Raw genomic sequence first — 57,671 nt, 5'->3', positions numbered from 1 at the left:
AAATCAGGCCGTAATATACAGAAACTTGGCTTAACGCTTTATCAGAATCAAGGTAAGGCAAAAACCTTAGCGAGTATGCATCAATAATTTTTAAAACCTAAAAATAAAAATGGAAGCCTATTAATTAGACTTCCATTTCCAAATATTAAGGAACTTATTGAGCTGATGAACTGTGCATTTCAGCGTGATTCATTTGCTCGTGTGACTCCATCATCTGCTTCTTTTTCTGACTTGGCATGTAGTCGGGTTCATTGTTGATCGCCAAGTAAAAAACAATCATAAACAATAAACTCAGAATAGAAGCCACAATAAGTAACTTCCATCCCCACCAAGATTGTTCAGGTGATAATTTATTAGTCATTTCATTTCTCTCTTTAAATTAATATTTTCAGTTCATTCGCTACCGCTTATTAAAACTTCATGCTCATACGGACCCAGTAGTTTCTTCCGATATTGTTAAACTGCTCTTCGCTCGCAAATCCAAAGCCAGCACTACCCGCTTTATTTAAGTGTTCGGTATAGGTCTTATCTAATACGTTATCAATGCCAACAGAGACATCGATATCTTTACGAAGGTTGTAACTTCCGTTTAGAGAAAGAGTCGAGAAACCTTTACTTGGTTTTAAGTCATATCCTACGATATTACCTTGATGTAGACTCACACGGTTTTGCTCAGCCACAGCTCGCCACAACAGACCTAAATTATATTTGTCAGCCACATAGCGAATATTTAAGCGACCTTCTAAAGGTGAAATTTGAGGTAGTGGTTTGTCATCTGTGGTGTTTTTACCCCATGCATACATCGCACTCAAATCTGCCTGAATATGGTCGGTAAATTGATATCCAATACCAGCTTCCGCGCCTGCGATTGTTGCATCAACATTTTTGGCACCCGCAGTAATATCATGGCTCATGTCATGCCCACCCATTCCAGTACTTGGATGATGGTGATAACTCATTAAAATGTAGTCATCCACCAAACCGGCATAAGCAGAAGCCCATGTATTTAAAGCACCATGTTGCTGCTGGAAGCCCAGATCCAACTGTAATGTTTTCTCAGGATTCACACCGTTAAAAGTATTGGTTGAGCCAGCGTTCCCATGTTTAGGCGAGAAAAGTTCCCAATAATCAGGCATACGCTCTACATAACCTAAACCAATATAGCTTTTTAGGTCATGCTCAGGATGTTGATTTTCCCAACGCACAAATGCACTCGGTAAAGTCTTTTCAAGTTTAGTATTAAAACCTTTTGCTTGAGAATCAGCGCGCTCATCTTCAACTATTACTCGATCTAAACGTGCACCTGTAACCAGTTTATTGAAATCGTTCCATTGATAGCCGAGTTCGCCAAAAGCACCATATGATTGAAAACGCATATCTTGGCGATATGGAATATTCATAGAAGGCATTGTTGGCGATGACATGCTACCGCCATGTTTATTAAATTGAGAGTCAACGCCTGTGATCAAACTCCATTTCTTCCATTCAGAAGTCATTGCCAAACGTGAGTTTAATGTGCGGCGTGTCACTTGCATTGCCATTGGATTCGGCATCAGCATGGTCATACCACCATGATTCATTTCAACTAATGGCGGTGTGCGTAAACTAAAGTTATCCATAATATGGTCGTTATAGCTATAGTTCACCTGCCCTTCAATTTTCTTAATGACATCAGTGATATTTTTCTTTTCAAACCGCAGACCTAAGCTTTCACGCGCAAACTGAGATCCGTCCATTGAACGTCCAGCATAAAGCGATTCACCATCAGATTTTCCACCAGTGAGTTCGACCCACGTGTTTTCATCTGGAGTAAAGCCCAGCGCTACATCAGCATTCCACTTTTTCCATGCTGACGGCACGGTATTTCCATTACCATCTTGATAACTATTCGACTCTGAACGGTTGGCATTTAAACGGATATATTTCTTTTCATCACCAATTGCCGCCTCAACGTTATGGTCAATACGTCCATATGAACCTAATAAGACACTCGCTTGTCCGCGATAAGGTTTTTCAGAGGTGAGTTTCTCAGGCTGACGTTCAAAAAGGACTGTTGCAGCAGAACCTGTATTGGCATATTGAACTGTTTGCGGACCTTTAATGACAGAAATACGATCATAACTTTCTGGTGAAATATAAGAAGTTGGAGCATCCATACGGTTTGGGCATGCACCTAAATTTTCAGTTCCATCAGTTAGAATTTTGATGCGTGAACCAAACATACCTCGGAATGTCACATCACCATTGGTTCCACCGCTTTGTATTGAGTTAAAACCCATAATACTTTGTAGGTAGTCTGCACCATCTGTAGCAGGCACTGGCTGAATTGGCTGTTTCGGGTCTGCATGTACAATCAAGCCATTTGCATCGTTGCCTTGTTGTGCTGTAACAACAATAGGTGCTAATGAGTGAAGCGCTTGGGTATCGGCATCATTTTCTTCTGAATTAGCAAAAACTAGCCCCGAATGAGAGACAGCAAGCATCGCAACCCATAAAGGTTGTAGTAAAAATTTAGAATGTGGCATTTTTATACGCTCTAAAACATAAATAAAGTGATATCGAAGTCAGTTAAGACCCCAACAAAAAATTGCTTTTATTTATGCAAATAGAGGTGGTGCACGCCCTTGCGGGAGTAGAAAAAGTCGCTGTAGTGCAAAGTAGACATGTCTAAATGCCTGTTGATAAGCGACTAAGCGGACTTGTATGCGGACTAAAACTTCTTTTACGCCAAATTCAGGTGGCAAAACCAGATTGGCATAGACGGTACAATATTGACACTGATGATTTGCATCATGATGATCATGTTGCCCAGAGGCTTGTGCCTGTTCAATATGATGTTCATGATGCGAATGCATGGCATGTGACATGGTTTCCGTCTGTGCTTTGGGTTTAAGCAAAGCAAGGGTAATAGTTTCACAGACCGGAGCAATTTGATATTGCTTCGGTAATAGCGGCTGTAGAAACACCGCAATCTGTAAAAATACTGCTGCACATGCAAGCAGTAAACCACTACGAAAAACCAAAAATCACATCCACACTACATTAATGTTTCAAAAATAGAAATTTTTAACGTTTTACTGCAACTTTTTCACGTTCACGTTGACGAACAACTTTTTCGACTTTTTCTCGAGCACGCTGACGTTTAAGTGGCGACAAATAATCCACAAATAATTTGCCATTTAAGTGATCCATTTCATGTTGGATACAAACAGCGAGAAGTCCATCAGCTTCTAACTCAAATGCTTGACCTTCAAGGTTAATTGCCTCAATTTTCACACGTGACGGGCGCTCAACTTTGTCGTATATTTGTGGCACCGATAGGCAGCCTTCTTCGTACTGCTGCTTATCTTCTGTCAGTGGAGTTATTTTGGGGTTAATGAAAACCATAGGGTCATCTTTAGATTCAGACAAATCTATGACGATAAGCTGAATATGACGATCGACCTGAGAAGCTGCTAAACCAATACCTGGTGCCGCATACATGGTTTCAAGCATATCTGCTGCAAGTTGACGAATTTCATCAGTAACTTCTTCAACAGGCTTAGCAATGGTACGAAGACGGGGATCAGGAAAACTTAAAATAGGTAATAAGGCCATACTGACGTCCTCACTTATGCCATTGATTGAAAAACCAAATGAAGGAAATACTTCATCGAAAAATTGTGTGTTAGCCGCCTATTATAACGCATCTGCACGCATAATTTTTAGGAATTATCATAATGAAAAAGGTTTTTGACGGCATGGTTCAATTTCATGCTTTGGGGATAAAAAAGCATTTACTTGCTTTGGCACTTTTTACAGGGGTTGCATTCAGTACGGTAGCAGAGACTTATGCTGCTAGTCCGAACCATAATCCACCCTCTCTTAGAAGTAATGCACCACATGTCTACGTTGTAAAACGAGGAGATACGCTATGGGATATTTCTGGTCACTTTCTGAGTAAACCTTGGCGCTGGCCTGAAATTTGGGCAAATAATCAGCATGTCAAAAATCCACACTGGATTTATCCTGGTGATCGATTACTGCTGTGTAGTTTAGATGGCCGTCCATTGGTTGGAAAAGATGAAGGAGATGGCTGTGTCGGCATTATTCGCCGTTACACAGGCCAAATGACAAATTTACAACCTCAAGTTCGTGTGGAGTCACTTAACAATAACGTACCTGTTATTCCCCTTGAACATATCAAACAATGGTTAGAACACAGCACTATTCTACCTATCGATGCAATTCAACACACTCCTTATGTAGTCGGTACTGCCGATCAACGTGTACTTGCAGCAAAAGGTCAAACTATTTATGCGCGCGGACAAGGTTTAATTGATGGTCAACGTTACGCAGTTTATCGTGAAGGTGAACCTTATTATTTCACCGATAATAAAGGCAAAAAGCACAGTCTAGGTATTGAGCTACAACAAGTTGCCTCAGGGATTGCGATCTCTTCTGAAAAAGACATTACCACGCTTGAGTTAACTGATAGCTACAATTCTGAAGTACGTCGTGGTGATCGGGTAATGCCAGAAGAAGAAGCAACATTGCCTACTTTGTTTTATCCGGTAGATGCCACTCAGGTGACGGACGGCGGCAAAATTATTCGTGTAATGGGCTCAATTGGTACTGCTGCCAAAAATAGTGTGGTCACTTTAGATCGCGGTACGGCACAAGGTATTCAAGTAGGACAAGTTTTTGATATTACGCAACAAGGTGAAACCATTCGAGATCCTAAAACCAAAGAACCAATACAGTTACCAGGACAACAAATTGGTAGTCTGATGGTCTTTAGAACTTTTGATCAGTTGAGTTATGCCTACGTATTAGAAAGCGATTTACCAGTTAAAGTTGGTTCAAGCATCCAGCCACCCCGCTTTAATGATTAATGCTGGATGTACCTTTTACAATGCTTACTCAACTTTCTTCACACCATTACCACACGCTTAAAGTGTGGTATTTGGTGCAACACTCTTTAGTCAGCTTTAAAAAAATTGTCGATTATTTTGGTAGCTGTGAAAAGGCGGTCCAACCTGCTGGATTATCTCAATGGCGCAATCTCGGGTTACATGCTAATCATTTAAAACGCGTAGATGAATTTCAAACTGCTCAGGGTCAAGCTCAGTTTGAAAAACTAACTGAGCAGATCCAGCAATATACCGACTTTATTTTAACGGCAGATGACTCAGGTTATCCCACTCAGTTATTACCTTATACAGATCACCCACCTATCATTTTTGGAAAAGGCCAAGCTCAAGCTTTGTTGCAACCACAAATTGCGATTGTAGGTAGCCGAAAACCAAGCCCACATGGTCGTCAGGTTGCTTATGATTTTGCCTATTACTTAAGTGAAAAAGGTTTTTATGTGAGTAGTGGCTTGGCATATGGGATTGATGAAGCTGCTCACCAAGGAGCATCAGCACATCAACGTACAATTGCAGTAACAGGAACTGGTTTAGACAGTACCTACCCTGCTCAAAATAAAAAACTTGCAGAACATATTTTGGCTCAAAACGGCGCGATTATTACTGAATTTTTGCCTGGAACACCCCCATTACAACAGCATTTCCCACGTAGAAACCGAATTGTCAGCGGTTTGAGTTTAGGCGTGTTAGTGGTAGAAGCTACCTTAAAAAGTGGTTCTCTCATCACTGCGAACAAAGCTGCCGAACAAGGTAAGACTGTATTTGCCATTCCTGGTCATATTTACAGTGAGTTTCATCAAGGTTGCCATCAACTTATTCGTGAGGGAGCAATTTTAGTCGATCATCCTGAACAAATTATTGAAGACCTTGCTTTACCCACTCAGTGGCAAAGTCAGCAACAAAACTTCACCGATGAGGCTGTAGTTTCTAGTACCCCAGAAATTCCTGAGCATTTAATTAACCTTTATCAATCTTTAGACTGGGTCGGACAAAATATTGATCAGCTTGTCTTACATCACTCTCAGCCTGTTGCAGAACTCACCTCTTCACTGATGGAACTAGAACTACTTGGTTTATGTATGCAACAATCAGGATTGTATTTACGTTGTCGTTCTTAGTATTGGAGCGCACAATAGCAATTCTGTCTGATTGAAAGGAAGTGTATTACCATGATTACCACCTCAGTTACCGAAGCAGCCGAATGTTTACAACAAGGTCAAGTTTTGGCATATCCAACTGAGGCTGTTTGGGGGCTAGGTTGCGACCCTTTTAATGAGCAAGCTTTTCAAAAAATTCTTGAACTAAAGCAAAGGCCTATTGAAAAGGGTGTAATTTTATTAGCAGGTCATATTAGCCAAGTTGAACACCTGCTAACTTCTCTACCTCAAACAACCCAACAAGAAATTATTGATTGTTGGACTAATCATCAACCATCAGAAAGAGCAACAACTTGGCTATTACCTGCTGGCGAACATATTCCTTCATGGATTAAAGGTGAGCATCCTCTTGTCGCTGTTCGAGTCACTACACATCCTTTATGTGTGGCATTATGCAATGCTTTTCATGGCTTTATTGTCTCGACTAGTGCGAACCCAAGCGGGCAAGAACCTGCTCATTCATTACAGGATGCCTGCCAATACTTTGGTTCACAATTAAACTATCTGAATGGTGACTTAGGCCAGAGCCAACAGCCAAGTAGAATCATTAACGCTCTTACCAGAGAGATTATTCGCGCCTAATTTCAAACAAAAAAAAAGCTCAGTTATATAGGGATAACTGAGCATAAAAAAGGATGGGTATATACCACATCCAGAGGGTTTGGATATCTGTGGAACGAAAGATAATTTACAAAGAAAATAGCGCCTTTCGTAGTGGCCGCTATTATGTGGTAAGAGGTTCAATGAGAGAAATATATTATTTCTCTAAAAAAAGCATGAAAAGTGTAGGGAATTTACGGTTTTTTGCCTATAAATTAAAATTATATTAATATTTTTACTCGGCTTTTTTAATATTTATATTACAACCTATTTTTATAAACTATTTATAAATCATATAGAAAAACTTTAACTAAGAAAAAATTGGCATATTTTTATGAGTTTTTTTCAAAATATGCCATAGTTTTTTTACTGACTTTAGTTTTGTTCTTGCATTAATTCGCTCTTTTTAGGACTCACCTTCTTCTGAGCCATAATGATACCAATTAAAATAACAATCCCACCTAATGTGTGATAAATGGTCCACTGCTCAGACAACCAGACGCTTGCAATAACTGCTGTAAAGACAGGTACCAAGTTCATAAAAATACTTGTTCTATTAGGACCGAGTTGTTGAACAGCTAACATCCAAACTAACGGCGCAATAAGTGAAGCAAATACACCTGCATAAATAGCACTTGGTGCATTTTGTACATTTAAAGCATCAAGTCCAAACCAGAGAATTAAAGGAATATGAAATATGACAGAAAATCCAATCTGAACATATAAGCTTGTCATAATTGGTAGTGGCAACTGCCATTTTTTAAGGAATACTCCATAAAATGCATAGAAGAATACGGCAATAATCATCAATGCATCACCCAGGTGTCCACCACCACTTAAAAGCTTATTAATATTTCCTTGGGACATGACATATAGCAACCCTGCAAAAGATAGAATACTGCCAAAAACTGCAAAGCGATTAGGCACATCTTTTAAAATGGCAAGCGAAACAAAGATCGTGAATATAGGAATAAATGCATTCACAATTCCCATATTGGTTGCACTGGTATAATGGGCGGCTGTATAAGCAAGCCCTTGATAAAGCACCATCCCAAATGCACTTAACACAGCAAGCTTAGGTAAATATGGTATTACTAGTCGTCTTTGTCTCCACACAGGCATAAACATAAATGGAGTCAAAATAATAAAAGCGATTAACCACCGATAAAAACTAATGCTTACCGGAGAGATATAATCCGAGACATAGCGGGTGACTACAATATTTAAAGACCAAATCAATACTGCCAAAATGGGAAAAATAAACGCCCATTTGTGATATTTCATGACCTGACTCATAGCAATACACCATCTACAAAAGAGATTTTATTTTGAAGAATGTCTTAATAAATTGAAATATCGTATTTCCGACATTGATATCGAACTTAAGACATCATCTTTTTTAGAATAATGTCCAAGCTTTCATGGCATGTTCTACAACTTTATGCAATTGATCAGTACTGGCACCGTCTCTTGCCTGAATGGTAAGGCCTTGAATGACAGTGGCATAAAAATCAGTCATATCTTGTAGGGGAGCATTAGATGGCAAATCACCCTGCTCAACACCTTGTTTGAGACGCTCCAATAATTTTTCTTTGGTTTTTATGCGTTTGTCTAATAGGTTCTGCTGCACATCTTGAGTTGCATCAGAACAATTCATGGCAGCAACCACTAACATACAACCAGCTGGTTTATTGGGTTGAACCAGTCGTTTTACGTTGTCATAAAGATATAACTCAAATGCAATTTTTGCAGTTTTTGCTTCTAAAAAGATGGTCTCAATAGGACAGGCTTCATGAGCCAAATAGTAATCAATACTTTTATAAAACAGCCCTGCCTTATCACCAAAAGCACTATATAGGCTAGGTGCTGTAATTTCCAAAGCTTGCGTTAAATCACTAATAGACGTTGCTTCATAGCCATGCTCCCAAAAGAGCAACATTGCTTTTTGCAGAACCTCTTGTTCATCAAAGCATTTAGGACGTCCGCGCTTTTTTTTCAGCGTATCTTCTACAACAGCTAAATTCGTTTCATGCCTATTTGTCATAAAGATCACATCTATTTTTATAACAATCGTTATTAAATTAATTGACGTTCGATTTTTTATCAACTATTTTATTTTCATAGTGATCGTTAGTTAATTAATAAATTGCCTTTCTTTACTCCAAATTTAGCCAAGTAAGGATTTCCTATGGACCAATCGTCTATCTCTAAAGCGCGACCCACAACCTCCACTCAAGGAAGCTGGTTTGCCATTTTGGCCGTTTCTATCGCAGCATTTGCATTAGTAACAAGTGAATTTTTACCTGTTGGTGTTCTAAATAGTGTCGCAACTGATTTAAATATTTCTGTTGGTACAGCAGGCCTGATTATTACTGTACCCGGCATTATGGCAGCAATTGCCGCCCCTCTATTGCCTGTATCAGTAAAACAACTTGATCGGCGTTATGTGCTTATCTTGCTGACAGCTATTATGGTTATTGCCAATACCATTACCGCATTTGCTGAAAACTTCCATGTTCTATTGTTAAGCCGCTTAATTTTAGGTATTTCAATTGGTGGTTTCTGGGCGACTGCCATTGCTCTAAGTGGAAAATTAGCTCCCTCACACCTTCCTATTGCTAAAGCAACTGCGGTCGTGATGGCAGGTGTGACTTTTGCTACAGTTCTAGGTGTACCGATTGGAACTTGGTTAAGCGAGTTTTATGGTTGGCGTAGTGCTTTTGGAATTACTGCAGGCATTGGCTTAGTTGTTTTAATCTTACAATTAATCTTTTTACCTAAACTTGTACCAGATTCGGCAATTCACATGAAAGATTTGCCAGCACTATTACGTACTCCTAAAGCACGTAGTGGCATGTTGATTGTTTTATTGATCGGACTCGCTCACTTTTGTGCCTATAGCTATTTAGCACCTTTCTTTAAAAATGTTGCTGGTTTTAATGGGACAACCATTAGTTCATTATTATTGCTCTATGGAATTGCTGGTATTTTCGGAAATGCTTTTGCCGGATATAGTGGGAATCTAAATGTCCGTTATACATTAGCTTTTGTGGGTACATGCTTTGCAATCGTATTTTTTGGATTTCCTCTTTTTGCCGTTCATGAATTTGGTGCTATTGTCTTAACCGCGTTATGGGGATTTGCATTTGGTGCCTTCCCTACCTCAGCGAATATTTGGATGTTTGTACATGCGCCAAATGCAGTTGAAAAAGGTATGCCGCTTTTTGTAGGTATGTTTCAGGTGATGATTGCGACAGGTTCATTATTAGGTGGATATGTAGTTGATCATTTCAATGAAAATACTTTAATTTATGGTGTATTAAGCTTCGTTGCCCTAGCATTACTGAGTATATTTACCTTAGCGAAAGGTCTTAATAACCCTAAAGCTACTTGTGAAAATTAAAATATGAGTCAGAGCATATAGATGAACAATGAGGACCAGCAATTTTTATTATTACACAGTATAGAAGTTCATGAATTTCTATACCAAAAAGAAGATATTGTTCGTCCTCATGCATCTCTTTGGGGAGATTTTAATTTCAGTTTAAATGGCATATTAGAAATGGAGATTGAAGAACAGCTATATCTTTCTCCACCTAGCTATGGTCTTTGGATTCCCCCTCAAACTGTTCATCAGTCCACCCATATCGACCATGAAATTCACTATATCTGTATTCGACTGCACCCTCGCCTATGTTCTATTTTAGGAAATAGCTGTCGATGCTTTAGTATTCAGCCTTTTTTTCGCACTTTAGTTTTAGAAATTCTAGAGCAGCAAAAACAAACCGAACAACCTGAATATTTAGAACATCTTTTACAAGTTTTATTCGATCAACTCAAACAAGCTCCTGCATATTCGCATTATTTACCGCAAACACGGCATCCTGTTTTATTGCCTATTTTAGAAAAACTTTCAGATCCTTTACTTTTTGATCAGTCTTTACAACAGTTGCTACAAAACTTTTCGGTCAGTGATCGCCACTTATTACGTTTGAGTCAACAAGAGCTTCAGCTTTCGTTGTCCGAATGGAGAAATCGGGCCAAAATTGTTTATGCCATTCATCAGATTCGTCAAGGGACGCCTATCAAGCGTTTAGCATACGATTTAGGTTATCAACATAGCTCAAGTTTTATTGAATTTTTTAAACGTTACACTGGGCAAACACCTATCCAAATCAGAAATAACTAGAATTCAGCTTATCTTTAAAAACTTTTTCTTTTTTGAACACGAATATTATTGCACTACCCCTCAATAGCAGTTAAAACAAATGCGTTACTTGATATCAATTACAATCTTTAGGAAAGACTCATGACACAATCTGTATATCACATTCCAGTAAAAGCTATTTCAGGCGAAACGGTTGACCTCGAACAATACAAAGGTAAAGTTCTACTTATCGTAAATACTGCTTCTAAATGTGGTTTAACTCCACAATACGAAGGCTTAGAAAAACTTTACCAAGCAAAAAAAGACCAAGGTCTTGAAATTTTAGGTTTCCCAGCAAATAACTTTAAAGAGCAAGAACCAGGTTCTGATGAAGAAATTCAACAGTTCTGTTCATTAAATTATGATGTTCATTTCCCTTTATTTTCTAAGGTTTCTGTAGTCGGCGAAGATAAGCACCCACTTTACCAAACTTTGACAGCGGCTCAGCCGGAACGCACTGGTGAAGGTCCTTTCCGTGAGCGTTTAGAAGGCTTAGGTATTCCAACCAACCCTGCTCCAGAAGTTTTATGGAACTTCGAAAAGTTTTTAATTAATAAAAATGGCGAAGTCGTAGCTCGCTTTGCTCCAAACCTAACAGCAGACGATGAACAAATCGTTAAAGCAGTTGAAGCAGAGTTAGCAAAATAATATTTTAAAATATGAGAAAGGGCGTTTTATACGCTCTTTTTTATGCTCTCCTCAAAGTGTTGTTCGTTTGCAAAAATACAATCTTTCTTCATATTTTATGCCTATAGTATCCATTTGCTTTATTTGATGTTGTTTGTAGTTATGAAAAAAATTTTACAGGGCGCATTTCTTCCTTTTGTAATTTTTGCCTCAGGCATGCTTTTACTCGGGTGTGATCAGGCACAAGACCATGCTACCGAACAAGAAAAAACTGAAATAGCTGAACAGGCAGCTGACCAAAACATTGAACAACAAGAGTCAGAAATTGCACCCAACAAAGCCGAACTTAAAAGCGGCAATATTTTTTATATGGTCCGCGACGCTGCTAATTTACAGCTTAAAGCTGGTGACTATGTTGAACAGCTTAAAGATACTCAGCTTGATGTTGAACAAGCCATCCAAGATAAGAATCAGAATGAACTAAAAACTACTTTCACTACGTTAAAACAGCAACTAGAAGGTTTAAATCAAGCACTTTTGACTTTAGATATCAAAAGTCAGGAAATTGAGAATATTCGCCAAAGTTTATTACATGCCAACCAACAAGCTCTTAGCATGCCATTACTCAATGGGAAATTAGATCAAATCAATTTTGACCAAATTGAAAAACAGCTTAATACCATTCAAATGGATATGGTGAAGCTTGCTGCCATGATTATGGCAGGAGATGAAAAGTCAGATTCAAAAACTGAATCTTAAAAAAACAACGTATAAAAAAAGCCACCTTACGGTGGCTTTTTCAATCTCAAACCGGCAATTATAGTGCGCGGTTTTTGATTTTACGGATAGTTTCAAGCTGTGCAGCTGTTTCTGCCAAGGCAGCCAACGCAGCAGCCGAGTCCAAATCACTCTTTTGGTTTGCAAGCAATTGTTCAGCATTTTTACGTGCTTCTAAAATTGCCGCTTCATCCAAGTTGTCAGCACGGATTGCAGTATCTGCAAGAACCGTTACAACATGAGGTTGAACTTCTAAAACACCGCCAGATACATAGACGATTTCTTCTGTACCATTTTCCAACTGAACACGAATCGGGCCCGGTTGAAGCAAGGTTACAAGTGGAGCATGTCCTGGCAAAATACCAAGCTCACCACCAGCACCTTTCGCGATTAACATCGTTACTGCGCCAGAGTAAATAGACTCTTTAACACTTACGACATCACATTGCATAGTCGCCATGAGATGATCTCCTTAAATTAGAGTTTCTCAGCTTTAGCAATCACTTCGTCAATACCACCAACCATATAGAACGCTTGTTCCGGGATGTGATCGTATTCACCAGCTAATAGACCTTTAAAGCCACGAATCGTTTCTTTAAGCGGTACTAATTTACCAGGAGCACCAGTAAACACTTCAGCTACGTGGAATGGTTGAGAGAAGAAACGTTGGATTTTACGCGCACGGTAAACAACCAATTTATCTTCTTCAGCTAATTCATCCATACCCAAGATTGCGATGATGTCTTTAAGCTCTTTATAACGTTGCAATACGTTTTGTACTGCACGCGCAATTTCATAGTGCTCTTGACCAACAACTAATGGGTCTAACTGACGTGAAGTTGAGTCAAGTGGATCGATCGCTGGATAGATACCAGAAGATGCGATATCACGGCTCAATACTACTGTTGCATCTAAGTGAGCAAATGTAGTTGCAGGAGATGGATCTGTTAAGTCATCGGCAGGTACATATACTGCTTGGATCGATGTGATCGAACCAGATTTAGTAGATGTAATACGCTCTTGAAGAACACCCATTTCTTCTGCAAGTGTAGGTTGGTAACCTACCGCAGATGGCATACGACCTAACAATGCTGATACTTCAGTACCCGCAAGTGTATAACGGTAGATGTTGTCGACGAATAATAATACGTCACGACCTTTACCATTTTCGTCTTTTTGATCACGGAAGTATTCAGCCATAGTCAAACCAGTTAACGCTACGCGTAAACGGTTACCTGGTGGCTCGTTCATCTGACCGTAGACCATTGCTACTTTGTCAAGAACGTTAGAATCTTTCATTTCGTGATAGAAGTCATTACCTTCACGAGTACGCTCACCAACACCAGCAAACACAGATAAACCTGAGTGAGCTTTAGCGATGTTGTTGATCAACTCCATCATGTTAACGGTTTTACCAACACCAGCACCACCGAATAGACCAACTTTACCACCTTTTGCGAACGGGCAAAGTAAGTCAATTACTTTAATACCAGTTTCTAAAAGATCAGTAGAAGCTGCTTGTTCAGCATAAGAAGGTGCTTGACGGTGAATCGGCAAACGCTCTTCAGTCGCTACAGGACCTGCTTCATCAATTGGGCGACCCAAAACGTCCATGATACGACCAAGCGTAGCTGGACCTACTGGAACAGAAATCGGTGCATTTGTGCTAGTTACATTAAGGCCACGTTTAAGACCTTCTGTAGAACCCATTGCGATGGTACGAACAACACCATCGCCAAGCTGTTGCTGAACTTCTAATGTAGTTTCAGTACCGTCAACTTGGAGAGCGTCATAGATCTTAGGAACGCTATTGCGCTCAAACTCGACGTCGATAACCGCGCCGATGATCTGAATGATACGACCGCTACTCATTGCTGTCTCCTCAATTCAAACTTAATAATGTTAAACGGCAGCGGCACCGCCAACGATCTCGGAAATTTCCTGAGTAATCGCGGCTTGACGCAGCTTGTTGTAAATGAGTTGTAGGTCTTTAATCAATTGTCCTGCGTTGTCTGTCGCTGCTTTCATCGCGACCATACGAGCTGACTGCTCACATGCAACGTTTTCAATCACACCTTGATAAACCATAGACTCGATATAGCGAACCAACAAACCATTTAACAATTCTTCTGCTTCTGGTTCGTAGATATAGTCCCAACCATAAGTACGGTTGAGATCATCGCCTTCTTCTGCTGGTGCTAAAGGAACAAGTTGTTCTACTTTAGGCTGCTGAGTCATTGCATTAACGAAGCCATTTGATACGAGATAGATACGATCTAATTCGCCTTTATCAAATGCATCAAGCATAACTTGGACTGAGCCAGTTAACTGTTCCAAACTCGGCGCATCGCCAAGTTGGGTAGTTGCACCGAGCACTTTACCGCCGTAATTCTTAAAAAACGAAACCGCTTTTTGACCAATTAAAGCAAATTCAACTTCAATTGACTGCTGTTGTTGTGCTTTGACATGCTGCACAACTTTCTTGAACAAGTTAATGTTCAAGCCACCTGCCAAACCACGATCTGAAGACACTACGATATAGCCAACACGCTTAACTGGGCGGTCAACCATATAACGGTGTTTGTATTCAGGGTTTGCTTGTACCAAGTGAGCAATTACACGGCGCATATTATCGGCATACGGACGGCCCTGAGCCATGCGCTCTTGCGCACGACGCATTTTAGAAGCAGCTACCATTTGCATCGCGCGAGTAATCTTTTGCGTGCTCTTGATACTAGCTACTTTGGCGCGAATTTCTTTTAAATTTGCCATACGCTTAACCTAGTATTCGAAAGCTCTTTCGAGCTTCCGAAGGTTGATCCGTGAACCAAACTTAACTAAAACTAAACTTAGTAAGTTTGAGTCGCTTTAAAGCTTTCAATACCTGCTTTGATTGCTGCTTCGATGTCTTTGTTGTAATCACCAGTTTCATCGATTTGTTTCATCAACGGAGCATATTCTGAGCGGAAGTAAGAAATTAACGCAGCATCAAAGTCTACGATTTTCTTAACTTCTACGTCAGCCATGTAGCCTTCGTTAGATGCATAAACAGAAACAGCTTGGTCAGCAATTGAGTAAGGAGCATATTGTTTTTGCTTCATTAACTCAGTTACACGTTGACCATGTTCAAGTTGCTTACGAGTTGCTTCATCAAGGTCAGAAGCGAACTGAGCAAACGCAGCCAATTCACGGTATTGTGCTAAAGCAGTACGGATACCACCAGACAATTTTTTGATGATCTTGGTTTGAGCAGAACCACCAACACGAGATACAGAGATACCCGCGTTCACAGCAGGACGAATACCTGCGTTGAATAATGATGTTTCTAAGAAGATCTGACCGTCAGTAATCGAAATTACGTTCGTTGGTACGAATGCAGATACGTCACCTGCTTGAGTTTCAATAATTGGCAATGCAGTTAAAGAACCAGTTTGACCAGTTACTGCACCATTAGTGAATTTCTCAACGTAGTCAGCAGATACACGAGAAGCACGTTCAAGAAGACGTGAGTGAAGATAGAATACGTCACCTGGATACGCTTCACGACCTGGTGGACGACGTAAAAGTAATGAAATTTGACGGTAAGCAACAGCTTGCTTAGACAAATCATCATAAATAATAAGAGCGTCTTCACCGCGGTCACGGAAGTACTCACCCATTGTACAGCCAGAGTACGGAGCTAAGTACTGCATTGCAGCAGGATCAGCAGCCGCAGCAGCGACAACAGTTGTATACGCCATAGCGCCAGTTTCTTCTAGCTTACGTACAACGTTTGCAATTGTTGATTGTTTTTGACCAATCGCAACGTATACACATTTAATGCCAGAGTTTTTCTGAGCGATAATCGCATCGATCGCCATCGCTGTTTTACCAGTTTGACGGTCACCGATGATCAACTCACGTTGGCCACGACCAACAGGAATCATTGTATCAACTGATTTATAACCAGTTTGAACAGGCTCATCTACAGATTGACGCCAAATTACGCCTGGTGCTACTTTTTCAACAGCATCAGTTAATTTCGCATCAATTGGGCCTTTACCATCAATTGGGTTACCCAAAGCGTCGACAACACGGCCAAGAAGTTCAGGACCAACTGGAACTTCTAATACACGACCTGTACAACGAGCTTTTTGACCTTCTTGAAGGCTTAGGTAGTTACCTAAAACAACGGCACCCACTGAATCCTGTTCTAGGTTCAGTGCCATACCAAATAAGCCGCCGTCGAATTCGATCATTTCACCGTACATTGCATCAGCAAGACCGTGAATGCGCACGATACCGTCGGATACCATAACAATGGTACCTTCGTTTTTAGCGGTCGCGCTGGTGTCCAGATCTCCGATACGCTGTTTAATGAGCGCACTGATCTCGGATGGATTCAGTTGTTGCATTGCGCTATTCCTCAATCTTTTATTAGTTCAGTCTTCATCATTTGCATTATGCAAGAAGACGAGTACGCATTTTTTCAAGCTTGTTAAGCGCAGAATCATCTATCACTTGATCGCCTGCACGAATTACAACACCTGCAATAAGCTCAGGTTTAACTTCAACTGAAACAGTTACTGTGCTGTTAAAACGCTTTTCTAAAGCAGATTTCAACAGTTGCTCTTGTTCAGCAGTTAACGGGAAAGCCGATTCAATCACGACATCCACATTGTTGTTATTCTGTGATTTAAGCTGTTCATATTCTGCTTCAATTTCAGGTAACAGCATTAAACGATCGTTATCTGCAAGAAGTGTCAAAAAGTTAGACACTGCTTGAGATCGATCTTCACCTAAAACTTTAGCAAAAAGCTTCACTTGCTCCGCAGGAGTAAGTTCAGGGCGATTTAAATAAGCGGAAAATGCTTCGTCTTGCACCGCAGCACTGAGCACTTGTAACGCATTCGACCAATTGTCTGTTGCACCTTGCTCAGAAGCATAAGCAAATGCTGCTTTGGCATACGGACGTGCCAACGTCAAGAGTTCAGCCATAATTCGCCTCGCTTAAAGTTTAGCAGCCAGCTGAGACAGCATGGCGTTATGAGCTTCTGCATCAACTTGCTGGTTCAGGATTTTTTCTGCACCAGTTACTGCCAAAGCAGCTACTTGTTGACGTAATTCTTCGCGAGCAGAATTGATTTCTTGATCAACAGCTTCTTTAGCCTGTTGACGAATACGCTCACCTTCAGCCGCAGCTTGAGTACGAGCTTCTTCGATCAATTGCGCTGCACGACGGTTCGCTTGTTCGATCAATTGAGCCGCTTGTGCTTTAGCTGCATCAAGTTCTTGCTTAACTTGCGCTTGTGCATCGGCAAGGTCAGCTTTCGCTTTTTCTGCTGCATTTAAGCCATCAGCGATTTTACGCTGACGCTCACTAATCGCATTGATTAGTGGTGGCCAAACAAACTTCATGCAGAATGCAACAAAGAATGCAAACGCAATCGCTTGACCAATCAATGTGAGGTTGATATTCATTGCAATTCCTCAAATAGTGGATTTAGGAATTAAGATGATTAACCTACAAATGGATTAGCGAAGATGAAGAACAAGCCAATACCAACACCGATCATAGGCACAGCATCAAGAAGACCCGCGATTAAGAACATACGAGTTTGAAGTTGTGGAGCCAATTCTGGTTGACGAGCAACAGCTTCTAAAAAGCGACCACCCAAAAGACCAAAACCAATCGCAGTACCCAAAGCACCGAAAGCGATCAAGATAGCAGATGCAATTGCAACTAGACCTAAAGTGAGTTCCATGAAAAATTCCTCAGAGGTTAGGTTATTACCAAATTAAATTAAAAAAATTCAGCCCAACCATCATTTGATAGTTAGGCAATACCATTAATGTTTTTCGCTTGCCATGCTCAAGTAAACGATGGTAAGCATCATAAAGATGAATGCCTGCAACGTGATTACAAGAATGTGGAAGATCGCCCAAGGCACAGACAACGCCCATTGAATCCAGAACGGCAATAAAGCAATTAGGATAAAGATCAACTCACCGGCATACATGTTACCGAATAGTCGGAGAGCTAATGAAATCGGACGAGCAAGGAATGTTACCAATTCCAAAATCAAGTTCACTGGAATAAGCAACGCTTTTGCAACTGGATTACTTGGGTTAAATGGGTTAAGTGCCAACTCGCCAACGAAACCACCAACACCCTTTTCGCGGATGCTGTAGAACAAGATAAGTACAAATACAGATAAAGACATACCTAAAGTAATGTTTGGATCTGTAGATGGAACGATCTTGAAGTAAACGTGGTGAGGGTCCATACCAAATACGTTTGCACCTACAAACGCTGCAACTTGAGGAATCCAGTCAACTGGGATCAAGTCCATTAAGTTCATGAGGAAAATCCACACGAAAATAGTGAGTGCAAGCGGAGCGATTAAACGTGATTTGCCATGAAAAGTATCACGGACACTTGAGTCAACAAACTCAATGATCATTTCGATTGCTGACTGGAATTTAGTTGGAACACCTGCATTTGCAGCTTTCGCAACGATCCAGAACATCAAACAGAAAATCACACCAAGGCCAATTGACCAACCCATTGAATCCAAGTGAATTGCAGTGAACCCCATCGAATGAGCTTCTTCAGCAGTCTCAGCCAATTTCCATGTACCGTCTGGCATTTTGCCATAGGTCATATTGGTCAAGTGATGCTTGATATACTCTGTCGAAGTGAGGGCATGTTCTTCAGCAGCCATAAATCACACCTGGTCAATGTCAATTACTAAAAAGAAGGGAAACGAACATCGGCGTACTGTCGATATCTCGCCACCCTCCAAAAAATCTTCAATTCTTCTTGTTTCTACACCCGTTTTTGTAGACGTGACACCCAAAACGGAGCGACCCACGACATTGCCTGAACGAGAATAAAACCAAACAGCAATGCTAACGGTGATAAAGGTTTAACATTGCTCAAAATCAAAATAAATCCAACGATCATGATTGCAAATTTGCCTAACATGCCCCTATACATGTTAGACAGCACTTGTTTTGATGCTCGTGCACCTGCTGTTCTGAAGGATTGCCACGAAAAATAACCCGTAGCAAGCCAGCAGACCAACGCACCAAGTGCCGCACTTAATGCTGCTGTCATGTCTTTTATGCTCCACGCCACAAGTGCGGAAACAGGGATCATACATGCTTGTAAGAAGACCAAAGCTTTTGCTAATCGTCGGTCAATCAAGCGACTAGTTTGGCTCATTATTTATCCACTCACAGCATAAATGCTTGACAAGTTTAGCTGATGATCGCTTTTAATCGCAGGCATTATAGAGTTACACCCCTGAACATGCAATCTTTTCCCGACTTTAGTCGGGGTTTTTCATGACAGGTGGTGCTGACGCTACAGTCAGCCTTTGTTTACTTTTTATCTTACTTTTGCGTACTTAATACACATTTATCTGTTTTTATAGCCAGTTTCTTCCATGCAGTGACGAAATCATCCTCATTATTCATGCTCTCGTCTACTGGTTGAAAAGTAATGTTACCTAATTTTTGATATTGACTCTTAGTGGTAAAACTCTCTGCCAACAAACACATCTGATTTTTTGGTCGACTATCATTAAGATACTTAATTTGAGCTGCTGTTGGTGCAACGTGAGGATCATCTGTTAAAGCACCAGCGAACTTTAAGTTTAGTGAGCGTTCTAAATATTGATAGGCATCATGATATGCCCAATATGGTTTGCCATTACTTGAACTATCGTAAGCTTGTGCTGCCTGGAACATTTTACGAGCAAACACATTGGCGTTATTCCAATACTTTGCCTTATTTTCAGGGTGTTGCTGAGAGCGCAAAGCAGCAATAAAGAAACCAATTCGAACTGCATTGTTGGGCTCTAACCACACATGTGTATCTACCGTATTAGGTAAAGCTGCACCGCGTGTACTTCGCTGAGGTAAAACAGAAACAATGCCACTATCTAATAGTGCAATCGCCTTCTTATTATTACCTAATAATTTATTTAAGGGCGCTTCATGCGCTTTACCTAACCAAATCACCAAAGACGCATCATTAATTGCTTTACGATGCGCTGGGGTTAATTGTACGTCATGCCCAGTTTGTCCCTTTAGTAAGAGTTGTGGTTCTTCAACCCCTTGAGTGACTTCTTTTGCAATCAGATAAATCGGGTGTGTAGAAACCACCAAACCCTGACTCCACCCTAACGTACTCAAAAGTGAGAACATACTGAAAACAAAAAAACGGAACATGACAGACCATCAATTTAAATTAGCTCGAAGCATGTTATAATATAACAAAGTTACAAAAATACCTAAGATTAATCGAATGAAGCATCGCTTCATGCTAATATTCCGTTAAAAATTCGAGGTTATCCCTATGAGTTCCTGCTCGCATGAACATCATGATTCTTTGCATGGTGTGCATGACCACCATAATGTCGCAAGTCGTTTAGCTGAAGCAGAAAGTTTATGTTCTGCGACTGGCGCACGTCTTACACCTTTGCGCAAAGAAGTTCTGGAACTCATTTTAAATGCATCGGGTCCAATGGGTGCCTATGACTTATTGGCACGTATAAAAAGTCAAACTGATCGCCCTGCTGCGCCTCCAACTGTATATAGAACTTTAGATTTTTTATTAGAAAAAGGCCTCATTCACCGCCTAACTTCTATTAATGCGTATATTCCTTGCTGCCACCCGCGTGAAGGCCATCAAGCAGCATTCCTGATTTGTACCGAATGTCATATGGTTAAAGAAGCTTCTTCTCAAGGCCTCACACACCAGCTTGACCAGCTTGCAGCTTCAGATGACTTCGTGGCTCAACACAGCATTATTGAAATTTCGGGGAAATGCCAACAGTGCCGCACAACTCCTTAAATCCTGTATTAATTCAGCTTGAGCAGGTTTCTGTTCATCGTGATGATCGGGATATATTAAAAAAAGTTGATTTTGCCCTACATCAAAATGAAATTGTGTCTTTAATTGGACCCAATGGTGCAGGCAAATCAACATTGATTAAAGTTCTACTCGGTATTCTTCAGCCAAGTAGGGGGCGTGTTATCAATCATAAAAAACTTAAAATGGCTTATGTGCCACAAAAGTTTAATCCTTCACACAGTCTTCCTTTACGTGTTCAGGACCTTCTTGATTTAGAAAAATGCAGTCCTGCCCTGCGTCAGGAAATTATTCAAGACACAGGTATTTCAAAGTTACAACAATCAAAAGTACAACAACTTTCAGGTGGAGAACGCCAAAGAGTACTATTAGCTCGCGCACTGCTTCGTCAGCCAGATATTTTAGTTCTTGATGAACCCATGCAAGGTTTAGATATTCAGTCAGAAGCGGAACTTTATGATTATGTTCGCAGTCTGCCAGAACGATATGGTTGTGCGATCTTAATTGTTTCTCATGACTTACAATGGGTGATGCAAGGAACACACCGTGTGGTGTGTTTAAATAAACATATTTGCTGTAGCGGGCTGCCCGAAAATATCCAACAACATCCTGAATATCAGGCAATATTTGGAACTCAAAGGGTTTTCTATCAACATCATCATGACCATTGTGCTCACGGTGATGCTGCACACCCCTGCCCTCATAATGACCGTCCTCATATTCACCCAGAACCGGAAGCTTAAGCCATGATGGAATGGTTACAATTATTGTTACCCGCATGGATTATGGGAACTCTGCTGGTATTTTTAACTGCACCTCTGGGTTGTTTAATGCTTTGGAGACGAATGTCTTTTTTTGCTGACACAATGGCGCACGGAACACTACTTGGGGTAGCTATTGCGGGAGCTTTAAGTCTTCCATTATGGCTTGGTGTTGCAGGTACAGCGGTTTTACTGGTAGGCGTTTTATGGGCTTTACATGACAACCGTTTACCCAATGATGCTCTGCTAGCCTTATGTTCAGCAACATTACTCTGTAGCGGTTTACTATTTATTCAACATGTTCCAAGTTTAAGACCAGAGCTTTTAAGTTATTTGTTTGGCGATTTACTTAGTATTGATTGGCCAGATCTTCCTGTTTTCACTTTAATTATTGCAATATCACTCGCAATTCTTTACCGCTTTTGGCAGCCACAAATACAGTTTGCAATTGATCCGGATATCGCAATTAGTGAAGGGGTGAATGCAAACTGGCAACGCCTTATTTTTATGCTGTTATTAGCTTTATTTACAGTTTTAGCTTTGCGTGCTGTAGGTTCTTTGCTAATGGGTGCATTACTCGTAATACCAGCTTTAAGCGCTCGTCTATTGGCAAACTCACCAAAGCAAATGGTTATTTGGGCATTCGTGTTAGCCCAGCTGGGTGTTAGTGTCGGCTTATGGTCAAGTGCAGCACTTAATATCTCTACAGGTCTTAGTATTGTTTTATGTATGGCATTAAGTTTTGCCGTTATTTTTATAACTCAAAAACTAAAAAATCAGATACAGGCGTCCTAAACTAGGCCGCTTGATGAACTGTGCTCAATAATAAAGCCGCACAGCTAAACATCACAGCAAAGCCCCGATTTAAATATTTTTGCTGTCTAGGGGATCGAAGTAATCTTAAAACCTTGGATGCCAGCCCCGTATATCCAGCCATTACAATCAAATCGATCGTAATCATAGTGGCCGCCATAATTAGATATTGTATCCATTGGGGCTTACTCAAATCTAAGAACTGCGGCAGAACTGCCAATAAAAATACGATCGCCTTAGGATTGCTAATATTAACCACAAAACCATTTAATAGCAGAGCTAAAGCAGACTTATCTCTTTTTTCTTGTTGAATTTCTATATCTTTTACAGGTGCTGTCCACTGTAAATAAGCCAAATACAATAAATAGGCTACACCGAACCACTTAACGGCCTGAAAAGCTAAAGGAGTCGTTGCAAATAAGACCCCGACACCTGCTGCCACCACCATAATTTGAAGCACTAAGGCAACTTGCAAACCGATTGCATTCCAGTAACCATGTCTAAAACCATAGTTTAGACCACTCGACATTGAGGCAATAGCTCCCGCACCCGGAGAGACACTAATGGCCCAACAGGCCAACATATAGGCAAACCAAACTTGCAAAGACATAGTAAAAATAGACAATAAAAGTGGAATTATATTGTTTTATAAAACTATATTGATGAGAATTCAAACAATAAAATCAAGAAATAGACTACTAACCGCTCTTCGCATCAGGCACAATAATTAAAGCTCATACTAAATTATAATTGAGGAGATACCTTCCAATGACTGCTCAATCTGTCATTTTGCCGTTGCCATCAGATCATGCCCGATTTATTGTTCTTCGTTTAAAAGACTTATCAATTGATGAATTAAAAGAACAACTCGAAGCGTTGTTTGAAACACGCGACCGTCTCATTACTCAGCATTCAGACGCGCAAATTAAAACAGCAGTCGCTTTTGGTCCAGAACTTTGGAAGCAACTTTACAGTCAATCTCCTGCTGGCTTTAAACAACTTGAACCAGAAAACGGCGCATTCAACATGCCAGCCGTTCCCGCTGATGTCCTCATCCATATTGCTAGTATGCGTTCTGATATTTGTTTTGCATTAAGCCAAGCATTTTTTGAAGGTATTAAAGATAAAGTTGAAGTTCTTGATGAGCGCGTTTGCTTCCGCTATTTTGATGGCCGAGATATTACAGGCTTTATAGACGGTACAGAAAACCCTCAATTTCCAGATGACCGTGCAGAAACAGCCCTACTCCCAGAAAGTGCTGGAGTATTTGCAGATGGTAGTTTCATTTTCGCGCAGCGTTATGCACACGACTTAGAAAAATGGAAAAAACTAAAAGTTGATGCCCAAGAAAATGTCATGGGTCGTACTAAGCTTGAGTCAATTGAACTTGATGATGATGTTAAACCAGAAAATGCCCATGTCGCCCGTACTGTCGTTGAAGATGAAGAAGGCGAAGAAATGGAAATCTTGCGCCATAGTCTGCCTTATGGTGACGGCCGAGGTGATCAGGGTTTATTTTTCATTGCCTACACCAAGGACCTGAACATTATTGATGCCATGCTAAAACGTATGTTCGGTACAAGTGGAGATGGTATCCATGATCGCCTATTGCATTTCGTGACACCACTAGACGGCGCATATTACTTTGCACCAAGTGAAGAATTACTAGAAGAAGTTTTAGAAGACTAAAATAAAAAAAGAGGAGCATAAAGCTCCTCTTTTTAGCTTACCATTCTTAGAAAGGAATACGTTTATATTTGCGGTATTCAGGTTTCCAGAATGATTGATCAATTTTTTGCTGTAGTAAGTCATCACTAATCGTTACAGCCACGCCATCTGCCATGGCAGCTTTCGCAACTTCAAACGCAATAATCTTAGAGACTTGCTGAATTTCACCCAAAGGTGGCAATAAATCAGCTTGCGGATCTTTTAGTAATGGCGAGCAATTCGCTAAAGCACTACTTGAAGCCATTAACATATTTTCAGTAACGCGTTTAGCACCCGATGCCACTACCCCCAAGCCAATGCCCGGAAAAATGTACGAGTTATTACACTGAGAAATATTATAAAGCTTACCGTGATGGTTGACAGGAGCAAAAGGGCTACCTGTTGCAATTAACGCTCTACCTTCAGTCCACTCCACAATATCTGCTGGCACAGCTTCAACACGTGAAGTTGGGTTAGACAATGGCATGACAATTGGGCGTTCACAATTCGCCGCCATGGTCTTAATGATTTCTTCTGTGAACAAGCCTGGCTGACCAGAAACGCCTATTAACACTGTAGGCTTCGCATTTTTAACAACATCAAGGAGTGAAATCACTTCTTCAATATTGCCCCACTGATCAACCACCTCAGCTTTTTGCGCCAATTTGCGTTGGAAGTCCAATAAGTTTGGCTGATTTTCGGTAATCAAGCCAAAACGATCCACCATATAAACGCGTGCACGGGCTTCAGAATCAGTCAAACCTTCAGCAACCATTTGTGCAACAATTTGTTCCGCAATACCGCATCCCGCAGAGCCCGCGCCTAAGAAAGCAATTGTTTGATCTTTTAATTGCTTGCCTGCTGCACGACTTGCAGCAATCAAACTACCTACAGATACCGCTGCTGTTCCTTGAATATCATCGTTAAAACAACAAATTTTATCTCGATACTTTTCTAAAAGTGGCATCGCATTTTTTTGTGCGAAATCTTCAAACTGAATTAACGCTTTTGGCCAACGACGCTTTACAGCCTCAATCACCATATCGACAAATGCGTAATATTCATCGCCACTAATACGTGGCTGACGCCAACCCATATAGATCGGATCATTTAACAGTTGTGGATTGTTCGTCCCTACATCAATTGTGATTGGTAATGTATAAGCTGGACTAATCCCACCACAAGCGGTGTAAAGCGAAAGTTTTCCAATAGGAATCCCCATTCCGCCAATACCTTGGTCACCAAGACCTAGGATACGTTCTCCATCAGTAATGACGATCACTTTTACATTATTTTTATTTACGTTTTGCAAAATATCATCAATCACATCACGATCTGGATATGAAATAAAAACACCACGATGACGACGATAGATATCGGAGAAACGCTGACATGCTTCACCCACTGTTGGGGTATAAATAATCGGCATCATTTCTTCAAGATGATTTTCGATTAAATGATAGAACAAGGTTTCGTTGGTATCTTGGATATTACGCAAATAGATATGTCGATTGATATCATCAGTAAAAGCGCAATATTGCTGATAAGAGCGCTGGCTCTGCTCTTCAATAGTTTCAATAATATGGGGGAGTAAACCGTGTAAGTTAAAGTTACTTCTTTCTTCTTCAGTGAAAGCCGAACCTTTATTTAAGAGTGGTAACTCTAAAAGTGTAAAACCTGCATATGGAATATAAAGGGGATGTTTACTTGGGTGTCCTGATATCATTGCCTATCTCATTTTCCAGCTTAGAGTAGAGAAAAACACGTTTTGTATGGTCTCTAAAACTCTTTGTACGTATAAGCTTAAGCCTAATTCGATCAAAATAGATATTTTAAACCGTGATGTTAAAATTAAACACTATTTAGTTAAAACATGTTTAAAAATAAATAATAAAAATCAGTATCTTAATATTTTTATGATTTTAAAAATTTCTTTTATTTTCTCAACTTTAAAAGCCATAATTATATGATTTAGCGGCAACAGGTATTTCCTCAGGAAATAATATTAAATTAAACACGTAATTTACTCACAAAAACTGCCCAAAAGGCTTGTAATTCATTATTTTCAGAATAGTAAGGCGATTCATCAACCGACATTCATTTAAAAAATAATCATCAGTAATTTGCATAAAGAATTATTGGAATATTAAATCCCCTCCCCTAAGTCATCGGAAATTTGCTATATTTGACGTTTTTCTGCGACATCTATTTTCGATTGATATGAATACGGCAATACAAGCAGCTCTCGACCATGCAGTGCAAACTCTTCAACAAGAAGGGGTGCTTCCTTCCGACTGGAAAAACACAAGCAACTTAACACGCACCAAAGACCGAAGCCATGGCGACTTTGCTTCTAATATTGCCATGATCGGCTCGAAAGCTGCTGGTATGAAACCACGTGATTTAGCTGAGAAAGTTCTCGCTGCATTACCAGAAGTGGCAGACATCAGTAAAGCTGAAATCGCAGGACCCGGATTTATTAACTTCTTTTTAAATGCAGACCAGCGTTTTGCTATTCTTGATCAAATTCAAGCACAAAAAGAAATTTTTGGTCGTAGCCAAGCAAATGCAGCGAAAAAGATTCAAGTTGAATTTGTTTCTGCAAACCCTACGTCTAGCCTACACGTAGGTCATGGACGTGGTGCGGCATACGGTATGACTGTTGCTAATTTACTTGAAGCAACGGGTGCTAAAGTTGACCGTGAGTACTACGTGAATGATGCTGGCCGTCAAATGGATATTTTGGCGACTTCTACTTATTTACGTTATTTGGAACTACTTGGACAAAATCTTGTATTCCCTAAAAATGCATATCAAGGCGATTACGTTAAAGAAATCGCACAAGGCATTATTGATAAAGATGGCGACGCTTACGTTCGTGAAGTTGCGAATGTTTATAAAGATGTACCAGAAGATGTGCAATATGCTGAAGAGCTAGATAGCGAAGGCAACAAAGTTGTGTTATCTGGTGATAAAGAAAAGCATATTGATGGCCTTATTGCCAACTCACAACAATTGTTGGGTGAAGGTTACCGCGTATTCCACCAAGCTGCTCTTCATGCCATTTTAGATGACATTAAAGATGACCTTGCTGACTTTGGTGTAACGTTCAACCAATGGTTTAGTGAAGCATCTCTTAGTGCAAAAATTGATGAAGCTTTAGAAACACTTGATCAACGTGGCTTCCTTTATGAAAAAGATGGCAACATCTGGTTCAAGTCGACTGAATTTGGTGATGAAAAAGACCGTGTTGTTAAGCGTCGTAATGGCCAAACGACTTACTTTGCATCTGACATTGCATACCACTTAAATAAACTACAACGTGGTTATACAGACCTAATCGATATTTGGGGTTCTGACCATCATGGCTATATTTCTCGCGTAAAAGCGGCGATTGATGCAATGGGTTACGACTCTAAGAAATTGACTGTTCTTTTAGTTCAGTTCGTAAGTTTATGGCGTGGCGGCGAGATGGTTCAAATGTCTTCTCGTTCAGGTCAATTCGTGACTTTACGTGACTTACGTAAAGAAGTGGGCAATGACGCAGCTCGTTTCTACTACGTAATGCGTAAGAGTGAACAACACATCGACTTTGACCTTGACCTTGCTGTTTCACAAAGTAAAGACAATGCTGTGTACTATATTCAATATGCACACGCACGTATTTGTCGTATGTTAGAAAAAGCAGTAAGCACAGACTTACAATTCGATGTAAACGCTGCTCGTCCACATGCAGCTCGCTTGTCTCTTGATGCAGAAACTGAGATTCTTGCTAAACTGGCAGCATACCCAGACGCGGTATTACGTGCTGCAAATGCATATGAACCTCATCAGGTTGGTAACTACTTAAAAGAGTTAGCTGCCCTGTTCCATGGTTGGTACAATGAACATAAAGTATTAAGCGATGATGCAGAGCTTACACAAGCCCGTTTATTGCTTTCAATCAATGTACAACAAGTGCTTCGTAATGGTTTAGAATTACTTGGTGTATCTGCACCAGAATCTATGTAATAAATATATTGCATGACAGCAAATTAAAGGTCATGCAATATATAGTAAGCGGTGGTTTGTATAGCTAAAATATCAATACAAACCACTGTTTTTAGCATCGTAAGACGAGACTCAAACTCGAATTAAAAAACAATCAAAATACAGAGGAATAATCCACGTGTTTGGCAAAACGCAACGCGGTGTATCTGAAAGACCTAATAAGCCTAAAAAGCCCCTAATTCCCAAATGGTTAGGGACACTTGTCGCTATTTTGGCGGTCTTATGTATCGCTGTAATGCTTATGCTTTGGAAACCTTGGCAACCTGTTCCTGCGAAAAATCAGATTACTTCTGAACATTATCAAGAAGAAGATACTAATAAAGACTATCGCTTCTACGACCTATTGCCTCAACAACAGGTTACCCCTATTCCTGAACAAGCGATCCCTGAAAGCAAAAATCAAGGCACTGCTATGATCGTTGAGGCACCAAGTACCACTCAACCAGCGGCCTCTGAAAGTGTAGGAATTGACCCGAATCAGTCAGCTACAACTCCTCAGCAACCTACATATATTTTACAAGTTCGTAGTTATAACGATCCTGATCAGGCTGATGCCCGCCGTGCAGAAATCATTTTAAATGGCTTATCTGCGGACGTAGTCAAAAGTACTGAAAACGGACAAACATGGTATCGCGTTATTTCGGGACCGTATGATACTCAAGACGCTGCCTTGGCTGCTCAGCAGACCTTACAACACAGTGGTATTGACTCAATCGTGATCAAACGCAAGTAAAATGAAAATAAAAAGGAACAAATATTTGTTCCTTTTCTTTTAGATATCAGCACAATTGCTTTCATTAGAACCAATTCCCTTTTGTCTCGCTTTTTGAAACGCAGGTCTTTGCTGAATACGGTGTAAAAACGCTTGAATATGAGGGTATTTACCCTGTAAGCGAGATTGTAAAGCTTCCAAAGGAAAGCTCATTTGAATATCAGCGAATGAAAAATCACCTGCAAAATATTCATGCTCTGCCAAATAGTTTTCTAAAAAACTAATATGATCTTTCATACGTGGGCGAACAAAATTTGCCTTCACCCCTTCCGTGATTTTTTTAGCTACTGGCTGAATTAACCATGGCACATGCTTGTTTACACTATTCATGACCAAAGTCATAACTAATAACGGCATAAGTGAACCTTCTGCATAGTGCATCCAGTAAATATACTGCTGTAAATCTTGTGGCTCTGTAGGTTTAAATTGTTGCTTCTGATCATAACGCTGCTGTAAATATTCTAAAATCACAGCAGATTCTGCGATGACTTGTTCATCATCAGTCAAAATCGGAGCTTTACCTAAAGGATGAATACATTTCAATGTTTCTGGAGCGGAATAGTTAGGTAGACGTTGATAATAATGAATATCATAATCTAAGCCCAACTCTTCTAAAGCCCATAGAATTCGAAACGATCGCGAACATTCCAGGTGGTGTACACTAATCATGTTATTGCCTGCTTTTATTTTTCTTTTTTACATAAAAAACAGCATGTGAACATGCTGTTTTATTCCATTTGTGGGATGGATATAAAATCATCCACCTCAACAAAATAGCATTTTTACACTGTAACAAGCACAGTATGAATGTCTAAACTACGTAACAAAGTTTTAGTGACTGGGGTTTTACCGCATACCGCTAAGATTTTTTGTTGAAGCTCTTCGTTTGGCAAGTCTTTAAAAACAATACGACGTTCTATATGTTCTTCATGTTCTCTATTGGTATGAAAATCGATTTCAACCGAAAACTCACCAAAATCATAACCCTTATGCTTTGCGTACATTCTTAAAGTAATGAGCGTACACGCGGCTAAACTTCCAGTGAGCAAATCATATGGCGCTGGGCCTTGATCTTGCCCTTCTAACTTTTCTGGCTCATCACAAAAATATTGGTGACGACCACTGGTGATTTCGCCCTTCCATTGTTCAGCAAGGGGCTTGGCTTTACTGCTTGCGATTACTGCTGTCATTTTGATGCTCTCATTTGATCTGGAAGAACAGGGGCTTCTAAACGTGCACCAACATAATCTGGAATTTCACCAAAACGTGCATCATGGTTAATCCATTGCTCACGGGCTTCTTTTAAATCATCCATTGTACGTGCAACAAAGTTCCACCATAGCAAAATTGGTGTTTCAAACGGTTCACCGCCAATCAAAAGAATACGGTTGCCTTTTTTTACTTCAATCTCAATTTCACTAAGACCCGTATCTAATACCACCATGTTGTCAGCAGTGAGTTCATGACCATTTACATGAGCACTACCCTCAAGCGCCATAAAACCATATTCATAATTAGGATTTAATGGAATGCGGGTTTTCGTATCTCCGGTAGCAATGAGGTCAACACCCACTAACGGCGTATGTACAACTACTGGAGAAGTAGTTGCCAAATATTCACCCACAAGCACGGTAAACTCTAGACCGTCTTTCTCAACAACAGGCAGTTCAGGATAATATTCAAATTTCGGATCCATGTTGCGCTTAGCATCTGGTAAGGCAATCCAGAGCTGAGCAGCGTGCATTTGAGTTTCTGTATCAGGTGCAACTTCTGTATGTGAAATTCCGTGACCTGCCGTCATTAAATTAACTTGTTTAGGTCGAATCAGTTGTTTTGAGCCTAGACTATCGGTATGCATCATGGTCCCTTCAATCATCCACGTGAAGGTTTGCAAACCAATATGAGGATGAGGACCAACATCTAAACCATCACCCGCCGGAAAAGTTACTGGGCCCGCATGATCTAGGAAACACCAAGCACCAATCATTCGTTTTTGTCGGCTAGGTAAAGCCCGCTTAATGACTGTCCCCTGTCCAATTTCAGCAGAGCGAATTGGAAATTCCTGAATAAACTGATTGGCAAATTTTTCGCAATCCTTTGAATCAGAAATATCGTAATCATTATTATTGCTCATGATATTACTCTCTTTTACCTATGCTTTTGCAATGAGTCGTTGTAATGATCTTAACAATACACTCATTATTCAATATAGTCTTTTAGTAATACACAGGGTGCCATGAATGAGACAATCCATTTTTTAATTATAGAAAAATAAAAGCTGCACTGAGCAGCTTAAGTTGATTTAGTTTTAACGAGCTGTTTTAGGTTTTTCATAAATTGACCAAATTGCGGGAGAAACTCTTGAAATAGTGGATGGTCTCGATTTTCTAACATGACTTCACTAAATAACTTTAAGCCAACACCAAAAGATTTTGTAGTTTCATCATCAAAAAAATCTGCTTTTTTTAAGCGTTCAACAATTTCAAAAATATCGTCATGATTTCCCGCATAGAATTCAAGGCGTTCAGTATAAGTTGAAGCTTCTCCTTTTGCATTTTTTAAGTGTTGTACCGTGAAATGATATTGATGTTGTTTCATATATAAATTCTCTCTTAAAATTAATAACTTTGAAGAATTTCAACTTGTTTAAGGTCGACTTATAGGCGCCCAATCGCAACAGCAGCCTGATCAATTTTTTCGGCAATTTGATAAATCTGCTCTTGCTGTAAACCTGCCGAGTTCAACTTCAACCGTAAGGCTGTTTTTAGGTTTTCCATGGCACGATGAATTTCGATTAATTCATCATTACTGTGGATTTCTCGTCTTAAACGTAGTTTTTCTAATAACTCTTTCAACTTGTCTTGTTGTTCAGCTAAGTAAGCTTTCCCCAATTCCGTGATTTGATATTGCTTACGCTCTATATCCAGCAAATTAATCAAATTCATTTCTTCAAGACTGGTTAATGTTGGATAAATTGTTCCTGCGCTTGGCGTATAGCCATCGCCTACCAAATCACTTATTTCTTTAATGATTTCATAACCATGCTTTGGGTTTTGCTGAATGAGATGAAGTACCAAAAGTTTCATGCGTCCAGCTTCAAAAAGTCTTCCACGGCGTCCCGAACGATGATGTTCAGCATGATGCTGTTCTGATTGTTGTTTCATCTTTTAAGATCCAAAATGATCAATTTATAATTATTAAGATATATCTTAATATATCTTTGATCAAGTAAAGTAATAAGAGTTGATCTATTGCTTTGATAGTTATCAAAATTAATTTTTAGCTTTAAAATCTAAGTAATAAAAAAGAGTGCTTAAGCACTCTTATATAGCCACATGCTTAGCAAAGTCGGTAAATAAAGCCAGAATCAAAAAATTATTATGTGATCAGATTTCTTTTCTGCTCAAACTGCTCTTCAATTTTTGAACTCAAAAAATTGACAATAGGCTGCAAAGTATAATGATCCTCTTGCCAATTTTGTTTGCCGATTTCCCCTCTATATTCCTTTATAAGTCGCTGCAATACGAATTTCTGCTCATCAGGAAGCTGAGACATAACCCATCGTGCAGCATTGTCTTTTGAAGCAATATCCTTCATCACTAAACTAAAATAGATCCGGCATAAAGCTAAAATCTGGTTTCTTTCATCTGCATCCTCATCCCAATGCGCTACAATTTCGGGATAAGTGTCAGACATTGCTTGCCATAGTTCTTGATCAGAAATTTCAGGTGCCCAATGGTTTAAAGCTGGCCCAAATAAAACTGTATGATGAGATCTCGCTTTTCTAAGCAATATACTAATATCTGGGTCTTTCTGTGAGCTCAATGTTCTACCTTCTTTAAGCTCTTCACGCAGCCATTCACCAAATTGCATTTCATAACTTAAAGGATAAATTCCAGACTGAATCTCATCTTTTAATAAAATAGTAACTTCTAATGGCCTTTGTAATTCCCCGACAGGCTGTGAAATTTTTAGTAATTCTTGTGCAAGCTGCTCACGTAAAGCAAAAGTTAATGGTTGAGTGACCACGACCAGTACATCAAGATCACTTTCTGGCCCTAAACCACCGTCAACAGCTGAACCATAAAGATAAATTGCAAATAATGATTCCGCTAAAAGTTGCTGTAATTTTTCTTGTAAATATTCTAACTGAATTAAATCAGGCATCTCTCACCTCCTTCGGAAGAAACAGATATAAAAAAGGCAGGATTAAATCCTGCCTTTTCATTTAATTATTCCCACTCAATCGTTGCTGGTGGTTTAGATGACACGTCGTATACAACACGTGATACATCTTTAATTTCATTCATAATACGCGTTGAGATTTTATCAACTAATTCGTATGGCAAATGTGCAAAACGAGCTGTCATAAAGTCAACTGTTTCAACTGCACGAAGCGCAATTACCCATGCATAACGACGACCGTCACCTACTACGCCAACTGACTTAACTGGTTGGAACACAGCAAATGCTTGAGCAGTTTTATCATACCAACCGCTGTCACGAAGCTCTTGCATGAAGATGTCATCAGCAAGACGAAGAATATCAGCATATTCCTTCTTCACTTCACCCAAAATACGAACACCTAAACCAGGGCCCGGGAATGGATGGCGGTAAATCATGCTATGTGGCAAGCCAAGTGTAGTACCTAATTTACGAACTTCGTCTTTGAACAAGTCGCGTAAAGGTTCTACCAATTCAAATGCTAAATCTTCTGGTAAACCACCCACGTTGTGGTGTGATTTAATTACGTGTGCTTTACCTTGTTTGCTTGCAGCAGATTCGATTACGTCTGGGTAAATCGTACCTTGTGCCAAGAATTTCACGCCATCAAGTTTACGTGCTTCTTCAGCAAATACCTCAATGAATTCACGGCCAATGATTTTACGTTTTTTCTCTGGATCAACTTCACCAGCCAATGCAGTTAAGAAACGCTGTTCAGCATCTGCACGAATAACACGGATACCCATGTTTTCAGCAAACATTTGCATCACTTGATCGCCTTCGTTTAAACGAAGTAAACCATTATCAACGAATACGCATGTTAACTGGTCGCCAATTGCTTTGTGTAAAAGCGCAGCAACTACAGATGAGTCAACACCACCAGAAAGACCTAAAAGAACCTTTTCATTACCGATTTGTTCACGTAATTGTTCTACACGTAAATCAATGATGTGTTCAGGCGTCCAAAGACCGCCACATCCACAAATTTTATGAACGAAGTTTGCAAGTAACTCTTCACCTTTTGCCGTGTGTGTTACTTCTGGGTGGAATTGCACGCCATAGAAACGACGCGCTTCGTCACTTACAGCAGCAACTGGACAGCTTGGTGTGCTTGCAGTAATGGTAAAGCCTTCTGGAATCTGGCTAACTTTGTCACCATGACTCATCCAAACATGAAGTTGGTTTTCACGGTCTTGTAAGTTACCAATCAGTTGGTCGCGTTTAACGATATCAACTTCGGCATAACCAAACTCATGTACAGTACCCGGCTCAACTTTACCGCCTAACTGTTCAGACATGGTTTGCAAGCCATAGCAAATACCCAATACTGGAACGCCTAACTCAAACACTACTTGTGGTGCGCGAGGGCTGCCTTCTTCATGTACGCTCTCAGGTCCACCTGACAAAATAATGCCATTTGGCTTAAAAGCGCGAATGTCTTCTTCAGACATATCAAAAGCATACATTTCAGAGTAAACACCAGCTTCACGTACACGACGTGCAATGAGCTGACTATATTGAGAGCCGAAATCCAGAATCAGGATACGATCTTCAGTAATTTGAGTATTGGTAGTCATGACAAACCACTAAATGGCAAAAGAATTAAGCGCGCCATTTTAACATTTTTCGCGCTTCGGCGCACCGCAAATCATCATATATCTTATTTTTTTCATATCAGAATCATTTCTATAATTGGATTGTTTGATATAAATCAAAATTTACTTATATTTATCAAATGTATGGGTTACGCTTAAAAACTCCATGTGTATTGATAAATTCATCACATTCTATGCAACATCGCCTTGAATTTGATGTTAAGATGAGCCGATAAAACAGGCATTACCATGGAAAGGTAAATACCATAAGCGATATTTGTCTGTGCTTAAACAATTATCCATTTTTATGGCTTGTTGCCCCCTATCAAAATCAATAGAAATCTAAGGAACAACAATGCTTCAAACTATGATTGCAGATTTCCAGCAACATTTTTGGTTGTATGTCTCTATTCCTTTTATGAGTGGTTTAATTGGCTATATCACCAAGGTGGTTGCCATCCAGATGATGTTTTCACCACTTGAATTTAAAGGTATTAAACCATTTTTGGGTTGGCAAGGCATCGTGCCTCGCAAAGCCGAGAAAATGGCAACCATTGCTGTTGAGCTCATGACAGCAAAGCTGATTAAACCTGAAGAAATTTTTGCACGCCTAGATCCTAAACGTATTGCCAAAGAAATAGAAAAACCTCTACTTGCAGCGGCTGAAGATATTACCCGTGACGTTGCTCAAGAGTATCAGCCTGGTTTATGGGAAGGTATGCCAGAATTTGCTCGCCAAAGACTCATCCGTCGTGTGCAATCCAAAGCACCAGAAATCGTTGAACACATCATGAGCGAAGTACAGCGTGATGTGAATCGATACTTTGATATTAAACATCTTGTTATCAGCAACTTGCTTAAAGATAAACGTTTACTCAACAATATTTTTAAACGTGTAGGGAAACAAGAATTTAAATTTTTCAGTAATGTAGGTTTCGTATTTGGCTTCGGCATCGGTGTGATTCAGATGCTGTGCTGGATTGTCACTCAAGGAAAATATCCTTGGATGCTACCTTTGTTTGGTGGTTTTGTGGGTTTCTTCAGTGACTGGATTGCACTGCAAATGATGTTTAGACCACTTTATCCTAAAAAGATATTGGGTTACACATGGCAAGGTCTGTTTATTAAACGTCAAAATGAAGTTGCAGCTGACTATGCAGCTTTAATTTCTAAACAGCTTTTAACTTCACGTCACATGATGGAAGAGTTATTTTCGGGTACACATTCTGCGCGTGTTATTGATCTGGTTAACCGCCATGTCAAACAAGAAATTGACATGCAAGCTGGGGTTATTCGTCCTTTAGTTGTATATGCAATTGGCGGAGAAAAATATCAGAATATGAAATCACAAGTTGCTGAACGTATTATGCAACAGCTTCCAGAGACGATGAAATATGTAGAGTCTTATGCAGAAGATGCGATGAATATTCGTAGCACACTCATTGAGCGTATGCAAAAATTAACACCTTCTGAATTTGAAGGGATGTTACGTCCTGCATTTAAAGAAGATGAGTGGGCCTTGATTGCAGTCGGCGCAGTTCTTGGTTTCGTGGTTGGGGAATTGCAAATCCAATTTATGCTTTAATTTTTAAAATAAAGAAATAAAAAACCGGATGAATTGCTCATCCGGTTTTTTATTTTGTCTTGAATATTATTTCTCGATTGCATGATCCAGACTAATACGGCCAGCACCATGAAGCATCAGGAAGAATAAACCGCCTGCCATTGCTAAGTTTTTCATAAAATGGATGCCATTATTGTATTGTGCCGCTGCATCAGCCCCACCTTGGTGGAACAAGAATGCAGTTAAAATACTGAAGATACCAAGACCGAAAGCTGCAAAGCGTGCTTGGAAACCAAATAACAAGGCTAAACCACCACCAAACTCAACCAAGATAACTAAAGGAAGAATTCCACCTGGTACACCCATTGCTTCCATATATCCTGCAGTTGCTGCATAACCGGTAATTTTCCCCCAACCAGCAACAAGGAAGATATAAGCCATAAGAAGACGAGCAATAAGGCTAATAAAACTGTCCGCGCCTGATTGCGTTACGATATTTTTGACCACTACATTTGGATTAAACATTTTGCCACCTTTATTTAAATGCTTATTTATTGATGAGCTCATTCTAGGTTTGGGACATTGATAATTAAATACTCAAAATCCATATATATCGTTGCACAAACAGGATGATCAATTTGTATATTTTTGATGTTTTATACTGACTTTCTATAGGGTCACTGCTAGGATTTGAGCACGGTTTACCACTTAATCATCTCATGGAACTTCTTGATTTTATTCTACACGTTGATCAACATCTCGCCGAGTTTATTACAAATTACGGGACGTGGATTTATGGCATTTTATTTTTAATTATCTTTGTCGAAACCGGTTTAGTGGTTATGCCGTTTTTACCGGGAGATAGTCTACTATTTGCAGCTGGTGCTTTAGCAGCATCTACAGGCGCGATGGATCCATGGTTATTGGGTGCTCTACTCTTCATTGCTGCCGTTTTAGGCGATACAGTGAACTACCATATTGGTCGTTTTATCGGTCCACGTGTATTTGAAATGAATTCACGATTCATTAATAAGCAGCATTTAATTAAAACTCAAGAATTCTTTGCTCGTCATGGTGGCAAGACGATTATTTTTGCCCGTTTCATTCCATTTGCCCGCACCTTTGCACCTTTTGTTGCTGGCGCTGGCAGCATGAACTATAAGTTTTTCTTAACTTATAATGTGATTGGGGCATTTTGTTGGGTCGCTTCTTTTGTGGCGTTGGGCTATCTATTTGGAAATATGCCAATCGTTAAAGATAACTTCACTCATCTTATTTTTGGCATCATTATTATTAGTGTTTTACCGGGCATCATCGGCTTTATACGTGAAAAGCTAAAAAGCCGTAAAACCAATGCTTAAGGCTTAATTTAGAAGAAACGGAATACCACTGGAAGCATACATAAAATAAGCAACATAGCCGATCCTTTATATAAATGATCGGCTTTTATTTTTTGTACTGGACCCGTTAATAGTGCACGTCCAAAAATCATCCAGAAACTCGCAGCTGGAATGAGCGTCAATGTAAAAACACCAAATACCATTAGACAATTTTCAGGCGAATTCCATGTTTCGGCAGGGAAAATACCTGCAGCAAAAAGTAAAGATTTCGGATTTTTTAAGGTTGAGAAGAATAATTGACGTGGGCGAATGTTACGGTGAGTTTGACTAAATTGTTGTAAATGGGTGGTTTTCCATAATCGGAATGCCATCCAGAACACATACGCCACACTTGTAATATGTAAAATGAGCAATAACGCAGGCCAAACTGGTGCTGCCAAATGAATAAACACAGCCCAAAAGCTAATACCGTAGGCATAGCCTAACCATTCCATAGGAATAAGCCAAAATGCTTTAGATAAACCTTGAGAATGAGCAGCGGTTGCAAGTAAAGCATTTGTCGGCCCAGGAATGAGCAAAACAGCCAACATTGCCAATACAAAAAACCAACTCTCAATCATAAAGTTTCCATAATATCCAAGATGGGGCCACCTTAAACGAAACAGGCAAAATATAGCAAGTTTATAAGGCTTTTTGATTACAGAAAATACAGAATTTTGGAAGCTTAAAAATTGATAAACCACTTATTTATATTAATTTTATTATGAAACATTTTGCTAAACTTTATTCATCACAACATGCCTTAGTTAGCATATTGTGATGCAAAGCTGACTATTAATTGGCCTTTTTACGAACAATTATTGGACAATTCTTGAACTGAGCAGCCTGAACAATTGCTTCTTGTTGGCCTAAAACACGTGAAAGTTCGGTATTTTTCGTTGAAGAAGACTGTCCCATATTTACAGAAATAGATGGACCGAATCCCCAACCACCTCGTCCCCAGCCACCACCGAGTCCAAGACCAACACCCATACCTGTACTTTTTGGAGTTTGCACGCCATTGTCGATATATTGCTGAATACGGTTATATTCACTTTGAAGCTGTTGACAGCTCAAAGATTGATATTGTGTCGGAGACACATAAGTCGGTTTTACCGTTGTAGCACAAGCGCCAAGGAGTAAAGTGGCTGCCACCAAAGGCGCAATATATAAGCCTTTCATCATTTTTCTCTTATCGTTTTGGCTCAATCTCACCAAACAATGTCTCATAAGCTTGAGTCAATTTATGTTCGGGTGCCAAATGGGCCAAAGGTAAATTTTTCTGATGCGATTCTTTCATCAAAATCGAAGGCGGTAACATGCTATTGAGTACAGGCAACCCTTCATCTTTTAACTGCTGAACCACTTCCCGAGGTAATTTTGCTTGGGATTGGAATTGATTCACCACAATTCCTTCAATTTCCAAGCGATCATTATGATCATCTTGCGTTTCGAGAACATTTTCAATCAATGTTTGTAACGCACGCTTTGAAAAAACATCACAGTCGAAAGGAATAAGTACTTTATCTGCCGCAATCAGAGCAGAAAGAGTAAAAAAGTTAAATGCTGGTGGTGTGTCTATATAGATACGGTCATATCGCCCAACTAAGTTTTGAACCGAATCACGTAATTTATAAATTTTATGTTTACTTTCAAGCGCATGTTCAAGCGCGCCAAGTGTAGGGCTTGCTGGAAGCACATCTAATTTTGCAAAAGGAGTTGAATGAACAAAACTGTCGAGATCTTTATTTCTTGGAGCTTTTAAAATTGAACCTAATGCGTTACCGATTAAACCCTTTTGTTGATTGTTGCCCAACACATCATCAAAGAAATTTTCGATATTTGGCTCTAAAATTGATTTTTCAGCAGAATAGGTTGCTTCGTCACCTAAAAGATACTGACTAGAATTGGCTTGAGGATCAAGATCGATCACCAATGTTCTTAAGCCATGTTTGGCACTAATTGCAGCCAAATTTACAGTAATACTTGATTTCCCTACACCGCCTTTTTGGTTAAACACCACACGAGTTAACATGTTTCCCTCTGCATATTATTTTACTGTACGCAGTTTAACCTAGAGCTTAATCAAAAAGGCAAAGAATGTAGAACAATTAAGCAAAAACAGGTTTCATAATCACTAAGATAATAATAGCAATAAATGCAATCGCACTAATGACTAAACCTGCACGACGCTGTGCCAACAAAAGAGTGTCATCTTTTTTAAAGGCTTTCATCAGGGAAGATAACAACACTAAAAATAGAATAATTTTAGCGTAAAACCACGGTTGTACCTGAAAGTCTTTCATGACTAACAAAATTGCACCCGTAATGAAAACCACGGTAAATGACAAATGTTGTAAGGCAACTAATACTTTACGCCCTGCTGGATTGGGTTGTTCACCTTGAACACCTATAAACAGAGTTGAAGCGCGTAAAACAAAGACCATAAGTGCGGCAGCTACCGCAGTCATATGAATAATTTTAGTGAGTAAATGTGCATCCATGAAATTAACCCTTAGCTTTTAGGTGCATGTGCACATTCTGGGCTAGCAGGTGCTTGACCTTGCCACTCACTTGGCAAATAAGCATGAATTGCTAAAGCATGAATTTGGCCCGGATTCATCAAATCAGAAGCTAACGCGTATACTTTTTGATGACGTTGAACTAAACGCAATCCATTAAATTCGTCGCTCACTATAATCACTTTAAAATGAGATTCCTTACCTGGAAAATAACCACCGTGCCCGGCAGACTCATTGATCACTTCCAAATGGCTAGGTGCAAGTGTTTGTAACCGTTCAATCAACTGTTGTTCAAGGCTCATAGCTTTTCCTTTTACGATTATTCGTATATTTGAACCTAGTATACCTTGTCTACACACAAACAAAAGTTGCTCTTGTATGCTTTGACTTCAAACAAAATGTCTATTTATTCGGCAACTTAACAATAAAAATACCGCTAAATGCTCATTTCTGTTTTTATTTTATGCAATCAGCATAATTATTTGCATAAAGTTGTTGACCCTTGTTTTGCTTAATGTATTATAAGCGGCACGCGGGAATAGCTCAGTTGGTAGAGCATAACCTTGCCAAGGTTGGGGTCGCGAGTTCGAGTCTCGTTTCCCGCTCCAAATTTAAAAGGCCCTAGTCGAAAGACTGGGGCTTTTTTCTTTTTATCGATCCATGATTTTACGTTCTATCGATTCACAACATATTTTGAGAATAGCTCGACTCAAGCCCGAGTGTTTCATTAATAGACTCAGATTTTTAAACCACTAATTGTATCGAGTTAATCTAGTTATATTTGCACGGTACTGGCGTTATGCGATGCGTAGATATACATGGTACTAATTGAAAACAATCCAGATCAAATCTTTCTTGGGCAAGAAGCTGCTGTAAACAGATTGAAAAGATAAAGTTATGATCATAGACATAGCTTTGGAAATAATATTCTTCTGTCTTTTGAATATCACGAGTTGAATCGAGAAACTCTATATGTTCAGCTAACACATGAAAGTTGAGCTTCTTTAAATGACGACTCATTCCTTCGCCAGTACATTTAATATAAGATTCTTTTAAGGTCCATATTTGAAAAAACCGTTGATATACAGTGGATGGATCAATCCTTTCATTTTCCTGAATCCATTCAATTTCACTTGGCGCTAACACGCTATCGACACGCATCCAATCGAACTCACGGTCCACCCGTTCAACATCGACTCCTATTTCCCCTTCTTCAGTCACCGCAAGAACAATAACGTCTGCTGAATGACTAAGATTGAAATAAACAGCTTTATTGCCTTGTACAAAAGGTTTGCCGTTAGGTTGTAATTGAATGTTGATCTCATGGGGTGAAATACCCAACTTATCTGCTAAAACAGACCTCGTTAAGACACGAGAGATTAAGAAAAGACGTGCAGCATAAGGATGATATTGATCATATCTCAACTTTTCTGCCGTATTGAGAAAGCTGAGATAATGACTCAATATTAAGTGGTTTTGTGGCACCCGTGAAACTGGGCAGACATACACCTGTACTTTGGAAATATCAGACATCACTGAGCTGTGCTGTGGTGCTAATATATTTGGTTAGAACTGGTGTGAGGTAATCATAAACCGCTTCTACATGGGTAACGTGCGGATTATGGCCTGCGCCAGCAATTATATGTACAGGAATATTAGGACTTATTGTAGTAACAATTGGGTCCTTCTCTCCAACAATGATTTCAACTTTAGAACCAAGCTCGTTTAACAAAGCTGTTTGAGATACTCTCTGCTGAGGCAAACTAATACGATGCATATACCCACTAATATGCTTGGCTACCGACACCCGGCGTAATGAATCCATCGCATAACCAACAGATAGATTTTTTTGCCCGTCTGGATGCAGATTTTTAGCAATCTTATCTTTCGATACAAAACGGAAAATTAGATTAGAGATCGTTTGTATTTGAAATATTTTTGCGGCCTGTGCCTGCACGAAATAAGGCGATATAAGGATAAGACGTGCAACTTTATTTGGATATTTCTGCGCAAGACTCAATGCAAATAAACATCCTAACGAGTGAGCAATAACAACACTATTTGGTGCTAAAAGCTTTGCAGCATTATCAATAAACTGATGATTGTTATCTTCCATCACCTCATAACTACCTGAACGCCCAAGTCCAGGTAGGTCCATCATAGCGACCTGATCATAGGTGATTTTATTAATTATTGGGAACCAACATGTGCTATCGAATGGAATGCCGTGTAAAAACAATGCAGAAGATTTTCCTGAACCAACTGGTTGTTTAGTGTAGATTTCTGTCCAATATCGATTCTGATAGCTGAAACAGCTAGGTGTTGGTGCTTGCATACGACCAAAACGTGTAAGCACCAGACGATCAATCCAACGAGAAAAATAAGGACTAGTATTGATTAGGTCTGCGATACCCATCTTAACAGCTATCTTTTCTGTCTCAGCGACATGATAGTTTTCATTAGAAATGAAAGCGAGCTGCTCTTTTGAGCCACCAAGCAATGCCTCAGGTAATTTCTCGAGCAGAACTTTAGGTATTTGCAAATGTGGTGCGCTAACCCCTAAATGCTCGGCAGCTAGGTTAACTAGACGATGACATTTAGGTGTCGCAGGATCAAGTAATACATACTCCTGAGCAATAGTCTCAGGAAAAGATATCGTTCGGATGAGAAAGCTCACGATATATTGCATATTGCAGAGTGGTAGGAATGTATCACTCCCACCAGGCAGCGCCAGCAGACGTCCTTGATATAACTTATCAATCATTTCGGCAATACCAATATATTGCATATCACCATAAGTATAAAAACCATCAATGACTGTCGCCGGATTTATTGCGGTCCATGGCACATTTAAACGCTTACATGTCTCAATAAAAGCCTGATGCCCTAAAATTTTCGAAGCTTCGTAACCACCATATTTATAATACAAATCATCAGCAGACTCTTGCGGTGGAGTAGCGACTCGATATCCACCAATCCAGATAAATCGCTCAAGCTGCTTCAATGTCGCAGCCCATTCAATCAGAGCAAGTCCTGATTTTACATTCGTACGCTGAGCTTCAGCTTTGCTAATGCCCCAATTAAATGATGCTGCAAGATGATAAACAACATGGATCTTTGTTTGAGCATCCGTTAGTAGAGAGTCCAACTTAAAGTCATGACTTAAATCATATTCAACAAAAGAAATAGATGGATCTGTCAGCCCTTGTGTTGCAATGAAACCTAATAGCTTGTCTTTCTTAGTTGCCGCATTGCGTAGTGCAGCAATCACCTGATGACCTTCTCTTAGAAGTTCAACGATCAATCTGCTGCCAATAAAACCTGCTGCACCTGTTACTAATATGGTCTTCCGTGAAAAATTATCTTTTTTTGCATTATTTAAATTATTCATAAATCACCTTAATTAGGGACTGCAAACTCCAGCATTGTTTTGGAGCGAATTATCTTAAAAGTTATATCGAACCTGGGCATACACCAGACTATTATCTCTAAATTGTCCTAACACCGTATCATTTCTGCCCCAGAATCGATCGCCACCTGCATTCAATTGCCAATGATCATTAAGGTTGTAATTAATACGAACTCTCAACATCTCATTGGGCTCTGGTGCAAAATAGAAACCTGTTACTTCTAACTTTAGATTGTCATTCAGGAGGTTAAGTGCATAGCGCAGCATAGCTCCATACTGATCGCGCTCATATTGGTTACTGATGGTTTGCTGATAACGGTAAACTTCTCTCAATAATGGATTTGTTAGACTATCGGCAGATCTTAAGTCCTCCGTATGTTTATAGACACCTACTAAACTCACGGTGGAATTCTTCAATGCTAATTCTGGACCGATGACTACAGTCAGATTATTTTTTTTGTGCGTAAGATCTTCACTACCTTCTGAGTCAGTTTGGGTATAGGCCGCTTCACCTCGCCACACAAGATCGTTATGGTTATAACTGAAATCAAATCCATAAACAGACATAGGATTATTTTTCAGCTGTAATGTGGCCTCCCCTGTTGGAGACGCTGAAAGAACTGACAGATCGGGCATATGATCCAAACCCGAGAAATATGATGCACCAAAATCTAAACCATCTACAGAATAATCCCAGCGCATTGCAAATGCAGGTCGGCTCTTACGGTCTATGTCATATTGAACACCAGCAATCTGACGCAATGGAATCACATCTGAACGACTACGCGGATACCACAACGCTGTCCATTTATTGGTTCCAGATTCAGGAATATACGTCAATTTAAGTGCATCATTTCCAAGACGTTGATCTGTCTCATCTGGTACTAGGCGCGTATAGTCACGGGGTGATAGATTATCTGTTGGATTAATCCCATCAGCTCTCCCCCAGACTACAATCTGGCGGCCAACATCAAGATAGAACGTCTGATCCCAGTTGTAAGAGGCGTACAACTCACGTAAGTTGCGATTCACCTTACTCACCTGATCTGGGTTTACAGTATGGTCCGTTTCGTCTCCAATATTTATGTCGTAATGGATCTTAAACTCAGGGTTAAACTTGAGCGTACCATTGGACCAGAAACTTGCTTGCCCAATGTTTTTTAACGAACTTAAATCACGATCTGATGACCAGACATCGAGTCTGGCTGAGTTCTGGCTTACAAAACTCATTTCGCTGTCATCTGCATAAGCATGCTGCAGCAGCATAAAGCTACTGCAGCATGCGAATACCCAATAGGCACCTTGCGTCATTTTTCAAGACTCTGCGGTGAGAAAATCTTATCGGATAAAGTTTTCTCAGCGACAAAATCATTAACGATCACTTGTGTCATATGCTGAGTTTGCAGATTCTTCGCCATAGATTTCATGGCTTGCCATCTTGGTTTCACTTTGCCATAAGGACGGATATCCATGAACTCAATATGCTTTAACGGTTTGCCTGCTGTGTCCCATATATCAATGGTTGCTGTAACAAAGTTGTCTTTGAGAATGCACATGCGACGTTTGCTATAACCAAAGTCACTCTTCACCGTATTATTAATTGGCGTTGCTTCGATCATGTAGCAATCTTTGCCATTAAATTTGCTATCTGCAAGTTTCGTGTACTTCCAGTCACTTAGCTTATAGCCAAGTACATCACCATAACTAAAGTCCGTACCAATAAAAGCATCCCCCTTATTCGCTGAGGCAAGACGACGTACTTTTTTCAATGCAGGCAAATAGACAAACATGCTATCACTGCCTTTTGAGTTCTCAATCAATAGCGTCGTGGTTCCCTGTACATCTGCAGGCGAGATGAACTCGGTCAAACGCATATTGTTCTGAGTATTTCCAGCAAGCTTGGTCATATTTTTAGTCAAGCGCACACGTTGCTCACCATTTTTAGAAGTCAAAATAAATTTGGCACTAGCACTTGAGGTCAGAAATTTAGAGGCATCATCACTACGATTAACAATGTCTTGAACTTCATCTGCATGAGATGTTTTAGGTAATGAAAAGGTGAGTGCAGTACCCAACAAAAGGCTTGTCACGACAGTTTGTGCAACAGGGATGCTCTTCTTATTTGAGGAAAAGATGAAACGAGGTTTTAATATTAGAATCATTGTAGGTACCATAATTAAGGTTGCAAACACACTGAAAAGCATCGCAATCACAATAAACATCGCCAGCCATTGATGTACGTGGAAGCCTTGCGACAACGACAATACGCCATACCCGCCAGCGACCGCAGTCGCGACAAAAAGAGAAGCTTTACCAGCAGTACTTAATGTTTTACGAATAGCATCTTTGATATCTCCACCTTCTTCGCGCAAGATTTCACGCAAACGATAGAGGAAATAAATTGCGTAATCCGCACCAATACCTACAGCCATGGCCGAGATAAGGGAGTTTGGAATATTGAGCGGAATGTCGAGCCAGCCCATCACACCAAAGATGGCAAGAATTGAGAACAAAAGTGGTGTCAGAACAATCAGTCCAGCTGAAATCGAACGGAAGACCAGTGCTGAAATAAAGAATACGGCAAATGAAATTTGTAGAATGTTCATAAGCTTGCCGTGAACCATTGTTTCAGTCAAAGCAATGGTTTGCGTCACGTCACCACCAAAACTCACTACAGCCTTGTCCCCCAATTGAGCCGCCATATACGTTTTTAGCGATTCAAGGATTTCTTTGATACGGTGGTTGCTACCCGTTTTCATAAGAATCGTGATCTTGGCATAGCGCTGAGTAGTATCAATGTAGGATTCAAAATCAGTCGGCTCACCAGACATTGAATACAACAGCAGATATTGAGCAACAACATCTTTGGTTGCAGGAACCTGAAATGCCTGTGGCTGATCGGCATTCATTGCCTGATTCATCCTTTTGATATAGTCCACGATAGAGATTGTTTTACCAACCTCTGGAATTGAATTCGCGAACTTCTCTGTATTATCAATCGCTTTTAGGATCTCTGGGTTTTCAATACCGTCACGGACCTTCGTATCGACCATAATATAAAGGCTGTTTGTGCCACCAAGTGACTGATTCAAGAACCTGTCATCCTGCTGCATCGGTAGGTCACGAGAGAAGAAATTCCGACTATCGTTATCTACCACAATACGGCTCGTGCCGATCGCAAGAAAGACACCAATTGTCGCAATTGCAGTCATTAATATCATTCGTGGACGAACTGACAAAATGGCATCGCCAATACGATTTGGAATCCAATCCCAGATCGGTAGCCCTTTGCGTTTGACCTTCGTAACCGAAGGCGGTGGCAACATTGAGCGTAGTGCTGGAATAAAAGTCATCTCAATGATCAGCGTACTGATGATCCCGATTCCAGTAAAAATACCGAATGAACGAATAGTCGGAATATTGAAGGTCAACAGAGAGAAGAATCCAGCCGCCGCAATTCCACCAGCCAGCACCATAACTGGACCAACACGAACTAAAGACTGCACCACAGCTTCGCTATTGGCAGCTTTAGGTTCCATCCCTTGAGCAATCAGACGATCAAAATCTTCATAGTAACGCTTGAGCAACTGCACGGCGTGCCCTGCTGCAATGGCCAGAATCAAAATTGGTGTAGGCGAGTTAAAGATATCCATCGGCTGTTTAAACAGCCCCATCATGCCCATACCCCATGCCACAGCAAGCAAAGCTGTAACGAGTGGCAGAATCAAACCCTGCTTACTGCGGAATGCTTCAAAGTGCAACAATCCAATCACCAGTACGGCAATCGGGAACAAGATATTGATACGCTTAGAGTAATCTTCAGCTTTATCTAGATAGACAGGATTACCGCCGACACTGAGCGTCATATCTTTAGATTGTTCGCTTTCTACAATTTTGTTGATCGGAGCCATCATCTTCTGGAAGCCCTCTGGACTTTCCTCAAGCTCAAGCAAAATCGCAGCAGTTCTTTGATCTTTAGACACCACTGAATTCATATAAGTTGGATTCATTGCCAACACTTTTTTCAGTTGATCGATATCATCCTGAGTGACTGAACTGGTCGGCAATAATTTCTTGGCATCAAACCCTTCCGAATTAGCCATGATCCCTTTCGCTTGACGTGCAGCCAAACTCATCATAGTTGATCGAACAACGCCGGGGGCGTTGTCCACTTCTTCGGTAATACGTTTGACTTTTTCCAACACTTGCGGCTGATAAATATCACCTTGCTTCGGTGTAATACCGATCACGACCATATACTTGGAGCCGAATTTTTTTTCGATCAGCTTGGTCGAGGTGATATAAGGATGCCCATTCGGTGCAAGTGCACCTGGATCAATAATAATTTTTACGCCAGATGCAAGATATGCCAAAGCAATCGTCAAGAGCATGACCACTGTCAGTACAATACGGCGATGTCTGAGAATCCATCGCGCATATTGCTCCATCACTAGATGAGTCTTTTGAAGTGGTTTTTCGATCTCTTGCGATGATTCTTTGATCTCCTGCAATGGTTTTTTGATCTCTGGCGATGGCTCTTCAATCTCTTGCGTTTGCGTACTCACTGCCTCATAGGTTCCGCCCTTCTGAGCCAGCGCCTGAAGATTAGCAAGATCTTTCTTGAACTGGGCAAGAACCATCTTTTTTAGCAGTGCATTAGGAAATACACCAAAAAAGCCGCCCGGCTCTGCCTCAAACAACCATTCAATCCATGTACCTTCTGGATGCGGTTTGAAGCGATAAGTACCTTTGTAATAAAACGGTCCTTCTAATACTTGGAAGGCGTACAATTCGTTCGGTACCAGATGTGTAATCTCACCTTTAAAGGCCAACTCACGACTAGCAAAGCTCAAATTGAGTTCATACTTGCTGCCCACACGCGGAGTAGTGTCTAGTAACTCTGAATGCCTACATGACAATTGCCAGCTTGCATCATTGCCAGGGTTTGCAAGATATTTAAAAACCTTATCAATTTCGGCTGGTATAAGGAAAGCATGTTCTATGGTCACCATAGTGGTTCTACCTTCTTGTATTTCTTATGCAGGAATTGGGTACATCTGATCAATTGCTTTGGCCACAGCCTCAACGTTCTCAGCGAACATAATCGATGAATGGTCACCAGGTAGATCCACTTGTGTAAGCGTATCTTTGATCAAATGATCCCAGCCGAGACTTTCCCCAAAATCTTCAGACTCATCTTTGGCTTTAACCAAGAGGATCGGAAAATCTTCAGGCTCTGGGAAATAGGTTTGAAGTGCGACGCCATTAGCCAGATAAGTATCAAAGTAAAGTCGGAAATCTGATGGGTTAGCATCCAGAGGTATGACATTGATGGCCTTAGCTTCTTTAAGCACATGATCAAACATGTGATCTGGACTCAATTCACGCAAGTATTGCGCTGATATCGTCAGCTTTTTGCCATAAGGCACAGCCAAATCACGAGCAAACCAAGACAAAAGCATGGCATCATCAGCATCTTCAGGCACATTCTCTGGAATTGGAGCACGTGTATCGATCATGACAATCCCTGTGACCTGTTGTCCCATTTGACGCAACTGACGACTGATCTCGTATGCAATCGCACCGCCAAAACACCAACCACCGAGGAAATAAGGCCCTTGAGGCTGCATTTTTTGCATTTCAGCAATATAGAGTGTCGCCATTTCTTCAATCGCTACTTCAGCAGCATCTGCTTCAATCAGACCCGGAGATTGAATAGCACGTAAAGTACGGTTCGGGTTGAGATGACGCGAGAGTTCCATATAACAGAAGGTACTGCCACCAATCGGATGGAAGAGCCATAGCGGCTGTTCATAAGTTCCGCGGCGCAGTTCGATTACGATTGAAGGTTTGATTTCTTTATTTTCACGGATGATCTCCCCCAAACTCTCAACAGTTGAGTACTGTGCAAGTAAAGCAACTGATAATTCGGTACCAAATACCTTCTTGAGATGATTGACAAGTTTCACAGCCAGTAATGAATGCCCACCTAATTCAAAGAAATCATCATGTATACCAACTCGCTTGACTGACAAAATCTGCTCAAAGGTAGTACATAACTCGATTTCAATCGAATCGCGTGGAGCAACATAATCGTTGCTCTGCTCAAACACTGGCTCAGGGAATGCTTTACGATCTAACTTATTGTTAGCCGTCATTGGAAACTCATCCAATCGGATAAACGTACTTGGCACCATATAAGCCGGAAGATGGATTTGCAGAGTCTTTTTTAAACTAGCCATTTCAATGTCATGTCCGGTCACATAAGCCACCAGTTTCTGATCATTGTCGGCTGTGGTCTTAACCAAGACTACTGCATCTGTAATACCATCGATCTGTTTGAGAACATTCTCGATTTCGCCTAGCTCAATACGGAATCCACGGATTTTGACCTGAAAATCCAGACGTCCATGATGAGTCAAACGCCCATCCATTCGCAGACAGACTTTATCTCCGGTGCGATAGAGTCGACCAGCATTTGGTAGGGATGGTAAAGTTCTAAATTGTGCATCTGTCAACTCAGGTCGATGCCAGTAATCGACTGCAAGACCATCGCCTCCAATCCAGAGCTCTCCCATAACACCTCGTGGAACCAATCGCTGCTGTTCATCGAGAACATAAAGCTGGGTGTTCGCCATTGGTTCGCCTAAATCAATATATTTGGCATCGGTGATGTGGGCTGCACTGGACCACACAGTTGTCTCGGTCGGGCCATAGACATTCCAAAGGCAGCTGACTTTGCTCAGTAGTTTTTCTGCGAGTACAGGATCTAGCGCTTCGCCTCCGCTAAGTGCAGTTAGATGTGGGATACCTTTCCACTCACTGTCCAATAGCATTTTCCAAGAGGACGGCGTTGCCTGCATAACATTGATTGACTTCGCCTGCATATACTCAACCAGCAGGTTCCCATCTAGAGATATCTCACGTGGGCACACATGCACCACACCGCCGTACATCAGTGGAATCAATAGTTCAACAACAGAAATATCAAACGCATAAGTAGTGATTGCTAATAACTGCATATCAGCAGTTGCTTGCAGCCTATCATTCACAGACAGTAAGAAATTAGCTATTGAAGGATGCCCAATACGCACGCCTTTAGGTTTACCTGTCGAGCCGGAGGTGTACATCACATAAGCGGTATCACCAAAGGCAAGCGTCTCACGTACTTGCTCAAGGGGAATAACACCAGCTTGATTGATATCTAGACGTGGTACAGAGACTGTAAGAGCATCCATCAAGTCAGTTTGAGTCAAGATGACTTTAGGTTCAGCATCTTCTACGATGTTATGCAAACGTTCTCTTGGGAAACTAGGATCCAACGGTACATATGCTGCTCCTGCCGCCCAGATTCCGAGGACTGCCGCGGGCAATAGCACAGTGCGGTCTACCATCAGACCTACACGATCCCCATTGGTAATGCCATGTGCACGTAAATATTCAGCAATCCCAGCAATATGCTGACCTAACTCATGATAGCTGACTGCATGGTCTCTAGAGGTCATAGCATGATTGTGACCACGCTCATCGATCTGCTTTAGAATCATTCCCAGTAGATCATGTCGAGGATAATCAGTCACCTGACCACGTAGATAGCCTAGCTGAATACCATTCGCATAATCAGGTGCGATATCTAACTCAACGATCTTACGTTCAGGATGAGCCACCATTTCCGATAGTACAACTTGTAGTAGTTGCACCATATTCTCGGCAGACTCAGCAGAAAATATTTCAGAGTTGTATTTCAGTACACCAACCAGTTCACCCTGATATTCACCGCCCATTTCTAGCATAATATCTAGTTGGCCTTCTTGTTGGCGAACTGGAAAGCTTCCTAGCGTAAGGTCTTGACCGGCTAAAGTAGCTGGATTTTGGATTGGCAAGAGTAGTTCTTTAAACTCATCCAAACCACCTAGACGTTCCCAGAACATTCCAACCTGAGCCAATGGATTAATACTGCCATCACGCTTTGGTGAAACAGCTTCAACCACTCTGGAAAAAGCAACTTTTTGATGCTTGAGGCTCTGTTTTAATTGTTCCTGCACCTGCTGTGTAAATTGACGTAAAGTCTGATCAGCATCGATGTCTATGTTAAGAGCAATTGTATTAACAAACTGTCCTAGTGCATTGCGCAAAGAACGTTCAAGTCGGCCTGCTACTGCTGTGGCAACGACTAGATTATTTTCATTCGATAGTTTGTTCAGCAGGATATAGAAGCCCGATAATACAAGACCGAACAAGGTAATTTCATAATCTTTCGCCAAGTTTACAAGACCAGACGATACTGACTCAGGTACACGGAAAATTACCGAGCTACCTTTATGTTGTTGCACAGCTGGACGTGGATAATCAAGTGGAATGCTATGCACATGTGGAGCATGCTTTAACGCATTTTTCCAAAACAGTAAGCTTTCATCAGCATCACCGATCACGTTGCTCTTCTGCTTATCTGCATATTGAGCGAACTCGATTCCGTTCACTAGATTTGAGTCTGTTACCAGTCCAAAACGCTTGCAGACATCACGCAGCAATAGACCAATCGACCAGAAATCCATTAAGGCATGATGAATCACAACTGCAATCACATAGTGATTCTGACCACGCTCATAACAATGGATACGCCACAACGGTGGCTGAGTCAGGTCAAATGGTTGCTTGGTATCCTGTTCGACTAATTTCGTCAAATCAGAAGCTTCAACATGACGAGCATCAGAGAGAATGATATTAGGATATACACGATCCCAAATGATTTGCTCGATACCCTGATCATTGGCAGGCATGCTTACACGTAGTAACGGATAATCATGTAACACTGCTTCCAAAATCTCCATCGGCTTGTTGCCTAATGGCTGGTTGACCTTCACATCAAAAGCCACCACCATATTGTAGGCACTGCAAGTTGGCTCAAGACGCTGGATATACCAAATACCAAGCTGTTCTGCAGAAATCGCATGACGCGACAGAATTTTTGGTTCTATACTCGCAATGTTATTCATGAAGCAACTCCCTGTTGCAACTCAGAAACTAGATATTCAGCCAATGCATTGATTGTTGGGTAATCCCATAGCAGTGTCGGCTCAAGTTCCAGTTTTGTCAGATCTTCCAAGTCCCCAGACACAGACAAAGCAACAATTGAATCAAGACCATAACTGGTAAATTTCTGCTCTGGATCAATCGTCTCAGGCTCTACACGCATCTCTTTAGCTACTAGCGTACGAATGATCGCGCTCCAGTAAACTTTATCCTTATTCATGGGGTAATCTCCTCTTTAACTGGTTTGGCATCACGCGGTGCCAATGCGAAATCGATAACAGATAACATGTGGTTGGTTGAAATTCGGTCTAGCAAATCTGCTAATGTGCTTTCACGTAATGACGTAATAGGAGGAGAGGTCTGCCCTTCAGCAGCATTTAGGAAAATGATCAACCATGCTCCATCCTTTAAAGCAGTCCTTAAGCCATGACGGTTGAAGACCCAGAAACCCAGCACAGCAATGCGGGCAAACAGTTCTGCGTAGCCTCGAGCGAGACTAAAACGCAACGTTTCAAACTCTTTGCTTTCCTCAGAGCTTGAAAAGTAATTCTGAATTTTTTGATCTAATGTACGCTGTTCAACCAGAAGCCGATCTGCATGCTCACGTAGCGTAGATAGCATTTCAGTAGACAACCCTACTGTGGCTTCGGCATCGTTGAGCATTTCAATGATTGTCTCCAGTGACTCCATCACCAAATCGCCATCTCGGTTGAAAATCTCAAGCCCACGGAAATCAATAGCGTCTGTCTCCACTTGTAAGTCATACAACTGACGATAGAGTGCTTTGGCTTCGGCTTGGTTGAGATGGTCGGCTTTTTTGCTACGACCTTTATTGGCTGATTTGAGCTGAAAACTCAGACTGTCTAGACAAACGGTGCTACTTCCGTCAAACACACTAACAATCAGATGGTCTCTGAATGCTTTCTGGTACATTCCATCTGCATATGCATTTCTTAAGAAGAAACGTGACCCAAGCACTGAAGAAGTGATCTTGGCAAGTGACTCTACATACTCAGGCACCAGTACCTTGACGATTGGCGACCATGTACTGAACTGATTAATACAAACGTGTAATCCGCGCGCGCCAACGAGTGATAACACCTCCGCTGCTAATAGATAGGCATAGGCTGTAGCGAGCTGCTCACGCACCAGTGGAATGCTTATTACTTTTTTGTTATATAACTCGCGTTCGATAGCAAACTCGGTCGCGATTCGTAGCATCGTATCGCCAGCCCCCAGCGAGAAACTGCTGCAATATGCACGCGTTACCTGTAGGGTTTTGAGTCCAAGTTCTAACCCTTGGCCCTCTTCACCGATCAAAGCATCTTTGTGAATTTCAGCGTTGTTAAAGCCAATACCACTAATATCTAAACCACGCATACCCACTGTTGGCAGGCGGTTCAGACTATAGGTTCCTTTAGAAGCCATATGACGCTTATCAAGCCAGAATGCGCTCAAACTACGTGGTCCACGATCGTTCGATGTTTTAGCGATCAGGCTTAAAGAGTCTCCTAAAGTGGCGCGGTTGATTGACCATTTTTCGCCATTTAAGATGTATTTACTCTCGGCAGACTGGGCTGTCACTTCACTAGATAATAGGTCAGCACCATGCGCTTTCTCGCTATAAGCCAGTGCTGGAGCAGCACCACTTAAAATTCGACTAGCAATATTTTGGCATTGATTCGCATTACCGCCGATCCATACGATCACAGACCAAGCATTCGTGCTATAGGTCGAATTGATAGTTAGATCTCGTCGTGCCAACACACGATGCAGATATAGCAACTCTTCACCAATTTCCATACGACCTCCGAGCTCTGAAGGTACATAGAAACGGTTCATACCCACCGCATTCAGAAAATCAACAGCACGCTGAGGATATTGCTCTTTCTCATCACGCTCGATGGCAGCGGGCCAAGAAAAATCGTTGTTGTTATCATGTACGGAGCCTAAAATTTGCTCCAGACGAGCAGCAGACTGAAACTGCCGCAAATTGGATGTAAGTGACATGGATTTTCACTCAAATGATTAAAGGGTAAGGGTTAAAACAAAGCACTTTTCAGACGATTAAAAATCAGCGTGCGTACTTCACGTTCCTTGATCATTGAGTTGAGAAGATTGGAGCTATAACGAATCAGCTGCCCCCGCTGCTCACGATCACGGATGACTTCTAAGCCGTTTTTGACATAGTTTCGAGCAATCACCGTTCTACGGTTTGGATGGGTTAAACAGACCAGTTGACCGCGTTCGATCTGCTCTTTAATTTTTCTTCTTCTAATTTTGCCGCTAGTAGTTTTGTTAATTCGGCCTTGATGCAGTAAATAGACACCTTCTACAGGCAAGCCAATATCAGCTGTCACTTGTTCCTTGACCTGAGTTCTAATGGCTTCAAAATTGAGAGTCTTGTCTAGTGATTTCTTCTTGATCTCAAGTACAACCGTAACACCCTCAGAATCAGCAACATTCACTACCGCAACACAGCCTTTACGAACAGCAGGATGTGCCATTTCAACAGAGCACTCGATATCTTGCGGGTAATAGTTCTTGCCACGAATGATAATCACATCCTTAAGGCGGCCAGTTACATATAGGTCTCCGTCTTTGACAAAGCCCATATCACCCGTTCTCAAGTAGTGCACTTGACTCGGTTGACCCGCGTCATCAATGATAGTCGCCGCAAAAGTTTCCTGATTGACCTCTGGCTTCTGCCAGTAACCTGCTGTAACGCTCTCACCTGCTAGCCAGATTTCACCAACTTCATGAGCTGCTACTTCTTGACGGGTATGCGGATTGACAATACGGCAATCAATATGTGCCGAGATCTTGCCACAGCTCACCACTTGCACGGCGGTCTGATCTTGACTGGCCTGTATCAGATTGGCATTTAACTTGTCACGATCGATTGAAATTGCATTGAGAGGACCAGTCACACCACTAACTAAAAGCGTAACTTCTGCCAGTCCATAGCATGGCAAGAAAGTATCTAGTTTCAGTTCCGACTGGGTATTGAACTTTTCCATGAAGCGTTGCATGACGTGAGCCTTGATCGGCTCAGCACCATTAAACAGCACCCGTAAACGGCTCAGATCAAGCGATGCAGCCTGCTCATCAGAGATGCGGTGCAGACATAATTCATAAGCAAAGTTTGGTCCACCAGTAATTGTGACACCTTTTTCACTGATAAATTGCAGCCATTTTAGAGGCTTACGAATAAAGTCTAGCGGTGACATGACATAGCAAGTCAGGCCCACATACACAGTTTGCAAAACTGAACCAATCAACCCCATATCGTGGTAAACAGGTAGCCATGTAAGACCAATATCTTCAGGTTGTGTGCCAAAAGCTTCAGCAATCATGACTTCATTTGCCATAATATTCTTATGGGTAACAATTACCCCTTTAGGCCAACCTGTTGATCCCGAAGTGTATTGCAGGAAGCAGATATCTTCTTCAGTAATGAGCGGGAAATCTTTTTGTACCAAATCACGCTGTAGCTCAGCATCAACGGCATGTAATATTAAGCTTTCATTTTGAGCTTTTAATGTGATCAGACCTGATAGCTCAAGAATCTTTTTGGTGGTGAGTACTATTTTTGGCTCACAGTCATTCATAATATTCAAAATATTAGAAAAACCATTACGATTAAAAGGTAGGCTGACTGGTACCGCGATAATTTTAGCTTTTAGACAGGCAAAGAACGATACGATAAAGTCCAACCCAGGCTCAAACAGCAATACAGCGCGATCACCACTGTCTACAAGATTCATTAATACCTGAGCTTGATGTTGAACCCGAGCGTTCAAATCTTTATACGTAAGAGACTGAATACCACCCGATTGACGCCCTAAATACTCGAAAGCAACCTTACTTCCATTTAAATTTGCGTGGGATTCCAATGTTGCAATGATATTATCCGTATCCATTACAGCCATAACTTACTCCGATTAATTATAATGCACCCTTAAAATTCGCTAATTTAGAAATTACATTTCTCGTCGGGGCTTTTAATAAAAATGAATATACTTTTTGTTTAAAATATAAATTCACATTATATTTTATGGTTGGGCATCATTTATTACACCTGTAAGTGCTTACAGGTTGGTCTATATTTATAAAAATCGAGAAGCTAGACACCTTTTATAAATCCTTTTACTCATTTCTATTTTTTGCAATTAGATTAAATATTAAACTTATTTTCATCTTTACTTTTTTAGTAGTTGAAAAAGTGTCTAAAAGCTTTCAATACATCAGCGAATTCTTAGCTCGTATAATTCTTTTATTGATATTTTAGTTTTTGATTTTTTGAGATTTAATTTCTTATAGCAATAAGCTATTTAAGTATAGATTAACAATCCACCCATATTATTCATTTAAAAATAAATCATATTTCAACATTATAATTTCTCACAACCAACATATACTTTTATAAATCAATACAATTAATTTTTTGACTTTCGTCATAAGGTCATGAATACTAAAATAATATGAAATTAAATTTTTCCAGTTGGTTTAATTTTAAAATAAAACTCAGATAAATAGCTTTTATAATAAGCTATAGTAATGATTGATTTAAAATATAAATATTAGAAGCATTTACTTTATTCAGATGTATTATTTATACGTATATTTTTATAAAAGTCCTAACATCACAGCTCGAATAGCTGCTGAAATTTTATTATTCACATTTAACTTCTGCATTGAATT

The 57,671-nt window shown here is 40.5% G+C and carries 56 protein-coding genes and 1 tRNA gene (2 of these 57 cut by a window edge); 17 read left to right on the top strand and 40 right to left on the bottom strand.

Annotated features, from left to right (window positions below; translation table 11 throughout):
- Positions 1–87, top strand: partial view of an oxygenase MpaB family protein gene (locus tag RMB06_RS07945; RefSeq protein ID WP_311079030.1) — the end only. The gene continues 1,128 nt to the left of window position 1, outside the view; only the last 87 of its 1,215 coding nucleotides appear in the window; its start codon lies off the left edge, out of view; it ends in the stop codon at positions 85–87.
- Between the two features lie 67 nt (positions 88–154).
- Here RMB06_RS07945 and RMB06_RS07940 read toward each other — a convergent pair whose 3' ends face one another.
- The 4 genes from RMB06_RS07940 to def all read right to left on the bottom strand — a co-directional run bounded on the left by RMB06_RS07940 (position 155) and on the right by def (position 3,597).
- Positions 155–361 carry a hypothetical protein gene (locus tag RMB06_RS07940; protein ID WP_017387367.1) on the bottom strand — a complete coding sequence of 69 codons (207 nt, stop codon included), beginning with the start codon at positions 359–361 and terminating at the stop codon, positions 155–157.
- Positions 362–410: 49 nt separating this feature from the next.
- Complete coding sequence (locus RMB06_RS07935) at positions 411–2,525, bottom strand: TonB-dependent copper receptor (protein WP_311079029.1); 2,115 nt, start codon at positions 2,523–2,525, stop codon at positions 411–413.
- Positions 2,526–2,597: 72 nt separating this feature from the next.
- Positions 2,598–3,023, bottom strand: a complete 426-nt coding sequence (locus RMB06_RS07930) for a DUF2946 family protein (protein WP_311079028.1) — start codon at positions 3,021–3,023, stop codon at positions 2,598–2,600.
- A gap of 43 nt (positions 3,024–3,066) precedes the next feature.
- Entirely contained in the window at positions 3,067–3,597 is a 531-nt protein-coding gene (gene def, locus RMB06_RS07925) for a peptide deformylase (RefSeq protein WP_002114101.1), read from the bottom strand.
- Positions 3,598–3,719: 122 nt separating this feature from the next.
- On the opposite strand from def, the gene RMB06_RS07920 reads away from it, so the two are divergent.
- The 3 genes from RMB06_RS07920 to RMB06_RS07910 are packed head-to-tail and all read left to right on the top strand — an operon-like array spanning position 3,720 to position 6,649.
- On the top strand, positions 3,720–4,874 hold the full coding sequence (locus RMB06_RS07920) for a LysM peptidoglycan-binding domain-containing protein (RefSeq protein WP_057067739.1): 1,155 nt from the start codon (positions 3,720–3,722) through the stop codon (positions 4,872–4,874).
- 20 nt (positions 4,875–4,894) lie between these two features.
- Positions 4,895–6,028: a DNA-processing protein DprA gene (dprA, locus tag RMB06_RS07915; protein ID WP_311079027.1), complete on the top strand. Its 1,134-nt coding sequence runs from the start codon at positions 4,895–4,897 to the stop codon at positions 6,026–6,028.
- A 51-nt stretch (positions 6,029–6,079) separates the two neighbouring features.
- Positions 6,080–6,649: an L-threonylcarbamoyladenylate synthase gene (locus RMB06_RS07910; protein ID WP_005072030.1), complete on the top strand. Its 570-nt coding sequence runs from the start codon at positions 6,080–6,082 to the stop codon at positions 6,647–6,649.
- Positions 6,650–7,042: 393 nt separating this feature from the next.
- Here the strand turns inward: RMB06_RS07910 and RMB06_RS07905 are convergent, their stop codons facing one another.
- Positions 7,043–7,963, bottom strand: a complete 921-nt coding sequence (locus tag RMB06_RS07905) for a DMT family transporter (RefSeq protein WP_311079026.1) — start codon at positions 7,961–7,963, stop codon at positions 7,043–7,045.
- Between the two features lie 103 nt (positions 7,964–8,066).
- Entirely contained in the window at positions 8,067–8,720 is a 654-nt protein-coding gene (locus RMB06_RS07900) for a TetR/AcrR family transcriptional regulator (RefSeq protein WP_309165240.1), read from the bottom strand.
- Between the two features lie 135 nt (positions 8,721–8,855).
- On the opposite strand from RMB06_RS07900, the gene RMB06_RS07895 reads away from it, so the two are divergent.
- The 4 genes from RMB06_RS07895 to RMB06_RS07880 all read left to right on the top strand — a co-directional run bounded on the left by RMB06_RS07895 (position 8,856) and on the right by RMB06_RS07880 (position 12,260).
- Positions 8,856–10,070, top strand: a complete 1,215-nt coding sequence (locus RMB06_RS07895; RefSeq protein WP_311079025.1) for an MFS transporter — start codon at positions 8,856–8,858, stop codon at positions 10,068–10,070.
- Positions 10,071–10,091: 21 nt separating this feature from the next.
- The gene (locus tag RMB06_RS07890; protein WP_311079024.1) at positions 10,092–10,856 is read left to right on the top strand and encodes a helix-turn-helix transcriptional regulator; all 765 of its coding nucleotides are present in this window, start codon (positions 10,092–10,094) and stop codon (positions 10,854–10,856) included.
- 120 nt (positions 10,857–10,976) lie between these two features.
- Positions 10,977–11,522, top strand: coding sequence for a glutathione peroxidase (locus tag RMB06_RS07885; RefSeq protein ID WP_005072014.1), 546 nt, complete (start codon positions 10,977–10,979; stop codon positions 11,520–11,522).
- A 141-nt stretch (positions 11,523–11,663) separates the two neighbouring features.
- Entirely contained in the window at positions 11,664–12,260 is a 597-nt protein-coding gene (locus tag RMB06_RS07880) for a hypothetical protein (RefSeq protein ID WP_311079023.1), read from the top strand.
- Positions 12,261–12,318: 58 nt separating this feature from the next.
- Here the strand turns inward: RMB06_RS07880 and RMB06_RS07875 are convergent, their stop codons facing one another.
- The 10 genes from RMB06_RS07875 to RMB06_RS07830 form a co-directional block, all read right to left on the bottom strand.
- Positions 12,319–12,738 carry a F0F1 ATP synthase subunit epsilon gene (locus RMB06_RS07875; RefSeq protein WP_002114076.1) on the bottom strand — a complete coding sequence of 140 codons (420 nt, stop codon included), beginning with the start codon at positions 12,736–12,738 and terminating at the stop codon, positions 12,319–12,321.
- A 17-nt stretch (positions 12,739–12,755) separates the two neighbouring features.
- Positions 12,756–14,150, bottom strand: coding sequence for a F0F1 ATP synthase subunit beta (gene atpD / locus RMB06_RS07870; RefSeq protein WP_002114045.1), 1,395 nt, complete (start codon positions 14,148–14,150; stop codon positions 12,756–12,758).
- Between the two features lie 30 nt (positions 14,151–14,180).
- Positions 14,181–15,050: a F0F1 ATP synthase subunit gamma gene (atpG, locus tag RMB06_RS07865; RefSeq protein WP_002114131.1), complete on the bottom strand. Its 870-nt coding sequence runs from the start codon at positions 15,048–15,050 to the stop codon at positions 14,181–14,183.
- A 77-nt stretch (positions 15,051–15,127) separates the two neighbouring features.
- On the bottom strand, positions 15,128–16,672 hold the full coding sequence (gene atpA / locus RMB06_RS07860) for a F0F1 ATP synthase subunit alpha (RefSeq protein WP_002114049.1): 1,545 nt from the start codon (positions 16,670–16,672) through the stop codon (positions 15,128–15,130).
- Positions 16,673–16,718: 46 nt separating this feature from the next.
- Positions 16,719–17,255 carry a F0F1 ATP synthase subunit delta gene (locus RMB06_RS07855; RefSeq protein ID WP_311079022.1) on the bottom strand — a complete coding sequence of 179 codons (537 nt, stop codon included), beginning with the start codon at positions 17,253–17,255 and terminating at the stop codon, positions 16,719–16,721.
- 12 nt (positions 17,256–17,267) lie between these two features.
- Entirely contained in the window at positions 17,268–17,738 is a 471-nt protein-coding gene (locus RMB06_RS07850; protein ID WP_001024691.1) for a F0F1 ATP synthase subunit B, read from the bottom strand.
- Positions 17,739–17,776: 38 nt separating this feature from the next.
- The gene (gene atpE / locus RMB06_RS07845) at positions 17,777–18,022 is read right to left on the bottom strand and encodes a F0F1 ATP synthase subunit C (protein WP_000424060.1); all 246 of its coding nucleotides are present in this window, start codon (positions 18,020–18,022) and stop codon (positions 17,777–17,779) included.
- Positions 18,023–18,106: 84 nt separating this feature from the next.
- Complete coding sequence (atpB, locus tag RMB06_RS07840) at positions 18,107–18,982, bottom strand: F0F1 ATP synthase subunit A (protein ID WP_002114072.1); 876 nt, start codon at positions 18,980–18,982, stop codon at positions 18,107–18,109.
- Positions 18,983–19,086: 104 nt separating this feature from the next.
- Positions 19,087–19,485, bottom strand: coding sequence for an ATP synthase subunit I (locus RMB06_RS07835; RefSeq protein ID WP_005072004.1), 399 nt, complete (start codon positions 19,483–19,485; stop codon positions 19,087–19,089).
- Between the two features lie 170 nt (positions 19,486–19,655).
- Entirely contained in the window at positions 19,656–20,495 is an 840-nt protein-coding gene (locus RMB06_RS07830; RefSeq protein ID WP_002114115.1) for a metal ABC transporter solute-binding protein, Zn/Mn family, read from the bottom strand.
- A 127-nt stretch (positions 20,496–20,622) separates the two neighbouring features.
- On the opposite strand from RMB06_RS07830, the gene RMB06_RS07825 reads away from it, so the two are divergent.
- The 3 genes from RMB06_RS07825 to znuB are packed head-to-tail and all read left to right on the top strand — an operon-like array spanning position 20,623 to position 22,694.
- Entirely contained in the window at positions 20,623–21,120 is a 498-nt protein-coding gene (locus RMB06_RS07825) for a transcriptional repressor (RefSeq protein ID WP_002114130.1), read from the top strand.
- Positions 21,093–21,881 carry a zinc ABC transporter ATP-binding protein ZnuC gene (gene znuC, locus RMB06_RS07820; RefSeq protein WP_311079021.1) on the top strand — a complete coding sequence of 263 codons (789 nt, stop codon included), beginning with the start codon at positions 21,093–21,095 and terminating at the stop codon, positions 21,879–21,881. Before RMB06_RS07825 ends, znuC begins: the two co-directional genes overlap by 28 nt.
- Positions 21,882–21,884: 3 nt before the next feature.
- Positions 21,885–22,694, top strand: coding sequence for a zinc ABC transporter permease subunit ZnuB (gene znuB, locus RMB06_RS07815; RefSeq protein WP_311079020.1), 810 nt, complete (start codon positions 21,885–21,887; stop codon positions 22,692–22,694).
- A gap of 1 nt (position 22,695) precedes the next feature.
- Here znuB and RMB06_RS07810 read toward each other — a convergent pair whose 3' ends face one another.
- Positions 22,696–23,322 (bottom strand): LysE family transporter, encoded by a 627-nt coding sequence (locus tag RMB06_RS07810; protein ID WP_311079019.1) that lies wholly within the window; start codon positions 23,320–23,322, stop codon positions 22,696–22,698.
- 158 nt (positions 23,323–23,480) lie between these two features.
- Here RMB06_RS07810 and RMB06_RS07805 point away from each other — a divergent pair, with 158 nt between their 5' ends.
- Positions 23,481–24,401, top strand: a complete 921-nt coding sequence (locus RMB06_RS07805) for a Dyp-type peroxidase (protein WP_057067749.1) — start codon at positions 23,481–23,483, stop codon at positions 24,399–24,401.
- A 46-nt stretch (positions 24,402–24,447) separates the two neighbouring features.
- Here RMB06_RS07805 and RMB06_RS07800 read toward each other — a convergent pair whose 3' ends face one another.
- Positions 24,448–26,145 carry an NAD-dependent malic enzyme gene (locus tag RMB06_RS07800; RefSeq protein ID WP_119685802.1) on the bottom strand — a complete coding sequence of 566 codons (1,698 nt, stop codon included), beginning with the start codon at positions 26,143–26,145 and terminating at the stop codon, positions 24,448–24,450.
- A gap of 494 nt (positions 26,146–26,639) precedes the next feature.
- On the opposite strand from RMB06_RS07800, the gene argS reads away from it, so the two are divergent.
- On the top strand, positions 26,640–28,430 hold the full coding sequence (argS, locus tag RMB06_RS07795; RefSeq protein ID WP_017387379.1) for an arginine--tRNA ligase: 1,791 nt from the start codon (positions 26,640–26,642) through the stop codon (positions 28,428–28,430).
- 157 nt (positions 28,431–28,587) lie between these two features.
- Positions 28,588–29,202, top strand: coding sequence for an SPOR domain-containing protein (locus tag RMB06_RS07790; protein ID WP_005804763.1), 615 nt, complete (start codon positions 28,588–28,590; stop codon positions 29,200–29,202).
- Positions 29,203–29,241: 39 nt separating this feature from the next.
- On the opposite strand, the gene RMB06_RS07785 is transcribed toward RMB06_RS07790, so the two are convergent.
- The 7 genes from RMB06_RS07785 to guaA all read right to left on the bottom strand — a co-directional run bounded on the left by RMB06_RS07785 (position 29,242) and on the right by guaA (position 35,042).
- The gene (locus tag RMB06_RS07785) at positions 29,242–29,910 is read right to left on the bottom strand and encodes a glutathione S-transferase (RefSeq protein WP_311079018.1); all 669 of its coding nucleotides are present in this window, start codon (positions 29,908–29,910) and stop codon (positions 29,242–29,244) included.
- A gap of 113 nt (positions 29,911–30,023) precedes the next feature.
- Positions 30,024–30,431: an OsmC family protein gene (locus tag RMB06_RS07780; protein WP_014208118.1), complete on the bottom strand. Its 408-nt coding sequence runs from the start codon at positions 30,429–30,431 to the stop codon at positions 30,024–30,026.
- Positions 30,428–31,375: a pirin family protein gene (locus RMB06_RS07775; protein ID WP_311079017.1), complete on the bottom strand. Its 948-nt coding sequence runs from the start codon at positions 31,373–31,375 to the stop codon at positions 30,428–30,430. The genes RMB06_RS07780 and RMB06_RS07775 overlap by 4 nt, the downstream gene beginning before the upstream one ends.
- 158 nt (positions 31,376–31,533) lie before the next feature.
- Positions 31,534–31,839 carry a DUF3861 domain-containing protein gene (locus RMB06_RS07770; RefSeq protein WP_311079016.1) on the bottom strand — a complete coding sequence of 102 codons (306 nt, stop codon included), beginning with the start codon at positions 31,837–31,839 and terminating at the stop codon, positions 31,534–31,536.
- 59 nt (positions 31,840–31,898) lie between these two features.
- Positions 31,899–32,405 (bottom strand): PadR family transcriptional regulator, encoded by a 507-nt coding sequence (locus RMB06_RS07765; protein ID WP_311079015.1) that lies wholly within the window; start codon positions 32,403–32,405, stop codon positions 31,899–31,901.
- 214 nt (positions 32,406–32,619) lie between these two features.
- A complete protein-coding gene (locus RMB06_RS07760) occupies positions 32,620–33,408 on the bottom strand; it encodes an ANT(3'')-II family aminoglycoside nucleotidyltransferase (RefSeq protein ID WP_311079014.1) in 789 nt (262 codons plus the stop codon).
- Between the two features lie 65 nt (positions 33,409–33,473).
- Positions 33,474–35,042: a glutamine-hydrolyzing GMP synthase gene (gene guaA, locus RMB06_RS07755; protein WP_002114136.1), complete on the bottom strand. Its 1,569-nt coding sequence runs from the start codon at positions 35,040–35,042 to the stop codon at positions 33,474–33,476.
- 385 nt (positions 35,043–35,427) lie between these two features.
- Here guaA and RMB06_RS07750 point away from each other — a divergent pair, with 385 nt between their 5' ends.
- On the top strand, positions 35,428–36,645 hold the full coding sequence (locus tag RMB06_RS07750) for a DUF445 domain-containing protein (RefSeq protein WP_014208114.1): 1,218 nt from the start codon (positions 35,428–35,430) through the stop codon (positions 36,643–36,645).
- A gap of 66 nt (positions 36,646–36,711) precedes the next feature.
- Here RMB06_RS07750 and RMB06_RS07745 read toward each other — a convergent pair whose 3' ends face one another.
- Positions 36,712–37,149 (bottom strand): DoxX family protein, encoded by a 438-nt coding sequence (locus tag RMB06_RS07745; RefSeq protein WP_002114126.1) that lies wholly within the window; start codon positions 37,147–37,149, stop codon positions 36,712–36,714.
- A 194-nt stretch (positions 37,150–37,343) separates the two neighbouring features.
- Between RMB06_RS07745 and RMB06_RS07740 the strand changes: the two genes are divergently transcribed.
- Positions 37,344–37,985, top strand: coding sequence for a DedA family protein (locus RMB06_RS07740; protein WP_068929854.1), 642 nt, complete (start codon positions 37,344–37,346; stop codon positions 37,983–37,985).
- A gap of 8 nt (positions 37,986–37,993) precedes the next feature.
- Here RMB06_RS07740 and RMB06_RS07735 read toward each other — a convergent pair whose 3' ends face one another.
- The 5 genes from RMB06_RS07735 to RMB06_RS07715 all read right to left on the bottom strand — a co-directional run bounded on the left by RMB06_RS07735 (position 37,994) and on the right by RMB06_RS07715 (position 40,827).
- On the bottom strand, positions 37,994–38,584 hold the full coding sequence (locus tag RMB06_RS07735; RefSeq protein ID WP_017399730.1) for a LysE family translocator: 591 nt from the start codon (positions 38,582–38,584) through the stop codon (positions 37,994–37,996).
- Between the two features lie 214 nt (positions 38,585–38,798).
- Positions 38,799–39,185 carry a hypothetical protein gene (locus tag RMB06_RS07730; protein WP_005071968.1) on the bottom strand — a complete coding sequence of 129 codons (387 nt, stop codon included), beginning with the start codon at positions 39,183–39,185 and terminating at the stop codon, positions 38,799–38,801.
- A 10-nt stretch (positions 39,186–39,195) separates the two neighbouring features.
- The gene (locus RMB06_RS07725) at positions 39,196–40,038 is read right to left on the bottom strand and encodes a ParA family protein (RefSeq protein WP_311079013.1); all 843 of its coding nucleotides are present in this window, start codon (positions 40,036–40,038) and stop codon (positions 39,196–39,198) included.
- 76 nt (positions 40,039–40,114) lie between these two features.
- Positions 40,115–40,507, bottom strand: a complete 393-nt coding sequence (locus tag RMB06_RS07720; RefSeq protein ID WP_002114085.1) for a SirB2 family protein — start codon at positions 40,505–40,507, stop codon at positions 40,115–40,117.
- An 11-nt stretch (positions 40,508–40,518) separates the two neighbouring features.
- A complete protein-coding gene (locus RMB06_RS07715; protein ID WP_002114074.1) occupies positions 40,519–40,827 on the bottom strand; it encodes a BolA family transcriptional regulator in 309 nt (102 codons plus the stop codon).
- 230 nt (positions 40,828–41,057) lie between these two features.
- Here RMB06_RS07715 and RMB06_RS07710 point away from each other — a divergent pair.
- Positions 41,058–41,133: transfer RNA gene (locus tag RMB06_RS07710), tRNA-Gly, on the top strand.
- Positions 41,134–41,296: 163 nt separating this feature from the next.
- Here the strand turns inward: RMB06_RS07710 and RMB06_RS07705 are convergent.
- The 9 genes from RMB06_RS07705 to abaR all read right to left on the bottom strand — a co-directional run.
- A complete protein-coding gene (locus tag RMB06_RS07705; protein ID WP_311079012.1) occupies positions 41,297–42,058 on the bottom strand; it encodes a 4'-phosphopantetheinyl transferase superfamily protein in 762 nt (253 codons plus the stop codon).
- Positions 42,051–43,916 (bottom strand): alpha/beta fold hydrolase, encoded by a 1,866-nt coding sequence (locus RMB06_RS07700; RefSeq protein WP_311079011.1) that lies wholly within the window; start codon positions 43,914–43,916, stop codon positions 42,051–42,053. The genes RMB06_RS07705 and RMB06_RS07700 overlap by 8 nt, the downstream gene beginning before the upstream one ends.
- Before the next feature lie 54 nt (positions 43,917–43,970).
- On the bottom strand, positions 43,971–45,245 hold the full coding sequence (locus RMB06_RS07695) for a porin (RefSeq protein ID WP_078225496.1): 1,275 nt from the start codon (positions 45,243–45,245) through the stop codon (positions 43,971–43,973).
- Positions 45,242–48,946, bottom strand: coding sequence for an outer membrane lipoprotein-sorting protein (locus RMB06_RS07690; protein WP_078225497.1), 3,705 nt, complete (start codon positions 48,944–48,946; stop codon positions 45,242–45,244). Before RMB06_RS07690 ends, RMB06_RS07695 begins: the two co-directional genes overlap by 4 nt.
- A 24-nt stretch (positions 48,947–48,970) precedes the next feature.
- The gene (locus RMB06_RS07685; RefSeq protein ID WP_311079010.1) at positions 48,971–52,930 is read right to left on the bottom strand and encodes an amino acid adenylation domain-containing protein; all 3,960 of its coding nucleotides are present in this window, start codon (positions 52,928–52,930) and stop codon (positions 48,971–48,973) included.
- Complete coding sequence (locus tag RMB06_RS07680) at positions 52,927–53,187, bottom strand: acyl carrier protein (protein ID WP_002118032.1); 261 nt, start codon at positions 53,185–53,187, stop codon at positions 52,927–52,929. The genes RMB06_RS07685 and RMB06_RS07680 overlap by 4 nt, the downstream gene beginning before the upstream one ends.
- Positions 53,184–54,959: an acyl-CoA dehydrogenase gene (locus RMB06_RS07675; protein WP_262448539.1), complete on the bottom strand. Its 1,776-nt coding sequence runs from the start codon at positions 54,957–54,959 to the stop codon at positions 53,184–53,186. The genes RMB06_RS07680 and RMB06_RS07675 overlap by 4 nt, the downstream gene beginning before the upstream one ends.
- A gap of 50 nt (positions 54,960–55,009) precedes the next feature.
- Positions 55,010–56,899, bottom strand: coding sequence for a fatty acyl-AMP ligase (locus RMB06_RS07670; RefSeq protein ID WP_311079009.1), 1,890 nt, complete (start codon positions 56,897–56,899; stop codon positions 55,010–55,012).
- Between the two features lie 697 nt (positions 56,900–57,596).
- Positions 57,597–57,671: the 3' end of a LuxR family transcriptional regulator AbaR gene (gene abaR, locus RMB06_RS07665; protein WP_311079008.1), read on the bottom strand. Its footprint extends 642 nt past the window's final position; only the last 75 of its 717 coding nucleotides appear in the window; its start codon lies off the right edge, out of view — the gene reads right to left on this strand; its stop codon occupies positions 57,597–57,599.

Source organism: Acinetobacter sp. V104_13 (assembly GCF_031798995.1).
Taxonomy (GTDB): Bacteria; Pseudomonadota; Gammaproteobacteria; order Pseudomonadales; family Moraxellaceae; genus Acinetobacter; species Acinetobacter pittii.
Note: the sequence above shows the minus strand (reverse complement) of the source record. Positions and strands in the feature narration are given on the sequence as shown.

Excerpts from the sequence above, each read along its gene's own strand:
- RMB06_RS07740 (WP_068929854.1), top strand. The coding sequence starts at position 37,344 with ATGGAACTTCTTGATTTTATTCTACACGTTGATCAACATCTCGCCGAG.
- RMB06_RS07875 (WP_002114076.1), bottom strand. The coding sequence starts at position 12,738 with ATGGCGACTATGCAATGTGATGTCGTAAGTGTTAAAGAGTCTATTTAC.
- RMB06_RS07685 (WP_311079010.1), bottom strand. The coding sequence starts at position 52,930 with ATGAATAACATTGCGAGTATAGAACCAAAAATTCTGTCGCGTCATGCG.
- atpA (WP_002114049.1), bottom strand. The coding sequence starts at position 16,672 with ATGCAACAACTGAATCCATCCGAGATCAGTGCGCTCATTAAACAGCGT.
- RMB06_RS07730 (WP_005071968.1), bottom strand. The coding sequence starts at position 39,185 with ATGAAAGGCTTATATATTGCGCCTTTGGTGGCAGCCACTTTACTCCTT.
- RMB06_RS07940 (WP_017387367.1), bottom strand. The coding sequence starts at position 361 with ATGACTAATAAATTATCACCTGAACAATCTTGGTGGGGATGGAAGTTA.
- RMB06_RS07745 (WP_002114126.1), bottom strand. The coding sequence starts at position 37,149 with ATGTTTAATCCAAATGTAGTGGTCAAAAATATCGTAACGCAATCAGGC.
- RMB06_RS07750 (WP_014208114.1), top strand. The coding sequence starts at position 35,428 with ATGATTGCAGATTTCCAGCAACATTTTTGGTTGTATGTCTCTATTCCT.
- atpD (WP_002114045.1), bottom strand. The coding sequence starts at position 14,150 with ATGAGTAGCGGTCGTATCATTCAGATCATCGGCGCGGTTATCGACGTC.
- RMB06_RS07905 (WP_311079026.1), bottom strand. The coding sequence starts at position 7,963 with ATGAGTCAGGTCATGAAATATCACAAATGGGCGTTTATTTTTCCCATT.
- RMB06_RS07910 (WP_005072030.1), top strand. The coding sequence starts at position 6,080 with ATGATTACCACCTCAGTTACCGAAGCAGCCGAATGTTTACAACAAGGT.
- RMB06_RS07700 (WP_311079011.1), bottom strand. The coding sequence starts at position 43,916 with ATGAATAATTTAAATAATGCAAAAAAAGATAATTTTTCACGGAAGACC.
- RMB06_RS07805 (WP_057067749.1), top strand. The coding sequence starts at position 23,481 with ATGACTGCTCAATCTGTCATTTTGCCGTTGCCATCAGATCATGCCCGA.
- RMB06_RS07855 (WP_311079022.1), bottom strand. The coding sequence starts at position 17,255 with ATGGCTGAACTCTTGACGTTGGCACGTCCGTATGCCAAAGCAGCATTT.
- RMB06_RS07810 (WP_311079019.1), bottom strand. The coding sequence starts at position 23,322 with ATGTCTTTGCAAGTTTGGTTTGCCTATATGTTGGCCTGTTGGGCCATT.
- argS (WP_017387379.1), top strand. The coding sequence starts at position 26,640 with ATGAATACGGCAATACAAGCAGCTCTCGACCATGCAGTGCAAACTCTT.
- RMB06_RS07830 (WP_002114115.1), bottom strand. The coding sequence starts at position 20,495 with ATGTTCCGTTTTTTTGTTTTCAGTATGTTCTCACTTTTGAGTACGTTA.
- RMB06_RS07880 (WP_311079023.1), top strand. The coding sequence starts at position 11,664 with ATGAAAAAAATTTTACAGGGCGCATTTCTTCCTTTTGTAATTTTTGCC.
- RMB06_RS07935 (WP_311079029.1), bottom strand. The coding sequence starts at position 2,525 with ATGCCACATTCTAAATTTTTACTACAACCTTTATGGGTTGCGATGCTT.
- RMB06_RS07690 (WP_078225497.1), bottom strand. The coding sequence starts at position 48,946 with ATGGTGACCATAGAACATGCTTTCCTTATACCAGCCGAAATTGATAAG.
- RMB06_RS07780 (WP_014208118.1), bottom strand. The coding sequence starts at position 30,431 with ATGACAGCAGTAATCGCAAGCAGTAAAGCCAAGCCCCTTGCTGAACAA.
- RMB06_RS07825 (WP_002114130.1), top strand. The coding sequence starts at position 20,623 with ATGAGTTCCTGCTCGCATGAACATCATGATTCTTTGCATGGTGTGCAT.
- RMB06_RS07885 (WP_005072014.1), top strand. The coding sequence starts at position 10,977 with ATGACACAATCTGTATATCACATTCCAGTAAAAGCTATTTCAGGCGAA.
- RMB06_RS07715 (WP_002114074.1), bottom strand. The coding sequence starts at position 40,827 with ATGAGCCTTGAACAACAGTTGATTGAACGGTTACAAACACTTGCACCT.
- RMB06_RS07835 (WP_005072004.1), bottom strand. The coding sequence starts at position 19,485 with ATGAGCCAAACTAGTCGCTTGATTGACCGACGATTAGCAAAAGCTTTG.
- RMB06_RS07720 (WP_002114085.1), bottom strand. The coding sequence starts at position 40,507 with ATGGATGCACATTTACTCACTAAAATTATTCATATGACTGCGGTAGCT.
- RMB06_RS07735 (WP_017399730.1), bottom strand. The coding sequence starts at position 38,584 with ATGATTGAGAGTTGGTTTTTTGTATTGGCAATGTTGGCTGTTTTGCTC.
- RMB06_RS07670 (WP_311079009.1), bottom strand. The coding sequence starts at position 56,899 with ATGGCTGTAATGGATACGGATAATATCATTGCAACATTGGAATCCCAC.
- atpE (WP_000424060.1), bottom strand. The coding sequence starts at position 18,022 with ATGGAACTCACTTTAGGTCTAGTTGCAATTGCATCTGCTATCTTGATC.
- RMB06_RS07775 (WP_311079017.1), bottom strand. The coding sequence starts at position 31,375 with ATGAGCAATAATAATGATTACGATATTTCTGATTCAAAGGATTGCGAA.
- atpG (WP_002114131.1), bottom strand. The coding sequence starts at position 15,050 with ATGGCAAATTTAAAAGAAATTCGCGCCAAAGTAGCTAGTATCAAGAGC.
- RMB06_RS07850 (WP_001024691.1), bottom strand. The coding sequence starts at position 17,738 with ATGAATATCAACCTCACATTGATTGGTCAAGCGATTGCGTTTGCATTC.
- atpB (WP_002114072.1), bottom strand. The coding sequence starts at position 18,982 with ATGGCTGCTGAAGAACATGCCCTCACTTCGACAGAGTATATCAAGCAT.
- dprA (WP_311079027.1), top strand. The coding sequence starts at position 4,895 with ATGCTTACTCAACTTTCTTCACACCATTACCACACGCTTAAAGTGTGG.
- RMB06_RS07770 (WP_311079016.1), bottom strand. The coding sequence starts at position 31,839 with ATGAAACAACATCAATATCATTTCACGGTACAACACTTAAAAAATGCA.
- RMB06_RS07800 (WP_119685802.1), bottom strand. The coding sequence starts at position 26,145 with ATGATATCAGGACACCCAAGTAAACATCCCCTTTATATTCCATATGCA.
- RMB06_RS07785 (WP_311079018.1), bottom strand. The coding sequence starts at position 29,910 with ATGATTAGTGTACACCACCTGGAATGTTCGCGATCGTTTCGAATTCTA.
- RMB06_RS07725 (WP_311079013.1), bottom strand. The coding sequence starts at position 40,038 with ATGTTAACTCGTGTGGTGTTTAACCAAAAAGGCGGTGTAGGGAAATCA.
- RMB06_RS07695 (WP_078225496.1), bottom strand. The coding sequence starts at position 45,245 with ATGACGCAAGGTGCCTATTGGGTATTCGCATGCTGCAGTAGCTTTATG.
- RMB06_RS07680 (WP_002118032.1), bottom strand. The coding sequence starts at position 53,187 with ATGAATAAGGATAAAGTTTACTGGAGCGCGATCATTCGTACGCTAGTA.
- guaA (WP_002114136.1), bottom strand. The coding sequence starts at position 35,042 with ATGACTACCAATACTCAAATTACTGAAGATCGTATCCTGATTCTGGAT.
- znuC (WP_311079021.1), top strand. The coding sequence starts at position 21,093 with ATGCCAACAGTGCCGCACAACTCCTTAAATCCTGTATTAATTCAGCTT.
- RMB06_RS07895 (WP_311079025.1), top strand. The coding sequence starts at position 8,856 with ATGGACCAATCGTCTATCTCTAAAGCGCGACCCACAACCTCCACTCAA.
- RMB06_RS07765 (WP_311079015.1), bottom strand. The coding sequence starts at position 32,405 with ATGAAACAACAATCAGAACAGCATCATGCTGAACATCATCGTTCGGGA.
- znuB (WP_311079020.1), top strand. The coding sequence starts at position 21,885 with ATGATGGAATGGTTACAATTATTGTTACCCGCATGGATTATGGGAACT.
- RMB06_RS07760 (WP_311079014.1), bottom strand. The coding sequence starts at position 33,408 with ATGCCTGATTTAATTCAGTTAGAATATTTACAAGAAAAATTACAGCAA.
- RMB06_RS07920 (WP_057067739.1), top strand. The coding sequence starts at position 3,720 with ATGAAAAAGGTTTTTGACGGCATGGTTCAATTTCATGCTTTGGGGATA.
- RMB06_RS07705 (WP_311079012.1), bottom strand. The coding sequence starts at position 42,058 with ATGTCTGATATTTCCAAAGTACAGGTGTATGTCTGCCCAGTTTCACGG.
- def (WP_002114101.1), bottom strand. The coding sequence starts at position 3,597 with ATGGCCTTATTACCTATTTTAAGTTTTCCTGATCCCCGTCTTCGTACC.
- RMB06_RS07890 (WP_311079024.1), top strand. The coding sequence starts at position 10,092 with ATGAACAATGAGGACCAGCAATTTTTATTATTACACAGTATAGAAGTT.